Genomic DNA, 56,360 nt, shown 5'->3' with positions numbered 1-56,360 from the left:
TATGAACATATACAGGCATTGGGCCACCAGGTTGATGTATTGGTAAATGATGCAGGACAAGGCGTTTACGGCAAATTTATAGAAAACGACCTTAAACGTGAATTGGATATTATTCAACTGAACATTGCATCTTTGATTACGTTGACAAAGCTTTTTGTGAAGGATATGGTAGCAAATGGAACAGGAAAAATTCTGAATCTTGCGTCAATTGCAAGTAAAGCTCCAGGGCCTTACCAGGCGGTATACCATGGCACAAAGGCATTTGTGCATTCATTTAGTGAGGCCATCCGCAATGAATTGAAAGATACAGGTGTAAGCGTAACATCCCTTTTGCCAGGAGCTACTGATACAGATTTTTTCAGAAAAGCGGATATGCTGAATGCAAAAATTGTACAGGAAGGCGAACTTGCCGATCCACAAAAAGTTGCACAAGATGGCTACGATGCTTTATTGGCTGGCCAGGATATGGTGGTATCTGGTTTTAAAAATAAAGTACAAATTGCCCTTGGTAATGTTACGCCCGATAGTATACAAGCTACGCAAATGGAAAAAATGCAGGAACCTGTAGAACCTAAAAAAGATTAGCACAAAGAATTATAATACTAAATTAATTTTGTGAAATAAACTTCCATTCTGATCAGGGGTGGAAGTTTATTGAAACATTTACCTGAGGAAATTAGGATAAAAAATCTCCTACAAATCGATTAAGTGTATTCAGGTTATCAATTGCATTCCCCATGGTATTGTTAAAATACACATAAACGGTTTTGTTTTCTGCAATCCATTCATTGATATATCCTGCATATTCCCAAAGCAGATCATCCTGGTAACTTCCCCTGTAATTACCACCCGGACCATGAAACCTTACATACCTGAAATCGCTCTGTAAGGCATCAAATATGCCAGTTTCGTTTCCTTTATCATGAATAACCAGGCCGAAACCATGATCTTGCAGAAGATCTAAAACTTGCTGTATGTAAAGGGATTGATGCCGGAACTCGAATGCTATATTCCACCGCTTTTGGTCATTACAATCACTCAGCACGTCCATTAAACGCATTAACTGACCGATTTGCGCAATCCTTACACTTGGTGGAAACTGTACCAAAATGGAGCCCTTTTTATCTGCAACATTCGAAATCACTTCCATAAACCTGTAAACATCGGATGGATCGAAGCCAAGTTGCGGATTATGGGTAATTCCTTTAAAAAGCTTAAACGTAAACCTGAAATCTTCCGGAACATCCTGCGCCCATTTTTTTATCGTTGAGGCCATTGGAATTTTATAAAAAGAACTATTGATTTCGATGCTGTTCATCAACGAAGCATAATAGCAAAGTCTTGATTTTTCTTTAAATTCTTCCGGGTAAAAAGCTTTATTGGGCACCGGGAGCAAAAGTCCGCTGGTACCAGTATAAAAGCTATTGGTAAATTGGTTTGTCATAAGGATTATTAATCAATTGCTTTTGCAATTTTATCAATCTGTAAAAAGCTAATTAGCCATCAGCATCGCTACCTTCTGGAGTATTAGATTGCTCTTCATCTTTATCTTTTGTACTTTCCCCAAACTCACCATTTTCATCATAAGCCTTATCAGCATCGCTACCCTCTAACTGCGAATCTGGAACTGGAAGAACCTTATCTTCATCAGTTGTGTGTTTGTCTTTCTGTGTATCCATAATTTTAAAATAAAACCTTTTATATATAGGTTAACATTATAAATTGTCGAATTGTTCGGATAAACAGAAGCTGCTACAGCTTCGAAAAATGCTGATTAGCTATGACTCCCATTAAGCATCTTAAGAAATAAGGCTAACCGGTTTGAGAAAGATCATCTGATAAACTTCTAAAAAAAACAAACCATCTAATTCCTGCTCTGGTTATATAAATACCTATAATAGATATCATTATGAACATGGAAAACAAAATTACAAGAAGAAAGGCTATTGGCGGCCTTAGCCTTGGGCTGGCGGGTATGGCCATATCGCCGAATTTAAGCGCCGCAACTTTAACCGACGATAATACTTGGCCTGCTGCAGCACTGGAAGACCCGACAACAAAGTACCCTCGTCCGCCTTTTAACCACCAGAACCAACCATGGCCGGCATTGGCAAGCAAAATGGAGCCAAGACCCGATCATGGAGAAAACAGTTACAAAGGCTCTGGCAGGCTGATGGGTAGAAAAGCACTGATTACCGGTGGCGACTCAGGTATGGGTAGAGCAGCTGCAATTGCATATGCCAGGGAAGGTGCAGATGTTGCAATTGGTTACCTTCCGCAGGAAGAGCCTGATGCTAAAGAAGTTATAGAACTGATAAAAAAAGCGGGACGTAAGGCTGTGGCTATCCCTGGGGATATCAGAAATGAAGATTTTTGCAAAAAAATGGTTGATACCGCTGTGGCGCAACTTGGTGGCCTTGATATATTGATCAGCAACGCAGCCAGGCAACAAAGTACTCCATCTCTTGCTGATTTAACGAGTGAACAGTTCGACTGGACGATTAAAACCAATATATATGCGCCATTCTGGATTATTAAAGCAGCATTACCGCATTTAAAACCTGGTTCATCTATCATTGGCACCACCTCTGTGCAGGCAACCGACCCCTCTCCTGACCTTTATGATTACGCGCAAACCAAAGCCGCCACCACAAATTTCGTAAAATCGCTGGCAAAACAGCTTGGTCCAAAAGGCATTAGGGTAAATGGTGTTGCTCCGGGCCCAATATGGACACCATTACAAATGGGTGGAGGTTCTACACCCGAAAAACTGAAAGAATTTGGTAAAGAAACACCACTGGGAAGGCCAGGCCAACCCGCAGAACTGGCATCTATTTATGTGCAGCTTGCCGCAAATGACGCAAGTTTTTCTACCGGACAGATTTATGGCGCTGCTGGAGGAAGCGGACAACCTTAATTTCAAAAAAATATGGAAACAATACAAAACCTGATCGAAAAGAACGATGACTTAACTGTGCTTCAAATGTCGGTTAGGGGTGTATTTGTTTTTATACTCGCATTTTTGCTCATCAGGATTTCAGGCCGGAGATCTTTCGGCATGAAAGGCCCTGTTGATAACATTATTGCAATTTTACTAGGCGCAATTTTAAGCCGTGCAGTTGTGGGTGCTTCCCCACTTATACCAGTAATGGTAACCTGTTTTGTTGTGGTGCTCCTCCACCGGATCTGGGGTTGGCTGATCAGCAGCTATCCCCGATTGGAAAAATTTACTGAAGGCAAAAAAATCCTCCTTTATCACCAGGGAAAGTTTAACGAAATTAAAATGAAACGTGCATTGATTTGCCGTTCTGATATTATGCAAGAAGTTAGGAGCCTTCTGCACCAGGAAGATTTAAAACAAATTGACAGTATTTTTATGGAAAGAGATGGAAAAATCTCTATTATATTAAAGTCTGAAAGCTAAGAATTTCCTACACTATACTTTAAAACTTCAATTATCCATCTCTTTCTTGAATACCATTTTATCTGTTTAAACTGCATTTTTTGCTGGCCTGAAACAATGTTTAAATAGATGCATATACCGCATTAAATTAGCTATCTGTATGATTTTTAGGTGATTTGCGGTTTATACGTGAGCCTCTGAAATTACGAAAACCACAATGCCAAATGGTATATGCTTTGAGGAAAGTTATTTACATCCTTAAACACTTTACCTATGACACAGTACGAATTTTCAAACAGCATCAATCTTCATGCAGGCGCCTTGCGTTCGCATGCATTAAAGTTTACCAATGATATTGATGACGCAAATGATCTGCTACAGGATACTTTGGTAAAGGCCACACGATTTGCCTCAAAATTTGACCAGGGAACCAATATCAAGGGCTGGCTTTTTGTAATTATGCGCAACACGTTTATCAACAGTTACCGCAAACAGCAACGCCACAGGGAACGCGTTTTACAAGTGGAAGAAATCTCATCAGAGCAGCTTTGCACAAGCGCAACCACAAACCATGCTGAAAACAAATTTGCTTTGGAAGACATTAAAAATGCACTAAAAAAGCTCCCCACAACCTATTCGGTTCCCTTTATTAAATATTTTGAAGGCTATAAATACCAGAATACGGCGGTTGTGGTAACGGCCGACCAGCCATACCGAAGCAAGCTGAAAAACATTTGTTGCCAATGGCAGGGCAGCCAAAACGCCAATTTGTAGGCTATTAGCACCCAGTAACAGTGCCATTGAAACTAAAAATGTACCACTTGAAAAAACCGTCATCGCTTCTGCGGCCAAACCATCCCAAATCACTATTTTTAGTCCTTTGTTAACATCTTGTTCGCTCAGCGATTCTTTCGGTTTTAGCAACATAATAAATGGTTTAATCTTTAAAATGCCTTAAAAACAGCATTCTTGATCAACGAATGATAAAAAAGCTTATCTTTTTCCCTATTTTATCAGAATAAAATGAATTGAAACTCCATTTTATCACCTGTTTTTTAATTTCAAATGCATTTATCCTTGCAAAAAGATAAAATTTTGCCTTGGAGCCAGGATAAATTATTGTTTTAACTACAATTACATAAAGGTAATTTCAGGCAAATCATTAAACATGAGGATTCAAGCCTATTTTAAAAACGCATAATTGCTACAGGTAGTTTTATACTGTGTAGGTGCTTAAGTAAAAATTGGATTGAAGATTAGATTAATCGTACTTTCCACCGTAAAAAAACAGGTATTTATACTTATTCATTAAGGGAAAATACCTTTAATACCATACAAATACCTTTTTTATGTTTTTCGCTCGTAATTGATTTTGCTTATGCATAAATTTATTCCTGTCTACAAAGTAACCGGAGAATAAGGTATTGTCAAAAATAATGAGGGGTCTAGAGGTAAGTGTTTTGCCTTGCGTTTTCCTCAAATGATGACTAAAAGCAGTTCCAATCGGCCATTTAAATACTTTACGCTCTAAAACATGCGGACAATAGCTTTATTTATACCATCCAAACAAAAAACTTATGTCAAAGATTCTTGTACTTGATGACGATCAGAGCAATGCAGAAGCCATCCAAGCGGTTCTGGAAGACCAGTATTTTGAAGTACTGAGTATTGTTGATAGTGATGAACTGGAAAATTCGATAACAAGCTTTAAGCCAGACCTTATTGTAATGGACATTTTATTGAACAATGGCGACGGAAGAGAGCTCTGCAATTTAATAAAACATAAAAACGAAACGCAGAAAATCCCTATCCTGCTGATAACAGCGATGCTTGAAGCACAGGCAAAAAAAATTCCTAGTTTGGCCGACGGGATTATATTTAAACCATTTGATTATGCCAAACTTCACAGTAAGGTTCGTCACCTAATAGCCTGATAACCACACCAGAAATAAATCCGTTTACAGTTTATAAAATTTAATTAATAAGTTAAGCTTCAGGGATGTTGTAGACGTATAATCCAAAACTTCCCGGCTGATGATCATTTTAATAACCATTTTACCACACCCAATGGGTAAAACTATTTAAGGTTTTACTTTAAATGAAAAACATTGGCAGCGGTACTAAATAAATAAAACAGATGAGAAAAGGACAGGTCCTTGCCTACAATAAAACAGCTGGCGTTGGCTTAATTAATGATGCCAACGATGAGCGAATTAAATTTTACGCTGATGGTTCTTCCCAAATTCCCTTAAGGGGTGATGAGGTTTCATTTAAGATTGATCTCCGTAAAGGTTATCTTGTTGCTATTGAAGTAGCTGTAATCGGCTCTTATGGGACATATAATCACATTAATATTGAATCAGCAGCAGCCACTAAATCGAGTTAAATAATGGATTCAAAAATTACAAAAAGGAATTATAACGTTCAGAAAACAAGTACATGTACTGTTTAATTTGAGTATAAAACCACTTTAAATTAATGCTCTGATCTGTTAATTTTACAATATCAATTAAATCAACGGGACGATTTAGATTAAAACAGCCCTCCAGAAACGGAGGGCTTTTTATTTGTTTAAATTGCTGAAATGTGCTTTATAAATTGGTCTTAAATGTAATTTTATTGCGCCCTCGGAGCCGTTTGTGCAGTGGGTTGACTGACATCTTTTGTTTGCGTATCTGGCCTTACAATGAGCCTAAGAGTTGGATCGTTAGTTAAAAAACTCCACAGCCAGTTGAAGGCAAGTTTTGCTTTGTTCCTGAACCCGGCAATAGGAATGATATGGATAAACAGCCACACCAGCCAGGCGAAAAATCCGCTAAAAAATCCTTTCGGAAGATCTACCACAGCCTTAAATTTGGCAATAATGGCCATAGAGCCTTTGTCGTTGTATTTAAAGGCATCCCATTTTTCATTTGTTTGCTTATTGAGGTTTTTACCAAGGAGGTTTCCCTGCTGAATGGCCACTTGCGCAAGTTGGGGATGGCCATTGGGAAAAGCCTGATCGGTGGTTTGGAAGCACTGATCGCCTATTGCATATACATCCTGAAGTTGATTTACCTTATTAAATTCATCAACAAGAATTCTTCTACCCTTGCCTAGCGATGTTTCCGGCACTCCATCAGCTTTCCTTGCAACCACACCAGATGCCCAGATCAGCGTTGAAGAAAAAATCTCCATTCCATCAGAAAGTGAAACCTTTTCGCCATCATAGTTTTGAACAAGCTTGCCGAGTAAAATTTCTACACCGAGCTTTTTTAACACCGAAATTGCTTCTTCCTGGCTTTTTTTGCTCATGGGTGCCAAAAGGGTGGGCAGCCCATCTACCAGGAAAATTTTTCCTGGCCAAGCATCGGCTTCCGGGTAATCTTTACTGATCACATTTCGGCCCATTTCGGCAAGCATTCCTGCAAGTTCTACACCTGTGGGGCCACCGCCTGCAATAACAATATTGGAATACCTCACCCGATCTGCATGAGCGGTCGCCCGCACTGATTTTTCGAGTTGGAGCAAAACATGGTTTCTCAGTTCCAATGCATCATCAATAGTTTTCATTGGAAGCGCATACTTTTTAACCTGCTGATTACCAAAAAAGTTGGTTTCGGTACCCATGGCCAACACCAAAATGTCGTAATCCAATGTGCCGTTATCCGTAATTACCATTTTTGCAACCGGATCGATTCGCTGAAATTCTCCCATAAAAAAACGGATATTTTTGCCGTGGAACATCTTTCTGAAAGGATAACTGATATTTGATGATTCGATAAAAGCAGTACCTACCTGATATAAAAGCGGAGGAAAAAAATGGTAGTTGTTCCTATCAACCAGTATAATTTGATGCTCCGCATTTTTAGATAAGCGTTTGGCCAGATTCAGCCCGGCAAAACCGCCACCTATAATTACAATTCTTTTCATATTCGTTTTTACTTAATAACAGGCTTGATTCTTGAAGAAATACAAGCCAAATCAATTTTCTTTCTCCCTTTTGTGATTTTTTTGCTTGCCGTTTTTAACAAAACATGCAATCACTCTATTCTATACTGGAATAAAGCTTTTTTTTACGTGCTTTGTTTCCAGCTAGGTTTTTTTTTATTAAAAAATCACTTTTTAAGCCACAATTGGCCATAAGCTGGAATTTTAATTTTTCCATTTTTTATGCTTTTTTGATTTCCAACAAGCACCTTTTCGGCTCCTGTGATGGGAATTTCTACTTCAGCCGCTTTATTACCAAAATTATGTACCGTGATAATCTTACCGGATGGTGTTTGATACTCAATAGCCAGAATCGCATCGTTTTTAAGCTTGAGTATTTGCCAATCTGAAGTGCCAATTTCGGGTATGGATTTCCGTATAGCGATCAGCTTTTTGATAAAATTGAGCAAAGATTGATGATCTTTTAATTCAGCAGCAACATTCACTTTCTGATAGGCATAATCGCCCATTGAAATTACAGGTCTGAATGTTTTTTTAGCCGTACTAAACCCTGCGTTTTTTGTGCTGTCCCACTGCATTGGGGTACGTACCGATAATCTTTCGGCTAATGTAAGGTCATCTCCCATTCCAATTTCCTCTCCTGAGCGGATAACTGGCATGCCCGGCAATGAATACAGTATGCTGTAGGCCATTTTAATCTGTTCCATGTGATGTAACATTGGTGCCAAACGCCGCCTGATGCCCCGGTTGTAAAGCTGCATGTTTAACTCAGGACCGAATTTTTCGTAAACTTTGTTGCGTTGGGATTTGCTGAGTCTGCCAAGATCGATCTCATCATGGTTACGCAGAAAATAAGCCCATTGTGAGGGTAGCGGCTTTTGCCTGGTATCGTTTAAGGCATCTATCAAAGTTTCTGTTTTCCCTTCTGCCATGGAATAAAAAAGGTATTGATTGACATAAAAATTAAACATCATTTGTAACCGATTGCCCTTTTCACCGAAATAATCCAGATTTTCTTTTGGTGCAACATTCGCCTCTCCCAGCAACAAAGTTTGCCGATCAATAGATTTGGCACCGCTAACGATTGAATCCAATACGCCAAACATCTTTGCCGGATTTGCCGCACCAGACTCAGGTACATCAATAATAAAAGGAACTGCATCAAGCCTGAAGCCCTTAATCCCTTTTGCCGACCAGTAACGGAGCACTTTAATGGCTTCCTGTTGTACCTCTTTGTTCTGGTAGTTTAAGTCGGGCTGAAAATCATAAAAACGGTGAAAATAATAACGGTGCGCAACTTCGTCATAAGACCATGTTTCGCTTTGAAATCCTTCAAACACCATTCCTTTATCGAAATCTTTTGGTTTCTTTTTCGACCATACGTATCTGTTACGGTATTTGCCACTACTATCAGCCCGTGCCATTTGATACCAGGGATGTTCGATAGAGGTGTGGTTGAGCACCATATCCATAATTATTTTGATATTGTGTTTTTTCGATGCGGAAATGAAAGCCTCGAAATCGGCCATGGTTCCCAATCTTGGATCAATGCCATAATAATCGCTCACATCATATCCATCATCTTTATCCGGTGTAGGTTGAAACGGTGAAAGCCAGATTACATCTACTCCCAATGTATCCAAATAGGGCAGTTTCTGAGTAAGCCCTTTAAAATCGCCGATCCCGTCACCGTCACTATCTTTAAAAATATCTACATCAAGGTTATATACAATACTATTGCGGTACCATGCGTTGGGTACAGATGCAGAAGAATTTTTACCTTCCTGCCTGCAGGCTGCCATACCAAAAAGGCAAACAAAGAGTGTTACAATGTACTTTAACCCCATTCTGTGATGATTTTTAGTTACCATAACCGAATGTGTTAATTTTTTTGATTGCCTTTATTTCTTTTGCTTTTGTACGGAATCCGCCTTATGGTATCCTTTTTTGCATGAATATTTTTCAAACTATCGCGCTTTGGCCATTTGGTAGCTTTTTTATTGTATTTATCCGCAGCTGGAACAGTTTTTTTAATCAATGTATCATTTGTACTGCGCTGTCGCGTTCCGGTTGGAACCTGGCAAAAACCTGAAGCGCAAAAACCTACTAGAACAATAAAAAAACAAATAAATTTAGCCATAACTGAAATTTTAAGCCCCTATTTTACAGGGTTTACAACGAATATGTTTATTAAAAAAAAAACCGATCTCCCGCAGCAATAGTTTTATGAAACTCCAATTATTAAGAGCATAACGATCGGTAATCTGCCGTATTCAGAGTTCCATATTTCTGTGCTAAAGCTCATTGCAATACGGCATTATCACTAGCATAACAGCACTAAAGCCTGGGTAGTTTGGATGTAGAATACCGTTTCGTACTACGTTAAGTACGTGAATTTGTTTTATAAGGGAGCAAAATATACCTGAAAATAAAAATTACAAAACCGAGCTGCATTTCTGCCAGTTCCCTATTAAAAAAAGATCATGGAAAAACAGAGAAATAGTGCGCAAAGGGATAAGATCTCCATAGCAGAACACATTGATGACAAACGCCAACGGTTGCATGTACCACCTGGCCAGAAGACTTTCGTAGAACGGAGCCGAACTGGATTAATAGATGGGAAAATTGTTAACCTAAAATGGAAAGCGCCATCAAACGGAATAGCAGGCCTGTTATAGGCTGAATATTAATGTCATTTCGATTGAAGTTTACCGGTTTTATAGGTTGTTTATCGAAAAATCTTTAACCTTTCTGCAACATCGTTTAAAGATTTCTGATCTCCAATTTAAATCGGATTTTGCTTCAATCGGGATGACAATTTTCTCTTGTATTTTGCCTTTAAGAGCAGTCGGTTATAAATAATGATATTTACATACTAATTTATTATTCTCACAATCAAAAATATGAAACGCCACGCCATCCTTTACATTTTAGTATGCACCTTATTAATGGTTTCTTGCAACAGCTATGAAAAAGATAAGCAAATCAAGGCCGATCTTACCATAAAAGCCAAGGAAGATGTAAATTTCGCTGGTGTAAACTTTACCGTTAAAAACCTGGATGTAAAAATATGGGGTAACTGCCCCACTTATAAATCTAAAATGGCCATTCTTCAAAAGCTGGGTACTATCCATGTAATTAAACATATTGATGATCAACTGGCAATCGGACCACTTTATCTTGGTCAGGATCATGACCTGAAATTACTGGCAGATAGTTTATTGGCAAAACACCCGGAATCATGGGCGGTTATAACAGATCAAAACGTAATTTTAAAGGGAAATGTAAAGGAAAAACAGCTTCCGAAGTTGTTGGAAGCGATTCATCAGCAAATTCCTGAACGTGCACTGATCAATCAGACGACGGTAAACTGAGCCGTTAAATGTATAAATTATGCTTTATGGCTAGTGATAAATATGGCATAAATGCCTGAATAATAATTAAGCTAGTTAAATTTTTAACTGAGCTCAATGCTTCCTTGCTTTTCTATATCATTTTTGCCCTCCTCTTGTTTTTGCATCGCCTGGTAAGCAATTGTTGCAAATATTGCAAATACGATATGGGCAGGAATACGCTGTAAATAAAAACGCTTATAATTCATTAATGGACTTAAAGGATGCGCGGCAAATGTTGCTTTCCAGATGGCGATTCCGATCAGGCCGCTTGCCACACCTAAAGTGAGTCCGCAGGTTGCGGTAGGTTTCAATTTTTTAGCTTCCCAAAGCTTTACATAAACAGCTGAAAATACAGCTCCCATTGCATAATGTGCTGCCCAAGCAGAAAGCGATCTTGCTTTTTTTGGGATAAAGGGCAATGCCCTGGTAATTAAACCTCTTAAACGTTCAGGCTCTCTAAAATCCTGGCCTATTAACGACATTAGCGCACTTGAGGCAGTCATCATTGTTGTTCCGGCAATACTACAAACTACTGTTTTAACAAAAGGATTTATCATATCTGCTAATGCTTATGTTCTACAAAATTTATTTCTTAACGCAGGTTTACATTATAAAATAGCTTATTCCATTTCCTGTTCGGCAAGCCCTTCGAGGAACCATCCCGATTTATATTCGAAATCTCCACGTTCACCTGATTCATTAATTACATAACTGGTGAAATCATGGGCTATAATACGCTCATTTTCTAAAGATTTTTTAGCTAAGGAAGCATATTCTTGCACATTCAGACCATTTTTGATTACATAATGTGGTTCACCTGTTTCGCTCCAAACAGTTTCGATTACGCCGGCTTCAAATTTTTCTGCTTCTTCTGCGGTTAATGGCTTGCTTGTTTCGTTAAATTCTGTCATTTCTTTATTCATTAAGTATTTAATATTTTAATAACAGGTGCTACAAAGAATTTGTTCTTTATAAATGGATAATGAATGGAAAATAAGGCCTTAAATTAACGCACAACCAAAAAAAACCGGGGACAGGCCCCGGTTCATTAAAATATAATATATTGTACCGCTAAGCTGGCACTTTTCTTGGCACCTCACGATCCCAGAACCGGTGCATTGCAATCATTCGCGGAAATAAATCTGAAAGTGTAGAAAGGTTATCTGTTACAATTATACCTTCTCTCAACACCGTATCTTCTGAATATTCTGCAGGCAGTTTTTTATAGAAATAACCTGCTTCGAGCACTTGTATGGCTGAGCTATCTGCAGCAATTGCCTTACAATGTTTAAATGCTTCATTTAAAAAATGAACAGCATTTGCTTCCGCTTCTAATGTGGCAGAACTGTTAACACCACCCGGAAGATAAACTGCATCATACAATACTGATGCGGCTGTAAGGAAACTTTCATCAACTTGAATCAGCTGATCTTCGGCAGAAATAATGTCGCCAAGTTTTGGAGCAATAATGTGTACAACAGCCCCTTTAGCAACAAGGCTATCTTTAATTTTGCTTAGCGATTTTCCATCTACACCATCAGCAGCCAGAATAGCTATTTTTCGGGTAACTATAGAATCTTTAATGGTATCTGCCATGCTCAAAGCCTCCGATTTTGCAATACTTCTTTCTTTTTGTTCAGGCGTATAATCACCTGGCAAAGCATCAGCCGGAACACTTCCATTCAGTTCTTCGAGTGGAATTTCTGGTACGTGCAACCCTAGCGCATAGGCAATTGCTGCGGCTAAAGCCTTATCTACATGCGCCAATAAGCCGAGCATACGTTCGCGGATGGGAACCATTTTTACCTTACCTAGCTCAAAGCTAAAGGCATCGATTAAGTGGTTTTTTTCTGCTTCAGACTGGCTGTTTAAAAACAATCTTGCCTGCGAAAAATGGTCGAAAAAGCTCCTGCTTCTCGCCCTTATTTTTTTGGCATCTATACGTTCGTTATAAGAAACAAAGCCCCCTTCTGATGCTTTTACCTGGGCGGGATCATTTGCGGCAATACCATTCGGGCCATAACTGGTTTTACCCCTGTTAATGGTTTGGCGCATATAACCATCACGTTGGTTATTATGAACAGGTACTACAGGGCGGTTAATCGGAATTTCATGAAAATTCGGTCCACCTAACCTGATCAGCTGGGTATCGGTATAAGAAAACAACCTGCCTTGTAAAAGCGGATCATTGGTAAAATCGATACCTGGCACTACATGCCCAACATGAAATGCCACTTGTTCGGTTTCTGCAAAAAAGTTGTCAGGATTTCGGTTCAGTGTCATTTTCCCGATGCGCTGCACAGGTACAAGTTCTTCGGGGATAATTTTGGTGGGGTCCAAAAGGTCAAAATCATATTTAAATTCATCCTCTTCTGGTACAATCTGTACACCAAGTTCCCATTCTGGAAAAGCACCAGCTTCAATAGCATCCCATAAATCGCGACGGTGAAAATCGGGATCTTTTCCAGAAATATTCTGCGCCTCATCCCAAGCTACAGAATGCACACCAAGCGATGGTTTCCAGTGAAATTTAACAAAACTGGCTACCCCATCGGCATTAACAAACCTAAAGGTATGTACGCCAAATCCTTCCATCATTCGGTAACTGCGCGGAATTGCCCTATCACTCATCAACCACATAATCATGTGTGATGATTCTGGCATCAGCGAAATAAAATCCCAGAAAGTATCATGTGCAGATGCTGCCTGCGGAATTTCATTATCCGGCTCGGGTTTTACCGCATGTACCAAATCAGGAAATTTCATCGCATCCTGGATAAAAAACACAGGCATATTGTTGCCTACAAGGTCAAAATTACCTTCCTGGGTGTAAAATTTTACTGCAAATCCCCTAACATCACGCGCTAGATCTGTTGATCCACGTGAACCTGCTACGGTAGAAAACCTTACAAATACAGGTGTTTCTGCACCTGGATCGCAAAGAAATGCTGCCTTGGTTAAAGATGACATATCCTCATATACTTTGAATACGCCATGGGCTGCCGATCCCCGGGCATGCACAATGCGTTCAGGAATCCGTTCATGATCGAAGTGGGTGATTTTTTCGCGAAGGATAAAATCTTCTAACAATGTTGCTCCACGATCTCCGGCCTTAAGCGAGTTTTGATCGTCATTTATTTTAACACCATGGTTGGTCGTCATTTTTTGTGCAGTACCATCTGCAACAAATTCTTCCAACTTATTGGTTTTGTCGTTAACTGCCTGAGCGGGCTTACCGCTAGCTGGCGTTGTTTTTTTTGCCATTATTTATGTTATAATTCGTCTGCTGCTTTATAATTAACTTCATTTCCGGCAATATCAGAGAGTTTACTGTCGGCAAGTTTCTCTTCAGAAAGGGTTTGTTCAAGCACATCTGCTACTTCCTGAAGCCCCAGCGTTGTGGCTAACTGATAAAGGCCGTTGTAAGCAGCAATTTCATAGTGTTCTACCTTTTGCGATGCCAATATAATACCTGCATCCCTTGTGGCACTTCCGGGCTGGGTTTCTTCAATTACACCCTCTCCTTCTTTGGTTAATCCCTCCATAGCATCACACTTTTTAGCTACAGCTTTTTCTCCAAGTAGCGTAAATATTTGCTCTATCCGGGCTACATGTCCTTTTGTTTCGCTCAGGTGAGATTCTATAGCAGAAATGAGTGCTGAAGAAGTTGCAGCAGAAATCATTTTTGGAAGTGATTTAACAAGGTGGTTTTCGGCCCAGTAAAGGTCGCGGATACCATCAATAAAAAGTTCTTTGAGTGGGGAAGATTCCCCGTTTACCGTTTTGGTACTCAGCTTAGGTGAGCTACCGCTGTCTTGTTTTTTCATGTATGTTTTGTTAGGTAAAATTTTAAATGCCCCGGATCAAGGGATTTTCATCCGTTTCGTTGTTGTTGTAATCTGCTTCTCCGGACAATGCATTGTTTTCTGATGCCATCGGCTCACTTTTTAAACTTGCTTTTCCGGCAATGCCACGGTAATCCGCGTTTTCCGGTAGCTCGGTTTCTTTAGGTAAACTGGTCTGGGAAGTGGTTTCCTGTTGATTGTTTTCCATAGTTGTGATGATTAATCTGTTATTAATTGCAGATGGCTTTTAAAAAGAACCTTCACAAAAACAAAAGGTTTTATAAATTTTTACGTTTTTCCCACAGAATTTCTTCGGTTATGCCTGCTTAATTACCAATAAGGCCCTACAACCATAAGCTTTAACACTTCGTAAAAACCACTACAGAAAAAAGAATGTTTAATTAATGAACCTAACAGGGGAAACATCAATAAAATATGATCAGCGAAACACTTATACAGGTGGGCAAAATGCTCATTACTAAAAAGCTTTCTCTGGCCTTTGCAGAAAGCGCAACGGCAGGCCATTTAACTGCCAATTTTTCATTAATAGACAATGCAGGCAATTTCCTTAAAGGAGGAATAGCCTGTTACGATGCCAGTTTGAAAGAAGCTTTATTAAATGTAGACCATGCCCTTATCGAAAAATTTACCCCAGAATCTATGGAGGTAACAAAGGCCATTGCCGAAGGGCTTAAAGGGCTTATCCCGGCAGATATTCACATCGGCGTTACAGGACTTACCTGCCCGGGCGGAAGCGAAACCACCGAAAAACCAGTAGGAACCATGTTTGTTTATGCCCACAGCAATGGCAAACATATTTTTTCCGAACGGATGAACTTTCACGGAAACCAAACAGAAATTGTTGCAGGTACAGTAGAAAGAATTGCTCAGTTGCTGCATAACTACCTTAACACCATATAAATCAACATAAAATGACCAACGATAAAAGGTTCCCTAAAAAAACCTGGCTTTATAGAAACGGACTCTCTGTATTTTTCATCACCATTTTTACCATCACACTTGCTGCACAGGCATTTACGGGCTGGAAAGAACATAATAATGAATTAAATTACGAGAATGCTGCATCCATATCACTTAGCACCTACCTGTGCAGCGGGCACTTTATTTCGGCCACCTTCGAAAATTTTGAAAGTGAGTTTTTGCAAATGGCTTTATATGTAGCCCTTACAATTTCGCTCAGACAGATTGGCTCGGCAGAATCTAAAAAACTAGACGAACCTGAAGAGGTAGACCGCGAACCAAAAGCTTCACCTGAGGCTCCGTGGGCAGTAAGAAAAGGTGGGTGGATACTCAAAATTTATTCACATTCGCTTTCCATTGTGTTTGGGATTTTATTTTTAATCAGTTGGGCACTCCACTTTTATGGCAGCTGGCAGGATAACAACATCACACTGCAACTTAAAGAAAAATCAACGATAAGCATGATTGAATACCTGGGTGAACCGAATTTCTGGTTTGAAACTTTCCAGAATTGGCAAAGCGAATTTTTATCGGTGGCTTCAATCGTTATTCTAACAATATTCCTCAGACAGAAAGGATCTCCGGAATCTAAACCGGTAGATGCCCCGGATATGGAAACCGGAAAATAAACGGAAAAGTGTTAGGAATAACTGTTAAAACAGGTATTCTATTTTGCCAGCCGAAAAAAAATCAAACCAAACGCTTCGGTTCACAGTTCTAATATTACTTATTTAACTATAAAATTAGCAATTTAATAACTGTTAGGTTAACAACTAAACTTGCAACTTATTGGTATATTACCTAATTAAACTCATTCATAAATAATTTTAAACCAAATGGAAAATATCGAACAGCTGATTATACCTGCTTCCAGAAAAGGAGAAACAGAGGTTATAAGAGAGCTTATTAAGCGCGGAGTAAACCTAAACTTTCGTGATGAAAAAGGTTTTACACCACTTATTATTGCCTGTTACAATAATCAGCTTGAAACGGCCAAATTGTTACTGGAAAATGGAGCCGACATTAATAGTGGCGATGCCGGAGGAAATACTGCTTTAATGGGCGCAAGTTTTAAAGGTTATCTTCCTATTGTAGCCTACCTGATTTCGCAAGGGGCTGAGCTTAACCTTCAGCATGGAAACGGGGGCACTGCCCTAATGTTTGCAGCTATGTTTGGTAGGAACGACGTGCTCGAATTATTACTTGCAAACGGAGCTGATGCCGATATAAGAGACGTTAGAGGGCAAACTGCTGCTGATTTGGCAAGCATGCAGGGAAATGAGGAAGCACTAAAACTGTTGGATAAGTAAAAAATCGATCAGCAGGCAGCTGATTGATATGATATAATAGCAATAAATAATGCACACCTACATATTTAAAGCCATATGAAAAACAATAAAAAAAATGGACGGGATGGGAAAAATATCAGCCTTTGGCAAGCAAACGAAAAGATCGAAAATTACCAGCAAGAAAATAGCACCAACATTTATGATGCACTGATTATTGGCGGAGGCATTACAGGGCTAACTACAGCCTATAACCTCCAGCGCGAGGGAAAAAAATGCCTGCTTGTTGATGCCCATAATTTAGGATATGGTACAACCGGAGGAACAACTGCCCACTTGAATACATTTTTTGATGCCACCTACCCGGAAATTGACAGCGATTTTGGAAAAGATGCGTCTAAGCTGATTGCAGCAGCTGGTAAAAAAATGATTGCATCCATCAAAAATAATATTGATGAACTTCATATTGATGCCGATTTTGAATACAAGGATGGTTACCTGTTTTCTCAAAATGATGAGGAAACGGAACAACTTCAACAAATTCTCAGCTCATCTCAAGAGGCTGGTGTAGCCGTAACCGAATCTGAAAAAAACGGTGTTCCAATCGAATTTCAATATTCTATCTGCTTTAAGGAGCAGGCACAGTTTCACCCGTTAAAATACATTTACGGACTGGCGAAAGGTTTTAAACAGCTCGGCGGAGAAATATTGGAAGGAATTAAGATTAAAGAAACAACATTTAAAGAAGGTATCCACACTGCAGCTTTTAAAGGGGGAGAAATTAAGGCAAAAAACCTGGTTTGGGCAACCCATATTCCGCCAGGAATCAATATTCTTTCGCTTCGCAATGCACCTTACCGTAGCTACGTGCTGGCGGTAACATTAAGTGATGATGCTTACCCAGAATGTATTTCATACGATATGAAAGAACCATATCATTATTTCAGGAGTCATGAAATAGATGGTCAGAAATATTTGATTATAGGTGGTGCCGATCACAAAACCGGTCATGATGATCCGGAAAAGGCTTTTGAAGATCTTGAAAACTATGCCCGCCAATATTTTAAAATAGCCGAAATAAACTTCCGTTGGTCATCACAATATTATGTTCCTGTGGACGGACTACCATATATTGGCCAAATGCCTGGCGGAGATGATAGAACATACCTTGCTACGGGTTTTAATGGTAACGGAATGATTTTCGGGAGCCTTTCGGGAGCACTGATTACCGATCTGATTTTGGGCAAAGAAAATGAACTCACAAAACTGCTTTCACCATCAAGGCTGAAACCTATTTCCGGTTTTAGTGAATTTGTTAAGGAAAACGCCGATGTTGCCTATCATTTTGTGGCCGACCGTTTTGGTAACCAGGTATTGGATTCATTAAATAACCTGGCAAATGGCGAAGGAAAAATTGCATCGTTTGATGGCGAAAAACTGGCCATTTACAAAAGTGAAGAAGGAAAAATTACCGCGCTTGATCCGGTATGTACCCACGCCGGGTGTATAGTGAACTGGAATGCGAGCGAAAAAAGTTGGGATTGCCCTTGCCATGGCGGAAGGTTTGACACTGATGGTTGCGTGCTCACAGGCCCTCCCCGTGAACCGTTAAAAAAAGTTGAAGTTTCGGGAAATAAAATTGTGGATGAAGCAAAATAGCTTCATTTAAAGCGTATTAAAAGAGGTTGTATCGTAAAATAATTCTTATTGAGACTATGTAGTGCTGAGATTGTAGAAATACCTTCTTAGATGCTTAAGCAAGCTACCATTGATAAATTCTAATAAAAAGCGTCGTCATCTCGACTGGAACGCAGTGGAATGGAGAGATCTATCCCATTAGATTTAGCGATCGTTTTAAGATTGCTTCGTCGGCTGAAAAAGCCTTCTCGCAATGACGATAACCTGAGGATATTCATTTCTGGAAAATCTTTTCATTAGTATCCCCTCATACTCTAGGAGTACGAAGCACTAAAAATTATTCCGTGTTAATCTGTGTTTCCGTGGCAAAAACAGATCTGTGTTGATTTATGTAAATCTGTGGTCATAATTGTGAAGTACGAAGCAATCCTAAAGCACACGCTAATAGCGATCGTAGTAAGATTGCTTCGTCGGCTGAAAAAGCCTTCTCGCAATGACGATAAACTGAGGAAATTCATTCCTGAAAAATCTTGTCATTAGTATCCCCACATACGCGAGGAGGACGAAGCACTAAAAATTATTCCGTGGTAATCTGTGTTTCCGTGGCAAAAACTGATCTGTGTTGATTTGTGTAAATCTGTGGTCATAATTGTGAAGTACGAAGCAATCCTAAAGCACACGCTAGTAGCGATCGTAGTAAGATTGCTTCGTCGGCTGAAAAAGCCTTCTCGCAATTGACGATAAACTGAGGATATTCATTTCTGGAACATCTTGTCATTAGTATGCCCGCATACGCGAGGAAGACGAAGCACTAAAAAATTATTCCGTGGTAATTTGTGTTTCCTTGGCAAAAACCACTTATCACCTTTATTAATTGATTTTTATTTGGTTGATGATCAATTTTCCGAGTTTATAACCTGAAAGAGAGTCCTACAAAGTAGCTTTTCCTGGCATCTTGCTGAATGCCATAATTAAATCCACCATCGATAAGGAAATCTTTTGATAACTCATATTGCAATGCAGCATTAAGAAAGTTTTTTAAGTGCTCATCTTTAAATTCGTAGGTATAATAAGTTTCAATAATGCCATCAAGCTTTTTGGTAAGTGGGTGCGAAACAGTAAGCGTTTGTAATAGCTCATTGTGATGGCCATTTCCTTTCTCATCCTGTAAACGGTCTGCTTCAACCTGAAAGCCCAATTTCCAGTCGTTTCCTAATTTAATACTCATCGGAATAATAATACCACCTTCGTAATGGCTCTCCTGATCTACATGTGAAGTTGGAAACTTAAGGTATGGAAGCAGAGCAATGGCAAATTTTCCTTTATCATTGCCCAAAACATTTTGTTTTAACCTGAAAGTGATATCGCCAAAGCCACTGCTCCGCTCAACACTTCCTTCAGAATCAAAATCTTTTTTTACTACATAACTCTCAAATGTAAGTTGGATAGCTGTGGAATGGGTGAGCCCTAGCTTAATATTGGCCTGGTTAAAAAGATATTCATCACTCCTGCCTTCATCTTTATTTTCCCGCTGAAAGCGCATAAGATCGGTTTCGAACTGAAAATGCCCAGCATCAACAGTTTGCGGACTTTCGGTTACATCTGGCCTGTCGGTTTCCATTTCGCGCAAACTATCTTTAGGAACTGGCTTAAATAGATGATAAAAGGGTTTTTGCTGTCCGAAAGCTTCAATACTGAAAATACTTAGCAGAGCGAGAATTAAAATACTGTTTTTCATTTTTAACATTTATGTATAAACAAGAGTTAAATGAGAAAGTTTAGGCTTTAGCTGAATCCTGGAGGTTTTTAAATTTTAAGCCAATTTGAACTACCTCCGCTTTTTCAAAAGCTGCTCTAAAGGCTTTATCATTAGAAAAAGTAAGTTTATCAAGATGCCTGCACTCGTAATCGACGTTAAATTCGCCTGTTTCGAAAGGCCACGGAGAAATTACCAGGCAATCATTCTCCATAAAAAGCTCATATGTTGTGCCAGTCGGACCTTGGCCAATTTCTACTTTTCGGCCTTCTGGTGGAATAATTTCCTGACAGATAATTAAAGAAAGTGCATCACAAAACTCCAATAATTCATAAGCACGGTTTACTTCTGCTTCGCTAACTTTTGCAGATTTAAGCCAGTATTTTTCCTTTTTTTGCAGATATAAAAGAAATTTTTTCGCCTTTGGTTCATTTCCATGTGTAAATGCAATATGCCTGGAAACCAACAGGGCAATAAAACTGCCTTTCATTTCTGCACGGTTAATGAGTTGGGTAGAGAGGTTTTCGTCAAAATTATTCATTTTAAAATCAACCGGACCACCGTTCGCATTTACCAGCGGGCCGCATTCCAACTCATTAAATACATCATCATGTTCTGCGGTTGCAATCAGAATATCCACCCAACGCACCAGCTGGTCAGAGAGTTTCCACCGGGCACAGATCTGTGCAGCCAAAAGGCCATGAGAACGCTGCGCAATTATCTGCCAGCCGTTTGCTTTATAATTTACAATCATTAAATATTTTTCTTTCCAATTTTACCTGCAATGGATATCCTTAAAACCGGGATAATTGAGGTATTGTTTAAGCAGGGAGGTAATTTTGAAAAAGAATTTACGATCAACTCAAATCAATGGGATAATAAGCAGCATTATTACGCTACAATATCATTTAAAGCCGGAAGAATATGCGTTCCAAAATCACTTATAAATTTCGATTGTTCGCGGTTTACGTTATGAAGGGTAATTCCGTTGAACCCTATTTTAACAAAATCCGTTAACCAATCAATGTGCTGCGAAATCTTATCCGATATCAGTACATGTTTGTGCATCTCCTCAGGGGATACCATTTTTGCCGCTTCATCAAAATGCGCTGTTGTTGGCAAATCACCGAGCAAGCCTGCAGAAAATATATTTGTTCGCCATTGCTCATGGGCTCCCTCAATTGCTTTCTGTTCATTTTCTGCATAAGATAGCTGCACTTTCAGATAAACTGGTTTTTCTTGGCCACCGCCGCTTCTAAATACATTTATCAATTCCTGCAATTCATTAGGCGGGCGATGGGTGGTAATTAAACCATCTGCCCAGGCACCGGCCCAATACGCGGTTTCTTTACTCACCGCAGCGCAAATAAGCTGTGGTTTTTTGCCCGGCAAGGTATAAAGCTTAGCATTTTCGGTTACTACTAGCCCGTTATGGTTAACTGTTTCGCCCTCCAGCAACCTGGTTACAATATCATAACACTCACGCAGGCGTTGGTTACGTACAGTTTTTTCTGGCCATTTTTCTCCTGTTATAGATTCATTAAGGGCCTCACCGCTTCCGAGGGCTGCCATAAACCTGCCAGGAAACATTTCATTTAAAGTGGCAATTGCCTGTGCAACAATGGCCGGATGATAACGCTGCCCAGGACAGCATACTATACTATAAGGAAGGGAGGTAAGTGCCATTGCAGCCCCAAGCCATGCAAAACTGAAGCCACTTTGCCCCTGCCTGCTGCTCCACGGATGAAAATGATCTGAACTGGAAATACCACCAAAACCAGCTGATTCTGCGGCAACGGCATACTTTAAAAGTTCACTTGGGGCAAACTGTTCATGAGAAGCATGATAGGAAAATATTGTTTTCATTTGGTTTAAGGGCGATGAGGTTTGAGCGAAAATGGGAGCATCTAAACCTGAAGGGAATAAAAAAAGACTGTATCATAATTAATCCCCTAAAGATTATGTCATATAAGCCTAAAGAAACACCATAATGGTTATTATATAAGTGATTCAACTAGCTTAAGATGACAAATTACAATTATGATACAGCCTTTTTAAATGTGTTTTTAAGCTGAAACGCCTGTGTTTGCTTCACTCAGCGCTATTTCGGTTAACAAACTATCGGTATCTTTTTCTTCAGCAAGTGTGGCAGCAAGTAATTCTTCGGCTTCCGAATGCTCCATCAGCTTTGCAAAGGTTACCAAGGTACCATAACTCGCAATTTCATAATGTTCAACCTTTTGAGCGGCTGTAATTAATGCAGCATCAAGCACTTGAGGCTCATCGCTAAAGCTTTCGATAATTTCGTCTGCCTCTTCAAGCAGCCCCTGCATTGCTTTGCATTTTTTAGCTCGTGCGTTAATGCCTAATGATTCAAAAACCTGTTTCAATCGGTCAATCTGTCCTTCGGTTTGACTGTAATGGGTTTGGAAAGCATCTTTTAACTTTTCACTTCCTGCAGCATCCGTTAGTTTTTTAAGGCCTTTAAGCAATTGCTTTTCCGCACCAAGTATATCCTTTAATTCATCTACGAATAATTCATGCAGATGCGCATTTGGCATCTGTACATCATTTTTTTTATTTGCCATATTTTTATAGTTTAATGTTCATTATAAAAACATTGCTCGTTAAAAAAAGGTTTAAAAAATTTGAATACTTTACCATTAAGCTCTGCCTGTCCTTTCTGCCATTTTTAAAAGATTCTGTGCTATTTCTTCCCAAGGCAATTGTTGCTCCAGTTTCCACTCCCAATTTCCCTCTGCCGTTCCGGGAAGGTTAATCCTGCTGTTTCCACCTAAGCCCAGCACATCCTGCAATGGAACAATTACGGTATCTACAGCAGCTGAATAGGCGAGATTTAACATGGCAGTTTCGATATTTGAATCATCTACCTGAAAACCAAAATATTCAGAAATCCTTAATCTGGTATCATTGTCAGTTTCAGCATCGTACCAACCCCTTACCGTATTGTTATCGTGGGTACCGGTGTAAACAAATGAATTTGTATTGCTAAAATTATGCGGAATATTTGGAGAAGAAGGCAAGTCGGCCCCGAAGGCAAACTGCAATACTTTCATCCCCGGAAGTCCGAAAATATCTCTGAGTTTATTCACATCATCGGTTATTTCGCCAAGGTCTTCAGCAATAAGTGGCAGCTCTTTTAAGCTCTTTTTAAGGATTAAAAACAATTTTTCGCCCGGTCCGGGTTTCCATACCCCGTTAATAGCCGATTCATCGGCAGCATTTACTTCCCAATAAGCAGAAAATGCCCTGAAATGGTCTAATCGAATGATGTCGAATCTTTCCAGGTTCTTTTTTATGCGGTTTACCCACCAACTGTAATCATTTTTCTCCATGCTGGCAAAATTGAACGTTGGCATGCCCCATAACTGCCCGCTGGCGTTGAAATAATCGGGAGGAACACCTGCAATGGTGATCATTTTTTTATCTGCATCAAGGTTAAAATTTTCTGGTTCAGACCATACTTCTACCGATCCGTAATCAGGATAAAATGGCAGATCGCCGATAAGCTTTACCGATTTTTTATTGGCATAGGCTTTAAGTTTATGCCATTGCCTAAAAAAGATAAACTGCTCCCATTTTATCTGCCGAAGTGCTTCAGCTGATTCTCCTGTAAATGCCAATAGCTTAGCATTATCCTTAAACTTAAACTCCACAGGCCATTTGTACCAATTTTGCTCTTTAAAGTGTGTGCCCAATACAACAAACAAAGCATAATCATCTAGCCAATCCTTTTCAGTTGAACAAAAAGCATCAAAAGCTTTCAAAAGGTCATCATGGGTAGAGCGGGTAAAATTTTCGAATGCTTTTTTTAATAAAGCACTTTTCTTTTTTTGTGTTTCCTGATAATTTATCCGGTCGGCGTTCGCTTGTAAGGCATTTTCTAAATCTGATTCATTTATAAGCCCATCGTTGTATAATTCTTCAGGACTGATCAAAAGTACATTTCCGGCCATTGCAGAAGGCGAAGAATATGGAGAATGGCCTTTATCGGGCATTACCGGGTTAAGCGGGAGTACCTGCCAGTACTGATGCCCGCTTTGGTGTAAAAAATCGATAAATTTAAAAGCCTCCGGGCCAAAATCGCCTATACCAAACGCACTTGGAAGAGAGTTTACAGGTAATAATATCCCTGCAGTACGCTTATTTTGCTTTGGAATAAGTTTAATCACTGCTACAGGAAAGGCCTTAAAAAGTGTGCCTACATCAATTCCTTTTTTAAGAAAATCTTTATGCCCTTCTTTTTTATTCAACAGATCCGACCAGGCCAACGGCGCACCATCCGGTAGTAATATTTGTGTATCCTGCCAGTCAATATTTCTAACGTCTACCTTCTGTTCTCTGCATAATTGGGCTACACCAAGCGGTACGGCAATTATGATATAGCTATCCTCAAATTTCCTGGCAAAGGCGAATACATTTGCTGCATAGCTACCTATGGTTTTCAGTGGAATATATGTACCTTCTTCAAATAGTCCGTTTTCAGCTTTTCTAAGTGCTAATAAATTTTTAGTAAGCCAAAGCTTAATTTTACCTAAAAAGCGCTCTTCCCAAAGTACTTTTGATGTGGCATTTGATAAATCATCCAGGTATCCTGTACGAAGATCGTAATCTACTGGCCGGCGGTTATCTGGATCTACCAGACTTAAATCCCACAGCTCGCTCCCCTGGTACACATCGGGAACTCCGGGGCAGGTAAATTTAAGCACCAACTGCGCCAAACTGTTAACCACAGCAAAATCACCAATTTGTTGAAGAAAACCGATTATTTTTTCTCTAAAAGGATATTTTTCATCAGCTAAAGCGAGCGCAAAACGGCTCAGTTGCTCTTCATATGCAAGGTCAGGCTCGGCCCAGTCTGAACGCTTTTTCGCTTCGCGGAGTGCTTTCTGAATAAATTGCTCAAGGCGGTTTTCTATATCATCAGCATCCGTATTTGGGAAAGGAAGTGCACCAACCAGCGTTTGGATCACCATGTAAATATCGTTCGGGTGCAAGGATTTAAAATCTGGTAAATCTTTACTGAGCGTTTCTACCGAAACCTGTAATTCTGCAACGAGGGCGTCCCATTCATCGTAAAGATCGGTTAACACGTTTAATCTCGCCCGTACATCCTCCCCTTTTTTGGTATCGTGGGTCGAACTTCCGTTCATGGCCAAAGGCCAATTGTTAAAACGATCGAGCATGTATTGGTGAAATTGCCCTGTTGTTATTCCAAATGAATCAGGAGCATCGCCAACCTCACTATGGCCAATAAAACGGTTGTAGGTAAACATTGCAGTATCTTCTACACCTTTAGCCATTAAAGGCCCTGTAAATTGCATCAACCGCTGGTAAAACGCAGCTATTTTTACATTATAATCATCATTTCCCTTCAGTGGCTCCTCTAAAAGTGCATTATAAAGCAACTTTGCTGATTTCTCTAAGGTTTTATCTTTTAATATTGGTTCAAAAATCTGCACCAGGTTTTCCCTGCTTTCTCCGGTTAAAGGAAAAACATAATTATAATACCTGTAAACCGGCATGCCAATCATAAATTCCCCGATGGTGTTGCGAAGCTCATCTTTTTCAGTTTCCTTAATTTCGACCAGGTTTAACGATAGGAATAAGGCAAGCAAATTGTTGAGTTCTCCCTGCATGTGCCCGTAAAGAATATCTTTTTTCTTTTCGCGGATCAGCGCATTTGGGTCGAGTTTTTTACCTGTTATCTCGCGATAAGTTTTTTCAAAAGGTTTTACAGCCGCTTTGTTTGTAAACAGATTGTTTACCTGGGCAAGAAAATCGTAGCCCGTGGTTCCCTGTACCTCCCAATTTTGAGGCAGTTCCTCACCCTCTTCTAAAATTTTCTCTACCACAATATACAGATCGTTTCCTGCTGCTTCTCTGAGGTTATCAATGTACTTTTGTGGATCATAAAGTCCATCAATATGGTCAATTCTAAGTCCTTGAAATATACCTTTATCAACCAAAGAAAAAATGTATTGGTGGTAAGCTTTAAAAACGCTTATGTTTTGAATGTTTAAGCAAATTAATCCGTTAACGGTAAAAAACCTCCTATAATTGATCTTGCTGTCTGTTTCATTCCATGCGCAAAGCCGATAATGTTGCTGTTCCGCAATCTGTAAAATCTCCTGTTTGTCTGCATTCAACTCTTTCAGATTTGCCTTTTCCAGTTTGGCTGTACTTGCTGCATTAAGCGGCCATTCCATGCCGCTGGTATTTATAAAATATTTCTCATTTTGTTTTGAAATACTTACTGCACCATCTTCAATAGACTGATCAAGACTTGTACCCAAAAAAGGCACCATTACTTTACCATCGTCAAGTGTAAAATCAATATCAAAGTAAGGGGCATATTCAGATTCAGACCCATTTTCGAGTACATCCATAAGCCATTTGTTGGATGGATGAAATGCCATGTGGTTGGGTACAATATCTTGCAGCCAGCTAATGCCTGCGGTTTTGAGCTTTGCCGCTATTGCTAACAATTGTGCTTCTGTTCCTATTTCGGGATTTAAACGCAAGGGGTTTACCACATCATAACCATGTGTACTCCCGGGAACGGCTTCAAAAATTGGCGATGCGTATACTGTATCTACCCCCAAAGCAACCAGGTAAGGAATAATTTTATCGAAGGCAGCCAGGTTAAAATCTTTATGGAACTGGATGCGATATGTTGATTTTGGTTTAAACATGTTTTTGTGTAATTATAACAATAGATTCGGGTGGTGAAATAAATTTACCTTCTGTGATGTTTTCTGACGAAGTTGTACCTGGGCCACCCCATTCAACAGCAGAAGAATCGAGGATGAGTGACCAATTATCTAAACTTCCTCCAATAGTTAAATCTTGCTTTTGCTGGGAAAAATTAAGGATACAAAGTATTTTATTTTCATCTTCTCCTCTGGTTAGCAATATGCAATTTTGCTCCTGAAAAGCCTGTGCATGGGTAGCACCCCGATCAAGAACTGAAAGTGCAGGATGTGTTTTACGAAGGGTGATGAGTTTTTTGTAATAGTTAAGCATGGTGTTATGCTGCAGTTTTTCAATTTTCGCCCAATCGGCTTTTGATTGTAAAAAAGTTTCTTCTGACTGGGGATCAGGCGTTTCATCACCATTGTGGAAATATGCAAACTCTGCCTTACGTCCTTTCCTTACCGCTTCTGCAAGTTCTGGGCCCTCATGGCTTGTAAAAAATAAAAAAGGGTTTGTTTCGGCCCATTCTTCTCCCATAAATAAAAGCGGTATAAACGGACTGCAGAATACTGCACCTGCCATTAATTTAAGCATTTCGAAGCTCACCAGCGTGGCCGACCGCTCCCCGAGCATTCGGTTGCCCACCTGATCGTGATTTTGCGAAAACACAACGAATTGCGCACCAGCGTTCCCTGTTGCAGGTGCTCCGAACTTTTTATCTCTATGGGCAGAATACTGACCATCATAAACATAGGCATCATTGTAGGATTTAGCCAGGCTGCCCACTCCGTCAAAATCTGCATAATAGCCATTTTTTTCCTGCCCTGCAGATACACGAAGTGCGTGGTGAAATTCATCAATCCATTGGGCATCCATTCCGTAACCGCACTGGTGGGTAGGGTTGATAAAACGGTTATCGTTCAAATCAAGCTCAACAATAAGCCTGTGATCTCTCCCTGTTGCTCTTGAAAGGTCTAAAACCTTGTTTTTTATCTCTTTTAAAATATGTTCAGGTCCAAAGTCGCGCAGGGCATGTACCGCATCAAGGCGGAGTGCATCGATATGAAAATCACGGAACCACATCAATGCATTTTCGATAAAATAATTGCGTACGCCATCGCAACCGGCATCATCAAAATTAATTGCCTTTCCCCATGGGGTAGCATATTTATCAGTAAAATAAGGGCCAAACTGACCAAGATGATTGCCTTCAGGCCCGATATGGTTGTAAACAACATCCAGTATTACGGCCAATCCTTTTTCATGGCATGTATTTACCAATTGCTGCAGGGCAAGCGGCCCACCATAAGAATGCTGTACAGCAAAAGGATATACCCCATCATAACCCCAGTTTCGGTTACCTGGGAACTGGGCAAGCGGCATAATTTCGATAGCGGTTATGCCCAGTTCGATTAAATGATCAAGCTTGGTTTCGATCGATTTCAGATCGCCCTGAGGTGTAAAAGTTCCGGTATGCAGCTCGTAAATGATAAAATCTTTTAAGCTGATTCCTTTCCAAGCAGCATCTGTCCATTTAAACGCCTTTAAATCAAACGCTGTTGAATTTCCTCCAACTCCATTTGCCTGGTAAAGTGAAGCCGGATCAGCCAACTTTAAAGTTTCTTGCTGATCATTTTCATTTTTTTGCAAAAGCTGAAACAAATATCCATCGCCCGGCTTTAGCTGATCGGTTTCGAGATGCCAATACCCACGGCCGGTTTGTTGCATTGCCAACACACGATTATCAGCAGATAAAACAATCCCAACCTGAGAAGCGGAAGGTGCCCAAAGCTGAATTTCGGCCGTTTCGCCGCCATTAAAATTTACCCCTATATTTCTCTTTAGTATATCGTTTTCCATGTATAAATTTTGTTATTACGCCAAAAACACCAGCATTTTTAATTCAGAATTAGCCTGTCCAAAAAAAAGCAACCTGGTATTGGCTGCCAAGTTGCTTTAAGGCAAAGAAAATATCACCGTATAAAAACCGGATGAATCTTTTAAGGTTAACCCAGTTTTTTCAATAGGATCTGGCCTCTTTCCGTGTGTTCTGTAATTGTAGCCAAAGCAAGGCTGGCTACATGTTTAACATGTACATCAGTACTTTGTTTCAGCAATTCTGATACTGCCTGGTGAAGTTTTTGATGTGTATCTACCTGCCCTAGCATAAATGCCTGATCGAAGGCCTTACCGCTTGCAGCCTGAAGCTTAGCCAGCAGTGCTTTTTGTTCTGCACCGGGAGGAGGAACAACCGTACCCATATCTTTTAAAATTTTACCAATTGTTTCCTGTTCAGCAGTTTCGAATTTGGCAAACATTTTCACCTCCGGATTTACTGCCTTTGTTGCAGCCAATAAACTAGTTTGAAGTGATGCATTGCCCAATAAGGCAATTTTCGATTGAATTGCCGCTGTTGACCCCTGTGCTGATAAGGTAAATGGCTTAAAAAATGTTCCAGCAAAAGTAGCACTGGCTCCAGCAAATACTGCCGCGCCGACGGAGGTTGTTAGAAACTTCCGACGTGAATGGTTTGTAATGTTTTTCATAGTTTTTTTCTTATAAAACATTAAAAATATTTTAAAGGTTTAGCGATTATATTTTTTTTGGATGGTTCGGGCTTTGGTTAGGCTGGCTTATAGAAAAGATTTTTCCAGCTCGCATTTACCTTCAAGTGCATGTTTTAGGTTAACGCACTCTTTTTTTTGCTTTCAAGAGCATTTTCATGACTATTTCTAAATAAAATTAGCTTTTCGGCAATTCAATTGAGGTAATTCAAGCATATGCTTTGTGCTGATATAATACAGATAAAGTAGCTGTTGGATGTGAAATGTTATAATGGAAAAAACACGGAATACCAAAGGAAATAAACACGATCTATAGGCCTAATCCATTAAAATCCATATTTTGTTTAAAGAAAAAGTTTAAAATTCAGAACAATATTGCCCGCTGATAGTTATTGAATATTTAAAATATCCCCAGGATGGAACAAATTATTACTAACAATACAAATTCTTCCCTTAATGAACTGCGCTTTAGCGCGCTGATTAATGCGACAGCGAATGTACTGTTTCGCGCTACTCCCGACTGGAAAATTATAGCGGAATTTAATCACCATCAGGAAGCCAAAAATGAGGGATGGAACTACCTGGTTTCTGAATGGATAGAAAAATATGTTTTTGAAGATGACAGAATGTTTGTTGCCAATGCAATTAACAAGACGCTCGAAAGCCAAAGCAAATATGAACTTGAATATAGAATTATACGCGCTGATGGTTCCATTGGATGGGTTTTAGCACGTGCGGTGCCCGTATTGAATGATAAAGGCGAACTTATTGAATGGTTTGGATCTACTACCGATACAACTTATTCGCGGCAGAACAGAGATGATTTAAAGGCAGCCTACGAATTTTCAGACAAACAGAAAAGGGTTTATGAAGCCATTACAAGGAACACGCCAGATTTGATGTATGTATTCGATTTAGATTACCGATTTACTTATGCAAATGAAGCTTTGCTGGAAATGTGGGGAAAATCGTGGAATGAGGCCATAGGAAAAGGACTGATTGAAAATGGATATGAGGCCTGGCACGCTGAAATGCACGAAAGGGAGATTGATACAGTAAAAACCACCGGGAAACCAGTTCGTGGGGAAGTTAGCTTTCCGCATGCTGTAATGGGCAGAAGAACCTATGACTATATATTTACACCAATTTTTAATGATGAGGGAGTGGTTGAAGCTGTGGCTGGTACAACCCGCGATATTTCAGAGATAAGAGAGCAGGATCAGCGCAAAAATGATTTCATCGGTATGGTTAGTCACGAACTTAAAACACCCCTTACCTCGCTTCTGGCGTATCAGCAGTTGCTATCTACACAGGTTTTAAAATTCAGCGATCAGGCCATATCAAAGGCTGTAGATCAGTCGATTAAGCAAATCAGAAAAATGACTACGCTTATTACCGGCTTCTTAAGTCTTTCAAGGCTCGAATCGGGAAAGCTCATTATTGAAAAAAACCATTTTCAGCTGGAGAAACTTTTTGAAGAAATTAGAGAGGAAGTAGCCATACTTCACCCCAATCATAACTTTACCTTTTGCCAGGACGAAAATTATAAAATAAATGCAGATTACCTCAAAATTTACCAGGTTATAATGAACCTGATCAGTAATGCGGTAAAATATTCAGCATTGGGTACCGAAATTAAAATCCTCACCAAAATTACCGATGATGGGTTAATAATTGAGGTTGTAGATGAGGGCGTTGGAATTTTCAAAGAAGAAATACCCAAGCTTTTTAACCGTTTTTACCGTGCAAGCTCAAATAATTTAATTTCAGGCTTTGGGATAGGTCTTTTTCTTTGCAAGCAGATAGTTACCGGCCATGGCGGAAAAATTTGGGTGGAGAGTGAACTGGATAAAGGAAGTACTTTTAAGTTTACCATTCCGAACTTAAAGTAAAACTTAGCTTTTGATTATATTCTATTAAAACTGCAGCAAATTATCAGGCTTTATTTCAGCATGGAATTTTTTGCGTAATCTTTATATGAGTTTCAAAAGCTTCTTTTCTTCCCCCTACAATTTACTGCTTACTTCGTAAAAAGACTTTAAAAAGTCCAGCGCATCGTTACCTTCCTGAGTATCTTCTTTGGAGAGAAAATCGTCCTTAAGTTGAAAAAAGCCAGATAATTTTTCATGTTCTTCAGGATTTATGGTTTTAAAGCCCATGGTCCAATCCGGGAAATTACGTTCTTTTTGAAATGACTCTCTCAATAAAAGTATATCCTGATGCCTATGATCGGTTTTTATCATTTCAAAAAGTATTTTAACATCGCTTTCACTACCTTCTAACACCTGCATAAAACGGCCTTCATATTCCGAAAAATACCGGCCCTCCATATATAATAGCATCCCTGTAATGCCATTTGCCTGGTTATACACCCTCGATACGTTGAGTAAACTGGTAAGGCCATCATCCGTCATTAACGCCCGAGCTTTGCTGAAGTAGATTAAATAAAATAACAAGTTGAATAAATTAAGTAAAAACCAAATCAAAATTATGAATTTATTCTCATCAGCCAATTTTGAATAGATAGATTGGGCCTTGAGAAAAGCATTCTGATTTTTAAAACCTTCTATTTAAAAAAATTGTTTTTTTAGTATTCGACATTCAACGGCGGCATATCGACCGCCGCTAAAATCTATAATAGATGAGGAAATATAAAATAGGCATAATTGGATATGGAGGCTTTGGTAAATTCCTTCATTACTGGTGGGAAAAACTCCCTAATGTAGAAGTAGTTGCAATTGCAGATCCGCACAAAAATTTTCCATCAGATGAAAATTATGTGGTTTATCGCGACTGGAGAGAATTGATACATGATGAAAATGTAGATATTGTAAGCATTGTTACCCCACCGGGCTTACATACCGAAATGGCTTGCGAAGCGATGAAAGCAGGCAAACATGTGCTCTTAGAAAAACCTGTAGCTATAAGTGAAGAAGGCGGGCTCGAAATTATCGAAACGCAAAAGCAAACCGGTATGGTTATCACAGTAGATCATATGATCCGCTATAATCCAATTATTCAGAATTTAATTAAATTAGGGCAGGCAGGCACATTTGGCAAATTAAGGCATGTTGTGGTAAACAACTATGCGCAAGATGAGGCTTTACCAGCTGAGCACTGGTTCTGGAATAAAGAAATGTCTGGCGGTATTTTAATCGAACATGGGGTACACTTTTTCGATATCGTAAATGCCTTGGGCAACCAACATTATACTGAGGTTTACGGTTGTTCTGACAGTAGAAATGAAAACCAGCGCGACCGTGTGGCGGCAATGGTATTGTACAATGAAGGTTTAATTGCGAATTATTACCATGCTTTCTCCGGCCCCGGTTTATTTGAACAAACAACCATACACCTCGCTTACGATCTTGCCCGAATAGAAATTGAAGGATGGATGCCGATGAAAGGCACTGTAAAAGCATTGGTAAACAGCGAGAATAAAGAACAGCTGGAAAATTTGCCAGGTTGGAAGGTTACCGAAGCAGGTGGATTAAATACTTTACGAGATGTTTCGCGGCCTGAAGGTTGGGGCAGTGAAGATGTACAACCAGAACAAGCCGTAGTGTGCAGCGGAATAACTTACCAGGTAGATGAAATGCGCTCTGGCACTTTCGAAATCCCGCAAACCAAGGGAGAGGTTTATGGAAAATGTGTGCAGTCTATTGTATTGGATATTATTCAAAAAATAGAAAACAAAGATCATAAACTCACCATCACGATAGAAGATGCTTTCGAAAGTTTAAAAACAGCTGTTCTCGCATCTAAATAGCTGAATACAATAAAGGATCTGTTAAATATAGTACATTAAAAATGACGAGATTGGGCAACACTTTTATTGGCACATCTGGTTGGAAATACCGCCATTGGGAAGGTACTTTTTATCCTCACGATTTAAAAAAGAAAGACCAGTTTAATTATTTTACTGAATATTTTTCTACTGTAGAGTTAAACAATTCATTTTACAGGCAGCCGAGTGCCGATAATTTTAAGCAATGGAACTTGTTAAGCCCCGATAACTTTGTTTATGCGGTTAAGGCCAACAGGTATTTTACCCATTTAAAAAAACTCAATGTCAATGAAAATGAAATTCACGATTTCTTAGAGGCCTGTGGGGCCTTGAAAAATAAACTTGGCCCCATCCTATTTCAATTGCCGCCCAAATGGAATTTAAATTTGCAAAGATTGGAACAGTTTTTAAAAATGCTTCCAAATCACTACCCTTATACTTTCGAATTCAGAAATCACAGCTGGTATCATGATGAGGTTTTTGCCCTGTTAAACAAGTACAATTGTGCTTTTTGCATTTATGAACTGGAAGGACATCAATCTCCAATAATTACTACAGCAGATTTTGTTTACATCAGACTGCATGGCCCCAAAGGAAAATACCAGGGGAGTTATAGCGAAAAAAGTTTAACGGATTGGAGTGAAACGATCATTTCATGGACCAGAGAAAATAAAGATGTTTACCTATACTTTGATAATGATGAGGCTGCTTACGCTGCATTTAATGCCATCGAAATAAAAAAAATCATCGAAGCACGTAGCTAACATTAAGCTGGATATTTTATTAGCTGACGCAAAAAAGCACAGCCAATTGATTTAATACAAAACTAATTGTGCCGGTTAAACCGAATAGGTGGCATTTCCTTTATTTCGGGCAGGTACTTGCCATTTCTTTTTTTACCCTTGGGTGCAGCCAATTCAAACGAACTCGAACTGGCCACCCGGGTAGCCAGTTGTGTTGCATTGCTGTTTTCAATTCTTTTTCTTTTGTTTTTCATGTTATTAATTTTAATGATGGTAAATTTCAACAGCAAAAAGCAATGCAAGTTCCTGGTGAATGCTTAACTGCCTTTCTGTGCAAAATTGTTTAAAATCTCAACTTCCTTGTTTACCGCAGGAAGATTTTGGTTTACGAAATCTTTAACCCTTTGCTGCCGCGCATGCCTGGCGTTTTCATAGGTATCTACATTGTTTTTGAGCAAAACAGACATCCGGTTAACCCATAACTTATTAAAGGAAGCTTCAGGAAGTTTTGACAACAGATGAAGCGAATCGATCTGCTCTGCATTCAATTTCTGATCGAGCAAAACCTTATTTTCATTGCAAAATTTTTCGAGTGTCTTTTTTTGAAACCGGATGCGTTCTCTTGCGCCCTTAGCATAGGTTTTAATCTTCTGATTGCCTTTTGAAGACAGTGCAACGGTAAGCAAACTATCCTGAAGCGTGAAGTTTTTACCTGCAGCTTTAAGGTAATCTGCGGCCTCCTCCTCCATAGTCGTTTCAAAGGTTTCTACTTCTCCTACCCTGTTAACCGTGGGCGTATCGTTACTTAAACTATCTTTTTCTAATGATGAACGTTTATCTGCCACATTGCAACCATAAACCCCCAATAGGGCAATCAAAATTATGCTACTTTTCTTCAATGGTATCTTATTCATATCGCTTTATTTTATGGTAAAAACAAAAGCAAATCGGGTATTGTTGGCTGCTCCCTGGAGCCAAATGAAAAACACGTACATCGCCCCGGTTAACAAGTACTTGCCACCATCAAATGTGAAAAATCACACCCTGATAATCCCCGGTAGGTTAAATTAAATTAGGTTTTACATTTTGTGGAGGCTTTCAACTGAGCATTGAATATTTCAAAAACCGAATCATCAGCACACATGTTTTATAGATAAGAATAAAACATGATTGACCTAACTATAGAAATACGCGATATAATTGCCATGTTGGTTTCGGTAATATGTGGTGGCATTATCGGTTTTGAAAGAGAATATAGAAACAAATCTGCCGGTTTCCGAACGATTATACTGATCAGCCTCGGATCAACGATTTTTACAATTGTATCCTGGCATGGAAGCGGCACCGACGACCGTATTTCGGCCAATATTATTACTGGCATCGGTTTTATAGGCGCAGGGGTAATTTTTAAAGACCGTATATCGGTAAGAGGACTAACCACGGCTGCTGTAATCTGGACATCGGCCGCAATCGGCATGACAGCTGGTGTTGGCTACCATGCGCTTGCATTTGTGCTAACCGTTTGTACACTTTGCGTTTTGGTTATGGTAAGTTATGTAGAGAAAATCATCGCAGATCTGCAAAAGGAAAGAATGGTAACGATTACTTTCATTAACAACTAGTTTTCCAATGTGCTGCTGCTCGAAAAACGGTTAAATAACACAGGCGCACAGATTGAGCGGTTGGAAGTATCAAAAGAAGAAGGACGGATAAATATAGTTTATCTGATCAGAGGCAAAAAGGCCTCCGTAAATGAGCTTAACAGGCAGTTGGCAATGGCAGAGGAGGTTGCGAGTTTTTCTTAAATAACAGGTGTATTGGATAAACCTTAAAATAAATATCGAATGGAACAGAGTAAAGACAATAGAATCATTCCGATGACATCGTTTTCCAGTGGAAACGGAGAAACTGTAGCTGATGATGTGTATTATTTCACCAACCAGATCGTTAATGTTGTAATGCTTGGCCATTCTGGTGGAGATTGGATTTTAATAGACTGTGGCATGCCAAAGTGTGGAGAGGAGATTATAGCTGCTGCCGAAGAACGCTATGGCAAAGATAAACCACCAAAAGCGATTTTTTTAACCCATGGCCATTTTGATCATGTTGGCGGCATTGTTAAAATCCTCGAAAAATGGAAAGTACCCGTTTATGCTCATCCTTTAGAAATGCCATTTATTACAGGCAAACAAGAATATCCTGAACCCGATAGTTCCGTTGAGGGAGGGCTGCTTGCCAAACTATCATCCATTTACCCTCACGAACCAATTGATATTTCCGGCCATGTATCTCCTTACCCCGAAGATGGAAGTTTACCTGATGCACCAAACTGGCGTTGGCTTCATGCACCGGGCCATTCACCTGGTCAGGTTGTTTTTTTCCGCGAGGCAGATAAAATTTTAATCGCTGCTGATGCATTTGTTACCGTTAAGCAGGATTCGTTTTATAAGGTTTTAATTCAGAAACGTGAAGTACAGGGACCACCCAGGTATTTAACCACCGATTGGCAGGCTGCCTGGGATACCGTTAAAAAATTGAGGGATCTCCGTCCTGCTATTGTTGTTTCAGGTCACGGCCAGTATATGAAAGGCGCAGAACTTAGGTTAGGCCTTAAAAATCTTGTCGAAAATTTTAGTACAGTAGCAATACCGAGTCATGGCCGTTTTGTATAAATCGATCCAAAATGTTTCTTTTTAACCTTAATACTTCACAATACTTAAAGTGAAGTACTTAACTAAATGTGATAAATACGTTTTGTAAGGCTTTATAAAACCCGCAGCCAATAAACATGGTTTTCTTGAGGGATAAATGTTAGCAGCAGATCAGCCCCTGGGGTAAAAGCCCTGAAAATAAAATACAATAAAGCATGAAAAGAATATCAAGAAAAACGCATGGAATAATTGATTACCTATGGGCGGCAGTGATAATTTCTGCCCCTTTTATTTTAGGTTTCATTAACGTTATGCCAGCCGCAATGTGTTTTTTTATTGCGGCACTCATTGTGATTCTCCAATCTCTTTTCACCAACTATGAACTTGGCATGTGGAAAAAGCTGCCAATGGCATTTCATCTTGATATGGATGTTGTTTTAGGATTTACCTTAGCAATTTCACCTTGGCTTTTTGGCTTTTATCAGCAAATTTTTTGGCCGCATGTAGTTATGGGTGCCTTTTCGATAGTGGCCGGATTAACCACAAACAGCAACTCCCTGATTAAAGATATTTGATACCGCCAAAAACATGAGCCAGCAATAAGAAGAGCCGGTTGTTTTTCAATTATAAAAATTAGTTTTTATTATATACCTGTATGAAACCAATTTCCATCTGGGCAGCAAATGCCCAAACAGAGCTTAAATCGTTAGCCCCAGTTGCCGAAATTTCTAAATCGCTTCAGCTTAATGCTTATTTATCAAGCGATACACTTTGGCTGGTAAAAGAAAGGCCAGATGGAAACCGGATAGCTTTCCGCACGGCTTTCTCACCCTCCAGAAAATTAGAAATTAAGAAAATTCACCATGATGAAGGTGAAACTACGGTGAGCCTTGCCTGCTCAACAATCGTTTTCCAGGTAACCATTCAGCATGAAGCTGGAAATGAATTTTTCCACTATACTGTTATGGCAACACCAAAGGCACCCCTATTTATTCCATACTGGCCAAGAGATATTATCAATTTCGATGATAAAGGTAAGATCAAACAACAGGGAACAATTCATACCCAGCAGAGAGGAACCCGATCCGGAATACTTTTTTTTAACGATGGCACTTCTGGCTCTGTATTTTATTTTCAAAACCTAACCGCTATTAACGGTTACTGCGAAACGGCAAAATGCAGTGCAGGTGGTGCTGTAGGGGGAGAATGGCCAGAAATTGGCTTCGCTTTACCTGCAACAACTGCGCCTTTGGAAAAAGGTAAAAGCTACTGCTTTAGTGACGGTTTTGTAAGCCTATCCGATCAACTCCCTGCTTCGCCCGCCGAAATTGCAATATTATATCTTGATCAGTTAGCCGAAACCTACATCAAAATTCCAAGGCCTGAGCGCTTTTACCACGACTGGCTTGACACTGTGGAAAAAGGCCTTGAAGATTTGACTTACCACAAAGGCTGTTGGACATTTGCCGGAGGCCATAGCTACCTTAACGCTTATGTTGCTGATTATAAAACGCCGCCCGAGGTAATGGTTCAACTTGCGGTATTGCTCCCGATGCTCGATTACCTAGATTGGAAAGGGGAAAGCAAGCACCAACTGGTAACTGAATTAAGGACCGGGCTTGAGGCATTTTACCAAAAAGATATGGGAACAATTGTGAGGTGGCTCCCATCGGCCGAAAAAAACCTCGATCATTCTGAAGAACAGAAAAAGCCGCGGGTTATGGACGCCTGGTATTTGCACCATCCATTAATGAACTTGGCTCGCTTAAGCACCCGTGGAGATGAAAATGCAAAAAAAATGCTGCTCGATTCCATTGATTATGCAGTTAAGGTGGCCCATAAATTTAATTACCAGTGGCCGGTATTTTATCAGATGGATACTCTTGATATTATAAAAGCAGAAACTGCTGAAGGAGCGGGAGGTGAAAAAGACGTTCCGGGTACATTTGCTGATTTAATGCTGAGAATGTGGAAAATAACCGGAGATAAAAAGTTTTTTGAGGAAGCAAAAAAATCAGCAGCTAAATTAAAAGGACTGAGCTTCGAAGTGTTTTATCAGGCCAATAACACTGCATTTTCTGCCGGAGCCATGCTCAGGTAATATAAAGAAACCCAAGATAAAACTTTCCTTGAGCTGAGTTACGTATGTTTAGCAGCAATTTTTGATAATGTACAACTTTGGGAATGTGATTATGGGAACGCAAAACATTTTCCAACATTTTTTGGGGTTTTCCCATTGAGAGATGCTCCTTATACCGCGGCTTATGAAGAGCAGGAGGTATATTCTGCCCTGCATGATTACCTGAAAGAAGCAGAAGGAATAGAAATCCTTCCATCGGTAAGGTTGTTAATTGCAGAGTTCATCAGGCACATGATGGGCCGTGTAGCGCATTATTATCCTACCATGCTGAAAGAAGAAGCGGTGGCTAAAGAAAGTAAAACAGGTGAAATTGACCGCAAACTATGGATTGCTCTTGAAGACCTGCACGATGGCTGGGAGCAATCTGGAGAGGTAGGACAGGAAGTATATGGGGCAGGGATAGCATTTGGCGTAATCCCAAATCAGTATTTTAAAGTTAAAAATGAATCTTTTATTATTTTCTGTGATTATCCAATAGCCAACTTTAAATGTAAAGCAAATGCAGCCGCTTTAACCACTGGTGGAGACGAAAGGCTAAATTGCAGGATGATTATTTTATTCAAGGGGGGAGATAGACCTAAAAATTTAGAGGTAAAATCTTTAGAGAGAAAAGAAAAATACAATGCTGTTAAAAACAACCCTGATTTAATTGAATATAACATCTCAGGGAATCAAAAAGTGAGCATTACCTGGTAGGTTTAGCAATGTTGATGCACGAAGAATGTTTTATTACATGGTAGCGTAGTCGAAAGATTTTCACCACGGATTTACACTGAGAGCAGTTTTTGCCAAGGAAACACAGATTAACACGGAATAATTTTTTAGCGCTTCGTCATCCTCGCGTATGCGGGGATCCTAATGCTATGAATAGTAAAATTTAAAACCAAGTTGACAAGTGATGTGCAATTATGGCTTGTTATTTTATAAAAATCAATTGGAGTGATATGATTTTAAAGAAATGAATATCCTAACGGTATCGTCATTGCGAGAAGGCTTTTTCAGCCGACGAAGCAATCTTACAACGATAGCTATTAGCCTGTACTTTAGGATTGCTTCGTACCTCGCAATTACGACCCCTTTACTGAAGCCCTGTCAATGGTAATTTAGTTGAAGACCCCTTGTTTAATTTACCATATAAGACATTTAAGGCCACATAAGCTCTTTGGTAAAATGATCTTTCGACTCCGTTACGATTAACATGCTCCAAAATATTTTATACCGTTAGTGCCACAAATACTGCCCCGGTTTCTTTTTTGTTCTGAGCGGTTTCGAAAGCTTCATTAATCTGATCCAGTGAAAAAGAGTGGGTAATCATTTTTTTTGCATTAATTTTACCTTTGGCCAAAAGATCAAGGCAAACCGCCATTTCCGGATAGATATCCCAAAAGCCATAACTTGCACTTGGAATAATGGTAATACCTGATTTTTGCAGCTGCTGCCAATCCATTTCTATGCTGGTGTTACCAGCTTCAAAACCACCCACTACGATTACCTTACCCCCTATGCGGGTGAAGGAAACGGCCTGAGGTAGGGTAGTTGGCATTGAAGGCCCTCCGGCACATTCAAATGTAATATCTGCTCCCCTCCCATTTGTAAATGCCTTTAGTCGCTCTAGTCCATCTTCGTTTTCTGTATTTACCACTTCATCCGCACCAAGTTCCTTAGCAAGTTGCAGTGCACTGGGTACAATATCGAAAAGAATTACATCTGCACCCGATGCTTTTGCAAGCTGAAGTTGTGCCAGTCCTATCGGCCCACCTCCAATAACCGCCACTTTATCGTTAATATGCAAACCGCTTAACTGTTGTGCGTGTAAACTAACCGAGAAAGTATCAAGAAGGGTAGCTTCCTCATCGCTTACATGATCGGGCAGTAGATGAAACTTAGTTGCCGGCCCAATAAGGTATTCGGCAAAAGCCCTGGAAATGGTTTCCATCCTCACTTTATATAAATTTGGACACAGGTTGTATTGTTGAATGCGGCACCAATCGCAATCGCCATCACCCAAAAGGGTTTCAACTACTACTCTATCGCCCGGTTTTACATTTTTTACGGCAGGGCCCACCTCCACTACTTCGGCGGCAAGCTCATGCCCCATAATTTTACATTCCAGGTCGGGTTCGTGTTTTTTCCAATGCCGAAGATCTGTTCCACATATACCAGAAACTTTAATCCGTGCCAGCACCCAGTCTGGCGCAGGTATTTCTACCCGGTCTACTTCCTGAACCTCAAAGGTTCCATCCGGATTTTTTAACGCCGCTTTCATTTTATTGCTCATGCTGTCAAATTATAATTAAATATTCATTAGCTAATTGCTATTTACCGATAGGGTTACAAACTGCAGGCAGGTAGGTGCGTTAACCTGGGCAGCAACCCCACTATAGGTTAATTTTCCATTTTGAGGAGAAATTTCAAATGCGGTAATTAAATTTCCTTTCTCATTTGCTGCTAAAAGATGGCTTCCCGAAGGATCTATTGCAAGGTAGCGTGGCCCTTTGGCACCAGAAGGTATTCTTTGAATTTCTGCTAAAGCACCAGTGTTTTCATTGATCGAAAAAACGATAATCTCATCGGCATCGCCACGGTTGCTGGCATAAAGAAACCTGCCGTTATAATCGATTTTTAGATCAGCAGCTTCCCGTCCGTTCGGCACCAGCTCATTCGCTACCGTATACCTGTAGATCCATTTATCAAGCTTACCCTTTTCGAACACAAAAATATCTGCACTGAGTTCGCAGATTACGTAAATCCACAATCCGGTTGGGTGCAGGGCCATAAACCTCGGCCCCGAACCGCCAGGCAGCGAAATAAAAGGAGGATTTGCAAATTTAAGCGGCTGCTCAGCTGAAGGGATATAATGACAAACATATATCCGATCGGTACCCAAATCAGCGATCAAAAGCATTCCCTGATCTGCTATTAAAAGTGAACTGTGTACATGCGGTTTTTCCTGCCGCTCCTGAACCGGCCCTGAGCCGCTAAATTCTAATAATTGTACAGGATTATGCAGTTTTCCTTCCTCATCAAAGGGCAGCACAGCTAAACTTCCGCCGAGGTAATTAGACAAAATCGCGAATTTACTCTCCCAATCAACCGTTATGTGGCAGGCCCCCGGGCCTTTATAGGTTACTTCGCTTTTTATGGTGGGTTTTGTACCATTTATAATCTGGAATGTGGCCATAGCTGAGTTATCGCCTTCTTTTTTCTCACTGATGGCAAATAAAAGCTCCCCATGTTTATCGGGAACAATAAAGGAGGGATTTTCTATTCCACCAAACCGGTGTAACAGGTTGAGTTTACCATCAGCGGTATTAAAAGTGTACCGAAAAACAGATTCCTGATCTGCCGCAGCATAACTACCAACCAAAAGATGAGTTTCTTCTTTGCTTCCCATACCTGGTTGTTTAAATAATCTGCATCGTTGGACGGATCTTCAGATTAACCACATCAGATGCTGGCGGTTGCGCGATACAGAAAGCAATGGCCCATGCAATATCTTCTGCGCGGAGCATTTCTTGATTTTTTATCTGTTCTTGCTTTTCCTCCTGGCTGGCCTCCTGCATATCGGTATCAACTGCACCAGGTTCTATAAGAGAAATTTTTATGCCGAGTGGGTTCACTTCTTTACGCAGCGACTCTGAAAACCCCTGTATTGCGGCTTTAGTGGCAACATAAACAGAGCTACTTTCTTCCCTTACATCAGCACTCATGGAGCCGATATTAATAATCTGGCCAGAGCCCTGTTCTTTAAACCTTACAATTGCCTCTTTGCTACAGGCCATGTAAGCCAATAAATTGGTATCGAGGATATATTGCCAGTCTTCGTAGCCTCCCTCAAGTATACTTCCATAGCCCAGGGCAGCATTGTTAATCAATATATCCAGTTTGCCAAGCTGTTCATCGGCTTCTTTAAAAAGCTGCGCTACACCATCCTCGCTTGAGAGATCAACCGCAATACCAAAACTGTTTAGCCTGTTTCTTGCCGAAATTGCCTGGAGCGTATCGTCTATTTGCTCCTGATGACGGCCACAGATGATGCACTGAGCACCCAACGAGCCAAGTAAAATTGCTGCCGCTCTCCCAATGCCTGTGCTGCCACCGGTGATCATAATTTTTTTGCCTAAAAAGGCACTGCTGAAATACGAATTAAAATCTTCCATAGCTTTTATTTAATTGTTTAATTTCTGCTGATTGATCAGCTATATTAATAACCTACCCTCAGGATGGTTTGTTGAGGTAGAAACTACGTGTTTGCTTGTAGCGAAATACTGTAATTATAATAATCACCTAAACTTAATACAGCTATTTTGATAAAAAGCTACTGCTATCCGTTGAAATACGGTGACCTTTATGCTGTAAGTACGCATTTTCTTCTTCATTAAAACTGAACCTCAGCAAGCAATGTTGAGCATTTAACTAGCTCAATTAAAAGGTATAACTCATACCTGATTTAAATTAAACATGAAAAAAGAAGAGATACATTGGGGTGACTGGCACCGGATTTTTATAGGTACAGCACCCATAGAATTTTTACTGGAAGTTTTAATCAGAACAATTATTATTTATTTGTTTCTATTGATTACGCTCAGGCTAATGGGCAAAAGAATGGGCGGTCAGTTAACCATTTCCGAGCTGGCCGTAATGCTTACGCTCGGTGCAATTGTATCTGTGCCCATGCAAATACCCGATAAGGGCCTGCTACAGGGAACCCTGGTGCTTTTTTGTGCTTTTGCCTTTCAAAGAGGCATTACCTACCTGGCTTCGAAAAACCATAAAATTGAGCTCATTACCCAGGGAAGCGAATCGTTATTGGTTAAGGATGGGGTAATGCTTGCTGCCAAACTCGATAGCATGAAAATATCCCGCGAGCAATTGCGTGCAGTACTAAGAAATCAAAATATATACAACCTGGGCGAAGTACAAAGGCTTTACCTGGAAGCTTGTGGTATTTTCTCTGTTTTTAAATATGATGAGGCAAAACCTGGCTTAAGCCTGCTCCCCCCTGCTGATGACAATGCGGCACAAGAATTTAATGTAATTAAAGAATCCAGCATTTGCCAGGAATGTGGAAATCCTGCCCCTGAATCAGATACAGAAAAAGAATGTAAAAATTGCCACGCCGTTAATTGGGGCCAGGCTGTAATTGCGAAATAATTATGAAAGAATACGAAATTAAACTGTCTGATATACAACGCATCCTCCTTGGTGAAGTTCCTTTTCATTTTTTTATCGAGGTAATTCTCCGTACAGCTTTTATTTACCTAATCCTCATGGTATCAATGCGGCTGATGGGCAAACGGATGTCATCTCAACTCAGCCGTAATGAGATGGCCGCGGTAGCCTCACTTGCAGCAGCTGTGGGGGTGCCGTTAATGAATCCTGACAGAGGCCTGCTCCCAGCGGTGGTAATTGCTATGGTAATTATCACACTCCAAATCTTAATTGCCAAAATTGCCACAAAGAATATAAAGTTCGAATCATTAAAGCAGGATAAATACAATATGCTGGTTAAAGATGGTGTGCTTAATTACAAGGCCATGATGCTTACGCGTATTACCAGGGATAGGGTACTTTCGCAACTTCGATCAGGAGGAATTAGCCACCTTGGCATGGTTAAGCGTTTGTACTTTGAAGCTGGAGGATCTTTTAGCTTACTTAAAAAAACGGAGCCTGTGCCGGGGCTATCTTCTATTCCGGAATGGGACAGGGAAATGTCTGATAAAATACATCGGCAAAGCACACAGCAGGTGTGTAAATTTTGCGGTAACTACCATACAGGGCCTGCAAGCAAAAAATGTGAAAACTGTGGAAAAAACTCCTGGGTATATGCGGTAAGTAACGTCAATAATCCTGTAAACAAATAACATGTGGGATACTGCGCTAACCCTAAAAACAATTTTTAACAATAATGATATAGCTAATGAAGGATGCTAATAAGCGGGCCCTCAGTTATGAGGAGAAACGAAAGTCGGTACAGACTTCCCCTATCGTTTGGACACATGTTTGGTTTGGGTATTTATGCGTTTTGCCAACGGATGCAAATAAAACAAAGGTTTTGCCTAAAGGCACCTCAAACCCAAGTGGCCAGATTATTAAATGAATAAAACCACACTAACATTCGTTTCTAACAAGTGCTTAAATGGCGTTAATATATTATCGTTTTAAACGATAGGGGATGCAATGCTTATTAAAAAACGGGCATTAGCTTAAAACATCAAGTTATTAATAATGATTCTTAGCTGCCCACGGCAGGAAGGTTTCAAAGTAACTTTGATTAGTCGCTGCCCACGGCAGGAAGGTTTCATAGTAACTTTGATTGGTCGCTGCCCATGGCAGGAAGGTTTCAAAGTAACTATGATTGTTCGCTGCCCATGGCAGGAAGGTTTCAAAGTAAATCATGCTTGCGTTCGTTTTAAACGCGTACATCGATAGCTTTACGATGCTATCGTTATAAACCAATCACATTTCACAACACATACTTCTACGAATAAATACGGAAGCAAATTCAGGGATTTATTAGCTTCTTTCGGGTATTTCACCCCTAAACCAGCACATTAAAAAAATGGTTTTCATTAGAAACAAAAGATAAAAATTATGAAAACACTAAAAACATTAATGATGGTAGCACTTACCATATTGAGCTTACAAGGCTGTAAAAAGGACGACGACGAAAATTACACGATGGACAACCAGTCGTTTGTAACCCAGGCTTCGAGCAGTAACAGTTTTGAGATACAGGCAGGCGCAATAGCCACTCAAAAGGGACAAAATGCTGCGGTAAAACATTATGGCGAGCACATGACAACAGATCATACCGCCGTAGGAAATGAAATGAAATCGCTAGCAGCAGCAAAAGGATGGAATGTACCAAATGCTTTGCAACCTAAAGAACAGGCAAATCTTGATAAACTGAACAGCATAGATCCATCATTATTTGATAGCGAGTTTATGAAAATTATGGTTGCTTCCCATCAAGATGCGATTGCACTTTTCTCTAATGCAGCAGGCGATATGGGCGTTTATGATGCAGACCTTAGGGCATTTGCCGCTGCCAAACTGCCTTCACTACAAACCCACCTGCAAGAAGCCGTGAATTTACAGGCCCAAATAAAATAGCCTTACAACTTAACTAAATACATGAACCACATTAGCAAAGGCAAAATGACTGACAACGAAAAAGCAAAACATGGGCTCGAAGATGAACCTTTAGGCAATGAAGATCAGCAAGCGGAAGACGGGCCACAATCTTTTGAAGATAAGCGGCCTGCCGATCCCGAAATTCCAAAAGGAGATAGCATCGATACTGATACCAGCCGTAACCCTACCGATTGGGAAAAAGAGCCGGATGAATAAAAACAATGCAGACTGCAAAAATCAGCAGATAAAAGGCGCAGATCGGCATGTTATAAACAATTTAAAAATCCAACCATGTTTAACATGGAGCAATTATAAACCTGGATTTATCATCCACATAATATGGCAAACACCAACCGATAAAAACCTGGTTTAACACAAAACCAGGTTTATCGGTGATTAAAAATAATCAGTTATACCATGAAAGATAACAGCAAAAATAATAACCTGAAAAAACAAGGGGAAGTAAACAGCGATCTTTCACTTGAGCAAGAGATTATTAAAACACTTGAGAAAAAAAATAAACAGATTGAAAGTGGAGAAGTACAACCGGACGATAATGTTAGCAAAGGAAAAACATCAGGCGGATTTGATGAGTGGTCGGTTTCATGGCCATAGTAAAACCCAGTCCCATAGTCTGTACCCCACAGAAAATAAATTAATTCAAAATATGGTTTCCAATACCATGGTCTGTGTCCTCACAGACCATCAAATAAAATGGTGATTAGTGGAGACTCAGACCACGGCACATACTCAATCCCATGGTCTGTGTCCTCACAGACCATTAATTAAAATGGTGATTAGTGGAGACTCAGACAACGGCACATACCCAATACCATGGTCTGTGTCACCACAGACCATTAATTAATTCAAAATGTAATTAGTGGACACACAGACCATGGCATATGACCTAGCAACAAAAAGATTAAAGAATGAAAAAACAAAGCTGTCCACTTCCTAATGGTAAACTGATGCTCATCGGTGGTGCAGAAAATAAATCACCTACCGAACTCACCGATAAATCAGTACTGTCAGTTTTTATAGAACTGTGTGGTAAATCGCCCGTTATTGAAATCATTACCACAGCGGGATCAGAAGAAGTTGATGACACCTATAATGTATATGCAGCCTGTTTTAATGAACTTGGTGTGCATGCCACCGGCCATATCCACCATGAAAACCGCCCGTTGAATGCAGACCTGGCCGAACGCATTGAGCATGCAAATGGTATTTTCTTTACTGGGGGCGATCAGCTTAAACTCACCGCGATATACGGCGGAACTGAAATTATGGCGCAGATAAAAAACAGGTATATCCATGGCGGATTGATTGTGGCCGGAACAAGCGCGGGCGCAATGGCAATGTCGACACCAATGATTTTCGACGGCACAGGCAACAACGAAATGGTGGCTGCCGGGGTAAAAGTTACCACTGGGTTTGAGTTTTTAAAAGACGTTTGTGTAGATACACATTTTGTTCACCGCGGCCGTTTTGTGCGCATGGCACAGGTAATTGCTACAAATCCGGCTTCTATTGGTATAGGTATTGAAGAAAATACGGCAGTAATTGTTACCGAGGCATTTAATTGCGAGGTGATTGGTAACGGCGTGGTTATTTTATTGGATGGTGAAGTAAGCAACAGCTCCAACATTACCTCCTTTAATGAGGATCGTAAAATTACCATCCGTGATTTAAAAGTATCGATTTTATCAATGGGTGAAAAGTTTGTTATTCCATGCAGAAACATCCCTCACCTTTAAATAAGCAGATTTGAATAATCATTGTCTTATTTAGCAAGCAATCTCAATAATTTCAAACCTGTTGCTAAAAACCAATGTTCTAATTAAGTAACACAATACTTTTTCTCAATTAACCCCTTAAAATGGTGTAGTAACCAACAGAAAATTATCATTTACTTAAATTAAATTTTAAAATTATGTTAGCAATGAACTACCGCGGCCCTTACCGGGTACGTACCGTTGAGCGGCCAATGCCTGAAATCCTTCATCCGGAAGATGCGATTGTACGGGTTACAAGGACTTGCATCTGTGGCTCAGATCTTCATCTTTATCATGGCATGGTACCCGATACACGCATAGGCTCTACTTTTGGGCACGAATTTACCGGTATAATAGAAGAAGTTGGCCCTTTAGTAACCAATGTCAAAGTTGGCGATCAGGTATTGGTACCTTTTAATATTGCCTGTGGAAAATGTAATTTCTGCAAGCAGGGCCTTTACGGAAACTGCCACGAATCCAATACCATGGCCACCGCTGTTGGGGGTATTTTTGGTTACTCGCACACTGCCGGTGGCTTTGATGGCGGGCAGGCAGAATATGTAAGGGTGCCCTATGCAAATGTTGGCCCAACTGTAATTCCTCCTGATATGGACCCTGATGATGCCGTATTGTTAACAGATGTGGTTCCAACAGGTTACCAGGCAGCAGAAATGGGAGGCATAAAAGAAGGCGATACAGTTGTGGTTTTCGGCGCAGGCCCAATAGGTATCATGGCTGCAAGGTGCGCATGGTTTTTTGGTCCTTCAAGGGTAATCATTATCGACCATGTAGACTACCGCCTTGAGTTTGCAAAAAATTATGCAAAGTGCGAAGCTTACAACTTTAAATCAATGGCCGATCCTGTTGTTTTCCTTAAAAAAATTACTGATTGGTATGGAGCCGATGTATGTATTGATTGTGTAGGCTGCGAAGCAGAAGGAAATACGCTACAAACCTTTACCGGTAAAGTAACCTTAATGCAAGCCGGAACAGCAACTGCGCTGCAATGGGCAATAAACTCAGTTAAAAAAGGAGGAATTGTTTCTGTAGTTGGCGTTTATGGCCCACCATTTAATTATGTTCCAATTGGCAACATCCTTAACAAAGGGATTACGCTGAGGGCAAACCAGGCATCAGTTAAAAGGCTTTTGCCACGCTTAATCGATCATGTTCAATCTGGAAGGCTTAACCCTAAAGGCCTGATTACCCATAGAGTGCCGCTCGAAGAAATTTCGGAAGCTTACCGGATTTTCTCATCCAAGTTAGATGAATGCATTAAAACTGTACTTATCCCATCAACTAAACCTTAATGTTATGAACAATCAAAATCAAGATTACAAAAATATTCCGGGATGGGGAATGGATATCGATCCAGATAACGAACCCACCTATCCAATTAAAAACTACACCGGAGACGACCATAACCGGAGCAATTACGAAAAATCAGCGCAACAGCCTATAACCGTTGAGCTGCTAAAATCTACTGAGCGGCCTCAGCCCAGCGTAGTATTCGGAACCTCCGCACCGCCATCAGGACTAAGCGGAGCAATACGCAGGTATGCTTTTAAGCACAGTGAAGATAGGTATCGCCACTGGATACCCTTAATTTTAGCCGATCGTGTAAACGCCTGGGAAGGAATTATTGATGACTTTAAAAAAGGTACAATTCCTAATATTATTAAAGAGAGGGGCTGGAAATCAGAATTGAGGCATAACCCTGTAGGTATGATCGGCAAGGCTGCACTTGCCCTCACCGTAGGTACACTGGTAATAAAGCATTTTTGCAAAAGAAAATAAAAAAAGAACCTGCCTTGGTATTAAGTACCAGGGCAGGTTCAATTTATTCACAGTTATCAATTTACTTTGTTTTACAATTGCTTCAATTGCAATAAAGGCATTATATATTACTCCCCATCACGCGGGCCTGGGTAAGCACCAGGATCAGTACCGTGCTGCTCTTCCTCATCTATGTCTTCAGCCGAACGGTTGTTTCGCAATTCTTTTATGGCATCATCTTGTCTTGCCCCTTTTATTATATCTTCTGAAGGTGGCCTTACAGGTGTGAGTGATTCGTTTTCTGATGCATCTTTTAAGTCATCACCATTACTATTTTCCATAATCTTATTTATTTATTGGGCTGCATACCTGGTTTGCAACCAATTGCAGCCTTGGTTAATTCTTATGCGGAGGGCTCCCCATTATTGTACTATCTTCAGTTGTTCCCTTCATGCTTTTTGCACTACCATCAGCTCCAAAAGAATCAAGCCTGCTGCTATCCTGAGCAGTAGAATCAGCACCTGTTGATTTGCTGTTCTTTTCTGTCTGATCAGAGTGGCAGCCCGCACTGGCCATCAATGCAGCCGTTACTAAAGCAAAAATATATTTTCTCATAAACTTTAAATTAAAACAAAATGAATCTTTTAATACCTCACGATTAAATTTTGAGCCGGGGTACATCACATCACAATAACGTCAGCAAGGCAATATTTGCTTTGCTGACGTGATGTTGCCCGACTCAAATCAGCCGGTTTTGGTAACCTTCAGGCCTGGTTAACCCAACCCGGGATTTCCTGTGCCTTCATCGATGTCGAGTTCACTCGCATCAGATTCCTCATCTTCCAGCGTGTCATCAGTACCTTCTGTATTTTCTAAATCATCTGATGATTCATCTGGAGTTGTTCGTTACCAGATTGTCCCCCAAGCGTACCGCTTTCCTGGGTATCATCATTGCCAATGTCCTGTCCGGCATTCTGTTCTGTGCCACCGTCTTGTCCAATTTCTGTTTCTTCCGGGGTTGATTGATTTTCCTGTACCATTTTCTTATCATTTAAGTTTAAAATTTACGCCAGTGCTTTGGTAAAAGGGGGGTAACGCCAGTTGCTGTAGCTGTACCCAACGCGCAACCCATCACTTCTATTGTTGTGCCTGCTGTGTGCCTGCACTTCCGTGTTTGGTAGTATCAGTAGTTGTGGTATCAGTGCTTGTGCTTGTAGTTGTGCTATCCTGCATAGGATCGGTAGCACTCATAGAGCTCATTGAAGTATCATTAGCACTAGAATCGCTGCCTGATGAGCGTTTTTCTGAATTGCAGGCCATTAATACTGAAATTAATGCAGCTGCCACGAATAATATTTGCTTTTTCATATCTGATAAATTGTTTTAATAAAAATCCTTTACACAATCAAAAAGTTTTGTTTTAAAGGGCAATGCTGCCAAAACAGGGGTTAACCGCAGGCTTGCCGGGGTATTTATCCCCATTAAATCAGGTAAAAGAAACATCAGGTACATGCTAATACCCCTTCCATTAAATAATTGCCTAAAATTTGGCGGTATATTAAACTTACAACATCAAAAAAGATTGACTTACATTGATTTATTTGAGATTATTACCATTATGAGCGGTGATTTACAACATTTAATAAAGAATAAACACGGTTAATAAGTTGCTGCAAAACGATGGCTAAAGCATAAGTGTTTTTAGTAAAAAAGGCTTTGATACTTTGTATTTAAGATGCCAACAAATTAACCTTCAGAATAAATTAAATGTTATGCAAAAATTTTACACCAATCTCTTTCTTGCAGCAATTATAATCAACCTGTTGCTTACAGGCTGCTCCACCTGGAAAGTTAGCCGGGCCGGGCAGCAGAAAATTTCAGGCAAAACCTATGTGATCATTGGTGCTTCGAGTGGTTTTGGACGTGGCATTGCAGAAGAGCTTGGCCGCTATGGGGCAAATGTAGTGTTGGCGGCCAGGCGTACAGGATTGCTCGCAGATATTGCCACAACTATCCGTACATTAGGTGGAAAGGCACAGGTGGTAACGATGGATATCAGCAAAGCCCAAGATGTACAGCGCGTTGCCGATGCTGCATTACAGCAATATGGAAAAATAGATGTATGGATTAACATGGCTGGAGTAGGCGCAATAGGCAGGTTTTGGGATATACCTGATGAAGACCAGGCCAGAATAATAGATGTGAATTTAAAGGGCATTATTTACGGAAGTAAAGTTGCCGTAAAACAGTTTATGAAACAAGGTAATGGGGTATTAATTAATATGGGCTCGGTAGATAGTGAAACACCACTGGCCTACCAAGCCAGTTATTCCGCATCAAAAGCGGGAGTAAGAAATTTTAGCCTTGCCATTGGGCAGGAGTTGCGCTTGCATGGCTACAAAAACATTAAAGTGGTTACAATAGAACCATGGGCTGTAGATACCCCATGGTGGAGGCACGCAGCAAATTATAGCGGTGTAGAGCCTAAAATGGCCCTGATGGATGAACCCGATAAAGTTGTAAATGCAGTGATCAGAAAATCGCTACGCCCGAAAAAGATAGTGCCTGTAGGTTATAAGGCTAAGTTTTCATCATTTATGGCTAATGTTTTCCCCAGGTTTAATGAACACCTTACCGGTAACATTTCGCATAAATACCAGTTAAAAATGCCACCCAAAGCTGCTGATACAACCGGATCTATTTATAAACCCATGGATGAAGGGCGCGGAGTGGATGATGGTGTAAATGAGCGTTTAAAAGAAAACAAGAAATTAAGAAAGCACAAGGATTAAACACACTGTATTTGTTTAAGCAGGAGTTGCTCAAAATAGATTTACTCACTTATTTAACATTCAAGGCAGATTTATTCTGCCCTGAATATTAATATGCTATTTTCTTCTACAGGTACAGTTTCTTCAGCTGCGTACCTCGGCTTTAATGTTTTGGTATCCCCTGTCGAAACCACCAGCTCCCAACTCTTGCTAAACCGGCTTTCAGGAAGCTTAAATTCCGAAGTAGCAAAACCTGCATTAAAAATAAGGAGGAAATGATAATCAGAAACCTCGTTCCCATGTTCATCCGTTCCCTGAATTCCTTCGCCATGCAGAAAAATGCCCAGGCACTTCTGGTGTTCATCATTCCATTTCTGCTCATCCATAAATTTGCCATTACCGGCAAACCAGGCTACATCTAAAAGCCCGTCAGAATCTATCCGGTCGCCAACAATCCATTCCCTCCTTCTCAGGCTCGGATGCTGAATCCTTAATGCGATTAACTTGCGGGTAAAGGCTACCAGCTCCTCATCCATATTAGCCCAGTTTAACCACGAAATTTCATTGTCCTGGCAATAGGCATTGTTATTTCCTTTCTGAGTTTTGCCCATTTCATCTCCGGCCGTAATCATCGGTACGCCCTGAGAGAGTAAAAGTGTAGCCAAAAAATTCCGCTTCTGTTTATCCCGAAGGTAATTGATCTGCACATCGGCTGTAGCACCCTCTGCCCCACAATTCCACGAATGGTTATGCTGTTCGCCATCCTGGTTATCTTCGCCATTGGCCTCGTTATGCTTTTCATTATAACTCACCAGGTCATTCAGTGTAAAACCATCGTGTGCAGTAATAAAATTTATACTGGCCGTTGGCCTTCGGTACTCCTGCATGTATAAATCAGGGCTACCCATAAAGCGCTCGGCAAACGCACCAACCATGCCCTCATCTCCTTTCCAAAACCTGCGCATGGTATCGCGGTATTTTCCGTTCCATTCGGCCCAGCCTGGCGGAAATTTACCTACCTGGTATCCTCCTTCACCAACATCCCAGGGCTCAGCAATCAGTTTTACCTGCGAAATAACAGGGTCTTGGTGGATGATATCAAAAAAAGCTCCCAGCCTATCCACCTCATGCAGCCCCCTGGCCAGTGTTGATGCCAAATCGAACCGGAAACCATCTACATGCATTTCCTTTACCCAGTAGCGGAGGCTATCCATAATAAACCTCAACACCGAAGGCATCCTGGTATTAAGCGTGTTCCCAGTACCTGTATAATCGGTATAATAGCGTTTATTGTCTTGCTCCAACCGGTAATAACTCTCATTGTCAATCCCTTTAAAAGAAAGTGTTGGCCCAAGCTCGTTTCCTTCGGCAGTATGGTTATAAACTACATCCAATAGTACTTCAAGCCCGTTTCTATGCAGTTCTTTTACCATATCCCTAAATTCATTTACCTGCCCGCCCCGGCCATCTGATGAACTGTATTTTTCGTGGGGAGCAAAAAACCCGATGGTATTGTATCCCCAGTAGTTACTCAGGCCACGGTCTTGCAAATGCCCGTCGGATATAAACTCATGTACCGGCATCAGTTCAACCGCGGTAATACCAAGCGATTTTAAATACTTTATGCTTTCCGGATGTGCAATGCCAGCAAAAGTACCACGCAACTCTTCGGGGATTAATGGATTGAGCTCACTAAAGCCTTTAACATGCAACTCATAAATAACCGTTTGATGGTAAGAAATGTCGGGAGGAGTATCATCTTCCCAATCATAAGCCAGGTTTACCACTACCGATCGGGGTACATAGGCTGCACTATCAAGGTCAGAAAAACCAAGGTCCTTATCTTCTCCATCAATATCATATCCAAATACCGCTTTGTTCCAGGTTAAGCCGCAGCAAATGGCCTTGGCATATGGATCGATCAGCAACTTATTCGGGTTAAACCGTTTTCCTTCAGCAGGGAGGTAAGGTCCGTGTACGCGGTAGCCATAAAGCTGGCCGGGCAAAACCTCATTTACAAAGCAATGAAAAACATGGTGGTCGCGGTCTACAAGCTCTATTCTTCCCGTTTCGTTTCCATCATTATCATATAAGCAAAGCTCAACCTTTTCTGCACTCTCGGCAAAAAGCGAAAAATTAGTACCCTTGCCCGTCCAGGTAGCACCCAGAGGAAACGGTTTTCCAGGTTTGATTGAATATTTATTTTCCATAAGCCAATATCTCTAGCTTAAACACCTTGCTTTTCGGCCCGGTTTTGCCGCATTTGCCTTTTTATTAAAAACCGTAACTGTGCCGGGTATTTATACTGGAATATAAAAATGCCTGCCCTTATGCTAAACGGAACCGATAGACAGAAAAAATAAACCATTTAGTTTTGGAAGTGTTGCTCAGATATAACCAATAGCTTAAGCATAATGCCATTTATGTTTAAGCTGGTAATAAGGGATATAAAACAGTAGTTGAGATGAAAATTTGGGAGAGCATAATTATAGAGTCTATCAGGGGCGAGCGGGTTCTGGTGCTGCTTTGCCAAAGCTTATCAGAGCAAGAACGTCTCCATCAGTACCTTATGATCGACGCTTTTGAATTTAAAAAGAAAATTGCCGAAAGCAAACCCGAAATAGATTTCCTTTCAACAGGCCAGCTGGATGATAATGGGGATATTAACTGGAGAGATGATTTGATCGACTTACCTAAATGGTACGATTTAAACTGAGGGAAATTTAAATACCATAAGAAAAGCGTGTTTATTTAATGCTCAACATGTACTGCTTGTTACTTGTATCTCCTAAAGCAGTTAAAATGTTATTATATTGATGTTTGATTTTGTGGTCGGTGTGTGGTCTGTGTTCCCACGGAGGAACTTACTAACTCAAGTTTTGTGGTCTGTGGGGACACAGACCATGGAGTGCTTTACACAGGGACACAGATTACGGTGCGATTTACATATGGACACAGACCACGGTGCGATTTAGTACTTCAACCTTGTGGTGTGTAGGGTCACAGACCACGGAGGAACTTACTAACTCAAATGTTGTGGTCTGTGGGGACACAGACCACGGAGTGGGAGCAATTCACTACTATGCACTTACAGCTAATTTACCCAAGCAAGCTGCCCAAAACCAAACTTTAGCCTTTCTTAAATGTTAAATATTAAAACTAATTAATGGAGTTATGACAGAAGAACAAAAAACCGAAGCGATAAAATTAGTGAAACAAGGCCTTGAAACCATCCAGGCCCGTGAGTATAGAGAAATTGCCGAGATTCCTACAGAAGGCAAACAAAACTTCGAAGTAAAGTACAGCTTTGTTAACGAAGGCGTAGAAGGCATTTTTAATATTACCGGGGATGGAACTGAAGGAGGAGATGCAATTACTTTAGTGAGCGAATTTACAGATGATCCGCTCAATTCAATTTCTGATTTAACCAAAGAGCAGGTGAACTTTGATTTAAGAAGTGCACAGGAGTTTGTGAATAAAAATTTAAACATGGCATAAACAACAACCATGGATAAGCCGAGCTACCTGAACTTCGACATTGCAAAATACGCGTGGAAGCCGGATATAGATTACAGCAAACACCCCGAAATGTATCGGGTTGGCAAAGGCGAACAGGGCGTTTTAATCTGTGAGCCCTATAAATCGGAAATCGGGCAGTTTTGGCGTTTTAAAACGCCCGAAATTGCGCTAAAAAGTAGTGAAAAGATTTATGCACTTTTTATAAAATACCTTAAAGCAAATGATTTTGTGGGTGCAGATATGGCCCGCAAATACCTCCAAATGGGTTATACCCGAGCACGGCGGTATGCAAATTATAAAGGAGGTAAAAAGTACGATAAAGATAACGGCTACATAGCGCTTGATCGTGGTACCGGAGATGAAAATAAAGCTATATCGGCCTCCATATTTTGGGAAAAATGGAAACAGGCAGAGGCAAATGAAAAATATGCCAGTCAGAAAAAACAGTGATCGAGTAAGAAGCAGGGAATTAGTTTCCCTGCTGTCTCCTCACACCACCGTACGTACCGTTCGGTATACGGCGGTTTGTTAGAATAACTTCGTTTG

General features: G+C 40.3%; 62 protein-coding genes (1 of these 62 running past the window's edge). 33 read left to right on the top strand and 29 right to left on the bottom strand.

Annotated elements, in window-relative coordinates:
* A protein-coding gene (locus ASE74_RS02115; RefSeq protein ID WP_055903450.1) for an SDR family oxidoreductase crosses the window boundary here: on the top strand, positions 1-585 show its 3' portion. The gene continues 216 nt to the left of window position 1, outside the view; 585 of the gene's 801 nt are visible here — the last part of the coding sequence; its start codon lies beyond the left edge, outside the window; its stop codon occupies positions 583-585.
* A 91-nt stretch (positions 586-676) separates the two neighbouring features.
* On the opposite strand, the gene ASE74_RS02110 is transcribed toward ASE74_RS02115, so the two are convergent.
* A complete protein-coding gene (locus tag ASE74_RS02110; RefSeq protein WP_055903448.1) occupies positions 677-1,444 on the bottom strand; it encodes a DUF72 domain-containing protein in 768 nt (255 codons plus the stop codon).
* A 52-nt stretch (positions 1,445-1,496) separates the two neighbouring features.
* The gene (locus tag ASE74_RS02105; protein WP_055903445.1) at positions 1,497-1,679 is read right to left on the bottom strand and encodes a hypothetical protein; all 183 of its coding nucleotides are present in this window, start codon (positions 1,677-1,679) and stop codon (positions 1,497-1,499) included.
* A gap of 236 nt (positions 1,680-1,915) precedes the next feature.
* Between ASE74_RS02105 and ASE74_RS02100 the strand changes: the two genes are divergently transcribed.
* From ASE74_RS02100 to ASE74_RS02080, 5 genes are all read left to right on the top strand, one after another.
* The gene (locus ASE74_RS02100) at positions 1,916-2,917 is read left to right on the top strand and encodes an SDR family oxidoreductase (RefSeq protein ID WP_304437826.1); all 1,002 of its coding nucleotides are present in this window, start codon (positions 1,916-1,918) and stop codon (positions 2,915-2,917) included.
* A 12-nt stretch (positions 2,918-2,929) separates the two neighbouring features.
* The gene (locus ASE74_RS02095; RefSeq protein ID WP_055903439.1) at positions 2,930-3,424 is read left to right on the top strand and encodes a DUF421 domain-containing protein; all 495 of its coding nucleotides are present in this window, start codon (positions 2,930-2,932) and stop codon (positions 3,422-3,424) included.
* A gap of 252 nt (positions 3,425-3,676) precedes the next feature.
* A complete protein-coding gene (locus ASE74_RS02090) occupies positions 3,677-4,177 on the top strand; it encodes an RNA polymerase sigma factor (protein WP_055903436.1) in 501 nt (166 codons plus the stop codon).
* Between the two features lie 803 nt (positions 4,178-4,980).
* On the top strand, positions 4,981-5,337 hold the full coding sequence (locus ASE74_RS02085) for a response regulator (RefSeq protein WP_055903433.1): 357 nt from the start codon (positions 4,981-4,983) through the stop codon (positions 5,335-5,337).
* Positions 5,338-5,540: 203 nt separating this feature from the next.
* A complete protein-coding gene (locus ASE74_RS02080; RefSeq protein WP_055903430.1) occupies positions 5,541-5,789 on the top strand; it encodes a hypothetical protein in 249 nt (82 codons plus the stop codon).
* Positions 5,790-6,019: 230 nt separating this feature from the next.
* Here the strand turns inward: ASE74_RS02080 and ASE74_RS02075 are convergent, their stop codons facing one another.
* From ASE74_RS02075 to ASE74_RS02065, 3 genes are all read right to left on the bottom strand, one after another.
* A complete protein-coding gene (locus ASE74_RS02075) occupies positions 6,020-7,315 on the bottom strand; it encodes an NAD(P)/FAD-dependent oxidoreductase (RefSeq protein ID WP_055903427.1) in 1,296 nt (431 codons plus the stop codon).
* A 185-nt stretch (positions 7,316-7,500) separates the two neighbouring features.
* A complete protein-coding gene (locus ASE74_RS02070; RefSeq protein ID WP_082458613.1) occupies positions 7,501-9,180 on the bottom strand; it encodes an alpha-amylase family protein in 1,680 nt (559 codons plus the stop codon).
* Between the two features lie 35 nt (positions 9,181-9,215).
* Complete coding sequence (locus ASE74_RS02065; RefSeq protein ID WP_055903421.1) at positions 9,216-9,473, bottom strand: hypothetical protein; 258 nt, start codon at positions 9,471-9,473, stop codon at positions 9,216-9,218.
* 343 nt (positions 9,474-9,816) lie between these two features.
* Between ASE74_RS02065 and ASE74_RS02060 the strand changes: the two genes are divergently transcribed.
* Together ASE74_RS02060 and ASE74_RS02055 are read left to right on the top strand one after the other, a co-directional pair.
* A complete protein-coding gene (locus ASE74_RS02060; RefSeq protein ID WP_055903418.1) occupies positions 9,817-10,011 on the top strand; it encodes a hypothetical protein in 195 nt (64 codons plus the stop codon).
* Between the two features lie 225 nt (positions 10,012-10,236).
* Positions 10,237-10,707 carry a hypothetical protein gene (locus ASE74_RS02055; protein WP_055903415.1) on the top strand — a complete coding sequence of 157 codons (471 nt, stop codon included), beginning with the start codon at positions 10,237-10,239 and terminating at the stop codon, positions 10,705-10,707.
* 83 nt (positions 10,708-10,790) lie between these two features.
* Here ASE74_RS02055 and ASE74_RS02050 read toward each other — a convergent pair whose 3' ends face one another.
* From ASE74_RS02050 to ASE74_RS02030, 5 genes are all read right to left on the bottom strand, one after another.
* On the bottom strand, positions 10,791-11,285 hold the full coding sequence (locus ASE74_RS02050) for a hypothetical protein (protein ID WP_055903412.1): 495 nt from the start codon (positions 11,283-11,285) through the stop codon (positions 10,791-10,793).
* A gap of 63 nt (positions 11,286-11,348) precedes the next feature.
* Positions 11,349-11,651: a hypothetical protein gene (locus tag ASE74_RS02045; protein WP_055903409.1), complete on the bottom strand. Its 303-nt coding sequence runs from the start codon at positions 11,649-11,651 to the stop codon at positions 11,349-11,351.
* Between the two features lie 148 nt (positions 11,652-11,799).
* On the bottom strand, positions 11,800-13,992 hold the full coding sequence (locus ASE74_RS02040; RefSeq protein WP_055903406.1) for a catalase: 2,193 nt from the start codon (positions 13,990-13,992) through the stop codon (positions 11,800-11,802).
* An 8-nt stretch (positions 13,993-14,000) separates the two neighbouring features.
* Positions 14,001-14,555 carry a ferritin-like domain-containing protein gene (locus tag ASE74_RS02035; protein ID WP_055903403.1) on the bottom strand — a complete coding sequence of 185 codons (555 nt, stop codon included), beginning with the start codon at positions 14,553-14,555 and terminating at the stop codon, positions 14,001-14,003.
* A 22-nt stretch (positions 14,556-14,577) separates the two neighbouring features.
* Entirely contained in the window at positions 14,578-14,781 is a 204-nt protein-coding gene (locus tag ASE74_RS02030) for a hypothetical protein (protein ID WP_055903399.1), read from the bottom strand.
* Between the two features lie 227 nt (positions 14,782-15,008).
* On the opposite strand from ASE74_RS02030, the gene ASE74_RS02025 reads away from it, so the two are divergent.
* The 4 genes from ASE74_RS02025 (at position 15,009) to ASE74_RS02010 (ending at position 18,499) form a co-directional block, all read left to right on the top strand.
* Positions 15,009-15,494, top strand: coding sequence for a CinA family protein (locus tag ASE74_RS02025; RefSeq protein WP_055903396.1), 486 nt, complete (start codon positions 15,009-15,011; stop codon positions 15,492-15,494).
* Between the two features lie 11 nt (positions 15,495-15,505).
* On the top strand, positions 15,506-16,183 hold the full coding sequence (locus tag ASE74_RS02020; protein ID WP_055903393.1) for a DUF6766 family protein: 678 nt from the start codon (positions 15,506-15,508) through the stop codon (positions 16,181-16,183).
* 207 nt (positions 16,184-16,390) lie between these two features.
* The gene (locus ASE74_RS02015) at positions 16,391-16,864 is read left to right on the top strand and encodes an ankyrin repeat domain-containing protein (protein ID WP_055903391.1); all 474 of its coding nucleotides are present in this window, start codon (positions 16,391-16,393) and stop codon (positions 16,862-16,864) included.
* A gap of 75 nt (positions 16,865-16,939) precedes the next feature.
* A complete protein-coding gene (locus tag ASE74_RS02010) occupies positions 16,940-18,499 on the top strand; it encodes an FAD-dependent oxidoreductase (RefSeq protein ID WP_055903388.1) in 1,560 nt (519 codons plus the stop codon).
* A gap of 889 nt (positions 18,500-19,388) precedes the next feature.
* Here the strand turns inward: ASE74_RS02010 and ASE74_RS02005 are convergent.
* The 7 genes from ASE74_RS02005 to ASE74_RS01975 form a co-directional block, all read right to left on the bottom strand.
* A complete protein-coding gene (locus tag ASE74_RS02005; RefSeq protein WP_235525986.1) occupies positions 19,389-20,216 on the bottom strand; it encodes a transporter in 828 nt (275 codons plus the stop codon).
* Between the two features lie 40 nt (positions 20,217-20,256).
* Positions 20,257-20,988 carry a DUF3891 family protein gene (locus tag ASE74_RS02000; RefSeq protein ID WP_055903383.1) on the bottom strand — a complete coding sequence of 244 codons (732 nt, stop codon included), beginning with the start codon at positions 20,986-20,988 and terminating at the stop codon, positions 20,257-20,259.
* Between the two features lie 137 nt (positions 20,989-21,125).
* Entirely contained in the window at positions 21,126-22,100 is a 975-nt protein-coding gene (locus ASE74_RS01995; protein WP_055903380.1) for a TIGR03885 family FMN-dependent LLM class oxidoreductase, read from the bottom strand.
* Positions 22,101-22,300: 200 nt separating this feature from the next.
* Entirely contained in the window at positions 22,301-22,822 is a 522-nt protein-coding gene (locus ASE74_RS01990) for a ferritin-like domain-containing protein (protein WP_055903377.1), read from the bottom strand.
* Positions 22,823-22,897: 75 nt separating this feature from the next.
* Positions 22,898-26,950 (bottom strand): malto-oligosyltrehalose synthase, encoded by a 4,053-nt coding sequence (treY, locus tag ASE74_RS01985; RefSeq protein WP_055903375.1) that lies wholly within the window; start codon positions 26,948-26,950, stop codon positions 22,898-22,900.
* Positions 26,943-28,811, bottom strand: coding sequence for a malto-oligosyltrehalose trehalohydrolase (gene treZ / locus ASE74_RS01980; RefSeq protein ID WP_055903372.1), 1,869 nt, complete (start codon positions 28,809-28,811; stop codon positions 26,943-26,945). Before treZ ends, treY begins: the two co-directional genes overlap by 8 nt.
* A 146-nt stretch (positions 28,812-28,957) precedes the next feature.
* On the bottom strand, positions 28,958-29,497 hold the full coding sequence (locus ASE74_RS01975) for a DUF4142 domain-containing protein (RefSeq protein WP_162235776.1): 540 nt from the start codon (positions 29,495-29,497) through the stop codon (positions 28,958-28,960).
* Positions 29,498-29,931: 434 nt separating this feature from the next.
* Here ASE74_RS01975 and ASE74_RS01970 point away from each other — a divergent pair, with 434 nt between their 5' ends.
* A complete protein-coding gene (locus tag ASE74_RS01970; protein WP_055903367.1) occupies positions 29,932-31,407 on the top strand; it encodes a PAS domain-containing sensor histidine kinase in 1,476 nt (491 codons plus the stop codon).
* 114 nt (positions 31,408-31,521) lie between these two features.
* Here the strand turns inward: ASE74_RS01970 and ASE74_RS01965 are convergent, their stop codons facing one another.
* Complete coding sequence (locus tag ASE74_RS01965) at positions 31,522-31,971, bottom strand: BLUF domain-containing protein (protein WP_162235775.1); 450 nt, start codon at positions 31,969-31,971, stop codon at positions 31,522-31,524.
* A gap of 185 nt (positions 31,972-32,156) precedes the next feature.
* Between ASE74_RS01965 and ASE74_RS01960 the strand changes: the two genes are divergently transcribed.
* Positions 32,157-33,284 (top strand): Gfo/Idh/MocA family protein, encoded by a 1,128-nt coding sequence (locus tag ASE74_RS01960; RefSeq protein WP_055903361.1) that lies wholly within the window; start codon positions 32,157-32,159, stop codon positions 33,282-33,284.
* Positions 33,285-33,325: 41 nt separating this feature from the next.
* Positions 33,326-34,066 carry a DUF72 domain-containing protein gene (locus ASE74_RS01955; protein WP_055903360.1) on the top strand — a complete coding sequence of 247 codons (741 nt, stop codon included), beginning with the start codon at positions 33,326-33,328 and terminating at the stop codon, positions 34,064-34,066.
* A 62-nt stretch (positions 34,067-34,128) separates the two neighbouring features.
* On the opposite strand, the gene ASE74_RS01950 is transcribed toward ASE74_RS01955, so the two are convergent.
* Together ASE74_RS01950 and ASE74_RS01945 are read right to left on the bottom strand one after the other, a co-directional pair.
* Positions 34,129-34,299 (bottom strand): hypothetical protein, encoded by a 171-nt coding sequence (locus ASE74_RS01950; RefSeq protein ID WP_157255321.1) that lies wholly within the window; start codon positions 34,297-34,299, stop codon positions 34,129-34,131.
* Between the two features lie 63 nt (positions 34,300-34,362).
* Positions 34,363-34,959, bottom strand: a complete 597-nt coding sequence (locus tag ASE74_RS01945) for a DUF4142 domain-containing protein (protein ID WP_055903354.1) — start codon at positions 34,957-34,959, stop codon at positions 34,363-34,365.
* Positions 34,960-35,211: 252 nt separating this feature from the next.
* On the opposite strand from ASE74_RS01945, the gene ASE74_RS01940 reads away from it, so the two are divergent.
* The 6 genes from ASE74_RS01940 to ASE74_RS01920 all read left to right on the top strand — a co-directional run bounded on the left by ASE74_RS01940 (position 35,212) and on the right by ASE74_RS01920 (position 39,532).
* Positions 35,212-35,667: an MgtC/SapB family protein gene (locus ASE74_RS01940; protein ID WP_055903351.1), complete on the top strand. Its 456-nt coding sequence runs from the start codon at positions 35,212-35,214 to the stop codon at positions 35,665-35,667.
* A 9-nt stretch (positions 35,668-35,676) separates the two neighbouring features.
* Positions 35,677-35,850, top strand: a complete 174-nt coding sequence (locus ASE74_RS24645; RefSeq protein WP_157255320.1) for a hypothetical protein — start codon at positions 35,677-35,679, stop codon at positions 35,848-35,850.
* A 39-nt stretch (positions 35,851-35,889) separates the two neighbouring features.
* On the top strand, positions 35,890-36,717 hold the full coding sequence (locus ASE74_RS01935; protein ID WP_055903349.1) for an MBL fold metallo-hydrolase: 828 nt from the start codon (positions 35,890-35,892) through the stop codon (positions 36,715-36,717).
* A 194-nt stretch (positions 36,718-36,911) separates the two neighbouring features.
* On the top strand, positions 36,912-37,271 hold the full coding sequence (locus ASE74_RS01930; RefSeq protein ID WP_055903338.1) for an SPW repeat protein: 360 nt from the start codon (positions 36,912-36,914) through the stop codon (positions 37,269-37,271).
* Between the two features lie 80 nt (positions 37,272-37,351).
* On the top strand, positions 37,352-38,797 hold the full coding sequence (locus ASE74_RS01925; protein ID WP_055903335.1) for a hypothetical protein: 1,446 nt from the start codon (positions 37,352-37,354) through the stop codon (positions 38,795-38,797).
* 135 nt (positions 38,798-38,932) lie between these two features.
* Positions 38,933-39,532: a hypothetical protein gene (locus tag ASE74_RS01920; protein ID WP_055903332.1), complete on the top strand. Its 600-nt coding sequence runs from the start codon at positions 38,933-38,935 to the stop codon at positions 39,530-39,532.
* A gap of 517 nt (positions 39,533-40,049) precedes the next feature.
* Here the strand turns inward: ASE74_RS01920 and ASE74_RS01915 are convergent.
* The 3 genes from ASE74_RS01915 to ASE74_RS01905 are packed head-to-tail and all read right to left on the bottom strand — an operon-like array spanning position 40,050 to position 42,996.
* Positions 40,050-41,114, bottom strand: coding sequence for a zinc-binding dehydrogenase (locus tag ASE74_RS01915; RefSeq protein ID WP_055903330.1), 1,065 nt, complete (start codon positions 41,112-41,114; stop codon positions 40,050-40,052).
* Positions 41,115-41,144: 30 nt separating this feature from the next.
* The gene (locus ASE74_RS01910) at positions 41,145-42,230 is read right to left on the bottom strand and encodes a lactonase family protein (protein WP_055903327.1); all 1,086 of its coding nucleotides are present in this window, start codon (positions 42,228-42,230) and stop codon (positions 41,145-41,147) included.
* 10 nt (positions 42,231-42,240) lie between these two features.
* On the bottom strand, positions 42,241-42,996 hold the full coding sequence (locus ASE74_RS01905; RefSeq protein WP_055903325.1) for an SDR family oxidoreductase: 756 nt from the start codon (positions 42,994-42,996) through the stop codon (positions 42,241-42,243).
* A 301-nt stretch (positions 42,997-43,297) separates the two neighbouring features.
* Between ASE74_RS01905 and ASE74_RS01900 the strand changes: the two genes are divergently transcribed.
* Together ASE74_RS01900 and ASE74_RS01895 are read left to right on the top strand one after the other, a co-directional pair.
* Positions 43,298-43,990 carry a DUF421 domain-containing protein gene (locus ASE74_RS01900; RefSeq protein WP_055903323.1) on the top strand — a complete coding sequence of 231 codons (693 nt, stop codon included), beginning with the start codon at positions 43,298-43,300 and terminating at the stop codon, positions 43,988-43,990.
* 2 nt (positions 43,991-43,992) lie between these two features.
* Positions 43,993-44,700 carry a DUF421 domain-containing protein gene (locus ASE74_RS01895; RefSeq protein WP_055903321.1) on the top strand — a complete coding sequence of 236 codons (708 nt, stop codon included), beginning with the start codon at positions 43,993-43,995 and terminating at the stop codon, positions 44,698-44,700.
* A gap of 358 nt (positions 44,701-45,058) precedes the next feature.
* Here the strand turns inward: ASE74_RS01895 and ASE74_RS01885 are convergent, their stop codons facing one another.
* Positions 45,059-45,235 (bottom strand): hypothetical protein, encoded by a 177-nt coding sequence (locus ASE74_RS01885; protein ID WP_157255319.1) that lies wholly within the window; start codon positions 45,233-45,235, stop codon positions 45,059-45,061.
* Positions 45,236-45,430: 195 nt separating this feature from the next.
* Here ASE74_RS01885 and ASE74_RS01880 point away from each other — a divergent pair, with 195 nt between their 5' ends.
* The 6 genes from ASE74_RS01880 to ASE74_RS01855 all read left to right on the top strand — a co-directional run bounded on the left by ASE74_RS01880 (position 45,431) and on the right by ASE74_RS01855 (position 49,545).
* A complete protein-coding gene (locus tag ASE74_RS01880; RefSeq protein WP_055903314.1) occupies positions 45,431-45,952 on the top strand; it encodes a DUF4142 domain-containing protein in 522 nt (173 codons plus the stop codon).
* Between the two features lie 21 nt (positions 45,953-45,973).
* Positions 45,974-46,189, top strand: a complete 216-nt coding sequence (locus ASE74_RS01875; protein WP_055903313.1) for a hypothetical protein — start codon at positions 45,974-45,976, stop codon at positions 46,187-46,189.
* A gap of 201 nt (positions 46,190-46,390) precedes the next feature.
* Positions 46,391-46,588: a hypothetical protein gene (locus ASE74_RS01870; RefSeq protein WP_055903312.1), complete on the top strand. Its 198-nt coding sequence runs from the start codon at positions 46,391-46,393 to the stop codon at positions 46,586-46,588.
* Between the two features lie 314 nt (positions 46,589-46,902).
* Positions 46,903-47,730 carry a cyanophycinase gene (locus ASE74_RS01865; RefSeq protein WP_055903311.1) on the top strand — a complete coding sequence of 276 codons (828 nt, stop codon included), beginning with the start codon at positions 46,903-46,905 and terminating at the stop codon, positions 47,728-47,730.
* A gap of 176 nt (positions 47,731-47,906) precedes the next feature.
* Positions 47,907-49,058 (top strand): zinc-dependent alcohol dehydrogenase, encoded by a 1,152-nt coding sequence (locus tag ASE74_RS01860; protein ID WP_055903310.1) that lies wholly within the window; start codon positions 47,907-47,909, stop codon positions 49,056-49,058.
* Positions 49,059-49,062: 4 nt separating this feature from the next.
* Complete coding sequence (locus ASE74_RS01855; RefSeq protein ID WP_055903975.1) at positions 49,063-49,545, top strand: hypothetical protein; 483 nt, start codon at positions 49,063-49,065, stop codon at positions 49,543-49,545.
* Positions 49,546-49,652: 107 nt separating this feature from the next.
* Here ASE74_RS01855 and ASE74_RS01850 read toward each other — a convergent pair whose 3' ends face one another.
* From ASE74_RS01850 to ASE74_RS01840, 4 genes are all read right to left on the bottom strand, one after another.
* On the bottom strand, positions 49,653-49,865 hold the full coding sequence (locus ASE74_RS01850; protein ID WP_055903309.1) for a hypothetical protein: 213 nt from the start codon (positions 49,863-49,865) through the stop codon (positions 49,653-49,655).
* A 55-nt stretch (positions 49,866-49,920) separates the two neighbouring features.
* A complete protein-coding gene (locus ASE74_RS01845; protein ID WP_157255318.1) occupies positions 49,921-50,139 on the bottom strand; it encodes a hypothetical protein in 219 nt (72 codons plus the stop codon).
* Between the two features lie 257 nt (positions 50,140-50,396).
* Positions 50,397-50,564: a hypothetical protein gene (locus ASE74_RS24640; protein WP_157255317.1), complete on the bottom strand. Its 168-nt coding sequence runs from the start codon at positions 50,562-50,564 to the stop codon at positions 50,397-50,399.
* A gap of 97 nt (positions 50,565-50,661) precedes the next feature.
* A complete protein-coding gene (locus tag ASE74_RS01840; protein WP_055903307.1) occupies positions 50,662-50,892 on the bottom strand; it encodes a hypothetical protein in 231 nt (76 codons plus the stop codon).
* A gap of 404 nt (positions 50,893-51,296) precedes the next feature.
* Between ASE74_RS01840 and ASE74_RS01835 the strand changes: the two genes are divergently transcribed.
* The gene (locus tag ASE74_RS01835) at positions 51,297-52,316 is read left to right on the top strand and encodes an SDR family oxidoreductase (protein ID WP_082458626.1); all 1,020 of its coding nucleotides are present in this window, start codon (positions 51,297-51,299) and stop codon (positions 52,314-52,316) included.
* A gap of 71 nt (positions 52,317-52,387) precedes the next feature.
* On the opposite strand, the gene glgX is transcribed toward ASE74_RS01835, so the two are convergent.
* Positions 52,388-54,505, bottom strand: a complete 2,118-nt coding sequence (gene glgX / locus ASE74_RS01830; RefSeq protein WP_055903306.1) for a glycogen debranching protein GlgX — start codon at positions 54,503-54,505, stop codon at positions 52,388-52,390.
* Positions 54,506-54,759: 254 nt separating this feature from the next.
* Here glgX and ASE74_RS01825 point away from each other — a divergent pair, with 254 nt between their 5' ends.
* From ASE74_RS01825 to ASE74_RS01815, 3 genes are all read left to right on the top strand, one after another.
* Positions 54,760-55,011: a hypothetical protein gene (locus ASE74_RS01825; RefSeq protein ID WP_055903305.1), complete on the top strand. Its 252-nt coding sequence runs from the start codon at positions 54,760-54,762 to the stop codon at positions 55,009-55,011.
* A gap of 458 nt (positions 55,012-55,469) precedes the next feature.
* Entirely contained in the window at positions 55,470-55,793 is a 324-nt protein-coding gene (locus ASE74_RS01820; RefSeq protein WP_055903304.1) for a hypothetical protein, read from the top strand.
* Positions 55,794-55,802: 9 nt separating this feature from the next.
* Positions 55,803-56,264 (top strand): DUF4385 domain-containing protein, encoded by a 462-nt coding sequence (locus ASE74_RS01815; protein WP_055903303.1) that lies wholly within the window; start codon positions 55,803-55,805, stop codon positions 56,262-56,264.
* Positions 56,265-56,360 lie beyond the last annotated feature (96 nt).

The sequence above is a fragment of the Pedobacter sp. Leaf216 genome, from assembly GCF_001421515.1.
Classification (GTDB): domain Bacteria; phylum Bacteroidota; class Bacteroidia; order Sphingobacteriales; family Sphingobacteriaceae; genus Pedobacter.
This window is presented reverse-complemented; position numbering and strand designations above follow the sequence as displayed.

Excerpts from the sequence above, each read along its gene's own strand:
- ASE74_RS02110 (WP_055903448.1), bottom strand. The coding sequence starts at position 1,444 with ATGACAAACCAATTTACCAATAGCTTTTATACTGGTACCAGCGGACTT.
- ASE74_RS02105 (WP_055903445.1), bottom strand. The coding sequence starts at position 1,679 with ATGGATACACAGAAAGACAAACACACAACTGATGAAGATAAGGTTCTT.
- ASE74_RS02100 (WP_304437826.1), top strand. The coding sequence starts at position 1,916 with ATGGAAAACAAAATTACAAGAAGAAAGGCTATTGGCGGCCTTAGCCTT.
- ASE74_RS02095 (WP_055903439.1), top strand. The coding sequence starts at position 2,930 with ATGGAAACAATACAAAACCTGATCGAAAAGAACGATGACTTAACTGTG.
- ASE74_RS02090 (WP_055903436.1), top strand. The coding sequence starts at position 3,677 with ATGACACAGTACGAATTTTCAAACAGCATCAATCTTCATGCAGGCGCC.
- ASE74_RS02085 (WP_055903433.1), top strand. The coding sequence starts at position 4,981 with ATGTCAAAGATTCTTGTACTTGATGACGATCAGAGCAATGCAGAAGCC.
- ASE74_RS02080 (WP_055903430.1), top strand. The coding sequence starts at position 5,541 with ATGAGAAAAGGACAGGTCCTTGCCTACAATAAAACAGCTGGCGTTGGC.
- ASE74_RS02075 (WP_055903427.1), bottom strand. The coding sequence starts at position 7,315 with ATGAAAAGAATTGTAATTATAGGTGGCGGTTTTGCCGGGCTGAATCTG.
- ASE74_RS02070 (WP_082458613.1), bottom strand. The coding sequence starts at position 9,180 with ATGGGGTTAAAGTACATTGTAACACTCTTTGTTTGCCTTTTTGGTATG.
- ASE74_RS02065 (WP_055903421.1), bottom strand. The coding sequence starts at position 9,473 with ATGGCTAAATTTATTTGTTTTTTTATTGTTCTAGTAGGTTTTTGCGCT.
- ASE74_RS02060 (WP_055903418.1), top strand. The coding sequence starts at position 9,817 with ATGGAAAAACAGAGAAATAGTGCGCAAAGGGATAAGATCTCCATAGCA.
- ASE74_RS02055 (WP_055903415.1), top strand. The coding sequence starts at position 10,237 with ATGAAACGCCACGCCATCCTTTACATTTTAGTATGCACCTTATTAATG.
- ASE74_RS02050 (WP_055903412.1), bottom strand. The coding sequence starts at position 11,285 with ATGATAAATCCTTTTGTTAAAACAGTAGTTTGTAGTATTGCCGGAACA.
- ASE74_RS02045 (WP_055903409.1), bottom strand. The coding sequence starts at position 11,651 with ATGAATAAAGAAATGACAGAATTTAACGAAACAAGCAAGCCATTAACC.
- ASE74_RS02040 (WP_055903406.1), bottom strand. The coding sequence starts at position 13,992 with ATGGCAAAAAAAACAACGCCAGCTAGCGGTAAGCCCGCTCAGGCAGTT.
- ASE74_RS02035 (WP_055903403.1), bottom strand. The coding sequence starts at position 14,555 with ATGAAAAAACAAGACAGCGGTAGCTCACCTAAGCTGAGTACCAAAACG.
- ASE74_RS02030 (WP_055903399.1), bottom strand. The coding sequence starts at position 14,781 with ATGGAAAACAATCAACAGGAAACCACTTCCCAGACCAGTTTACCTAAA.
- ASE74_RS02025 (WP_055903396.1), top strand. The coding sequence starts at position 15,009 with ATGATCAGCGAAACACTTATACAGGTGGGCAAAATGCTCATTACTAAA.
- ASE74_RS02020 (WP_055903393.1), top strand. The coding sequence starts at position 15,506 with ATGACCAACGATAAAAGGTTCCCTAAAAAAACCTGGCTTTATAGAAAC.
- ASE74_RS02015 (WP_055903391.1), top strand. The coding sequence starts at position 16,391 with ATGGAAAATATCGAACAGCTGATTATACCTGCTTCCAGAAAAGGAGAA.
- ASE74_RS02010 (WP_055903388.1), top strand. The coding sequence starts at position 16,940 with ATGAAAAACAATAAAAAAAATGGACGGGATGGGAAAAATATCAGCCTT.
- ASE74_RS02005 (WP_235525986.1), bottom strand. The coding sequence starts at position 20,216 with ATGAAAAACAGTATTTTAATTCTCGCTCTGCTAAGTATTTTCAGTATT.
- ASE74_RS02000 (WP_055903383.1), bottom strand. The coding sequence starts at position 20,988 with ATGATTGTAAATTATAAAGCAAACGGCTGGCAGATAATTGCGCAGCGT.
- ASE74_RS01995 (WP_055903380.1), bottom strand. The coding sequence starts at position 22,100 with ATGAAAACAATATTTTCCTATCATGCTTCTCATGAACAGTTTGCCCCA.
- ASE74_RS01990 (WP_055903377.1), bottom strand. The coding sequence starts at position 22,822 with ATGGCAAATAAAAAAAATGATGTACAGATGCCAAATGCGCATCTGCAT.
- treY (WP_055903375.1), bottom strand. The coding sequence starts at position 26,950 with ATGTTTAAACCAAAATCAACATATCGCATCCAGTTCCATAAAGATTTT.
- treZ (WP_055903372.1), bottom strand. The coding sequence starts at position 28,811 with ATGGAAAACGATATACTAAAGAGAAATATAGGGGTAAATTTTAATGGC.
- ASE74_RS01975 (WP_162235776.1), bottom strand. The coding sequence starts at position 29,497 with ATGAAAAACATTACAAACCATTCACGTCGGAAGTTTCTAACAACCTCC.
- ASE74_RS01970 (WP_055903367.1), top strand. The coding sequence starts at position 29,932 with ATGGAACAAATTATTACTAACAATACAAATTCTTCCCTTAATGAACTG.
- ASE74_RS01960 (WP_055903361.1), top strand. The coding sequence starts at position 32,157 with ATGAGGAAATATAAAATAGGCATAATTGGATATGGAGGCTTTGGTAAA.
- ASE74_RS01955 (WP_055903360.1), top strand. The coding sequence starts at position 33,326 with ATGACGAGATTGGGCAACACTTTTATTGGCACATCTGGTTGGAAATAC.
- ASE74_RS01950 (WP_157255321.1), bottom strand. The coding sequence starts at position 34,299 with ATGAAAAACAAAAGAAAAAGAATTGAAAACAGCAATGCAACACAACTG.
- ASE74_RS01945 (WP_055903354.1), bottom strand. The coding sequence starts at position 34,959 with ATGAATAAGATACCATTGAAGAAAAGTAGCATAATTTTGATTGCCCTA.
- ASE74_RS01940 (WP_055903351.1), top strand. The coding sequence starts at position 35,212 with ATGATTGACCTAACTATAGAAATACGCGATATAATTGCCATGTTGGTT.
- ASE74_RS01935 (WP_055903349.1), top strand. The coding sequence starts at position 35,890 with ATGGAACAGAGTAAAGACAATAGAATCATTCCGATGACATCGTTTTCC.
- ASE74_RS01930 (WP_055903338.1), top strand. The coding sequence starts at position 36,912 with ATGAAAAGAATATCAAGAAAAACGCATGGAATAATTGATTACCTATGG.
- ASE74_RS01925 (WP_055903335.1), top strand. The coding sequence starts at position 37,352 with ATGAAACCAATTTCCATCTGGGCAGCAAATGCCCAAACAGAGCTTAAA.
- ASE74_RS01915 (WP_055903330.1), bottom strand. The coding sequence starts at position 41,114 with ATGAGCAATAAAATGAAAGCGGCGTTAAAAAATCCGGATGGAACCTTT.
- ASE74_RS01910 (WP_055903327.1), bottom strand. The coding sequence starts at position 42,230 with ATGGGAAGCAAAGAAGAAACTCATCTTTTGGTTGGTAGTTATGCTGCG.
- ASE74_RS01905 (WP_055903325.1), bottom strand. The coding sequence starts at position 42,996 with ATGGAAGATTTTAATTCGTATTTCAGCAGTGCCTTTTTAGGCAAAAAA.
- ASE74_RS01900 (WP_055903323.1), top strand. The coding sequence starts at position 43,298 with ATGAAAAAAGAAGAGATACATTGGGGTGACTGGCACCGGATTTTTATA.
- ASE74_RS01895 (WP_055903321.1), top strand. The coding sequence starts at position 43,993 with ATGAAAGAATACGAAATTAAACTGTCTGATATACAACGCATCCTCCTT.
- ASE74_RS01885 (WP_157255319.1), bottom strand. The coding sequence starts at position 45,235 with ATGATTTACTTTGAAACCTTCCTGCCATGGGCAGCGAACAATCATAGT.
- ASE74_RS01880 (WP_055903314.1), top strand. The coding sequence starts at position 45,431 with ATGAAAACACTAAAAACATTAATGATGGTAGCACTTACCATATTGAGC.
- ASE74_RS01875 (WP_055903313.1), top strand. The coding sequence starts at position 45,974 with ATGAACCACATTAGCAAAGGCAAAATGACTGACAACGAAAAAGCAAAA.
- ASE74_RS01870 (WP_055903312.1), top strand. The coding sequence starts at position 46,391 with ATGAAAGATAACAGCAAAAATAATAACCTGAAAAAACAAGGGGAAGTA.
- ASE74_RS01865 (WP_055903311.1), top strand. The coding sequence starts at position 46,903 with ATGAAAAAACAAAGCTGTCCACTTCCTAATGGTAAACTGATGCTCATC.
- ASE74_RS01860 (WP_055903310.1), top strand. The coding sequence starts at position 47,907 with ATGTTAGCAATGAACTACCGCGGCCCTTACCGGGTACGTACCGTTGAG.
- ASE74_RS01855 (WP_055903975.1), top strand. The coding sequence starts at position 49,063 with ATGAACAATCAAAATCAAGATTACAAAAATATTCCGGGATGGGGAATG.
- ASE74_RS01850 (WP_055903309.1), bottom strand. The coding sequence starts at position 49,865 with ATGGAAAATAGTAATGGTGATGACTTAAAAGATGCATCAGAAAACGAA.
- ASE74_RS01845 (WP_157255318.1), bottom strand. The coding sequence starts at position 50,139 with ATGAGAAAATATATTTTTGCTTTAGTAACGGCTGCATTGATGGCCAGT.
- ASE74_RS24640 (WP_157255317.1), bottom strand. The coding sequence starts at position 50,564 with ATGGTACAGGAAAATCAATCAACCCCGGAAGAAACAGAAATTGGACAA.
- ASE74_RS01840 (WP_055903307.1), bottom strand. The coding sequence starts at position 50,892 with ATGAAAAAGCAAATATTATTCGTGGCAGCTGCATTAATTTCAGTATTA.
- ASE74_RS01835 (WP_082458626.1), top strand. The coding sequence starts at position 51,297 with ATGCAAAAATTTTACACCAATCTCTTTCTTGCAGCAATTATAATCAAC.
- glgX (WP_055903306.1), bottom strand. The coding sequence starts at position 54,505 with ATGGAAAATAAATATTCAATCAAACCTGGAAAACCGTTTCCTCTGGGT.
- ASE74_RS01825 (WP_055903305.1), top strand. The coding sequence starts at position 54,760 with ATGAAAATTTGGGAGAGCATAATTATAGAGTCTATCAGGGGCGAGCGG.
- ASE74_RS01820 (WP_055903304.1), top strand. The coding sequence starts at position 55,470 with ATGACAGAAGAACAAAAAACCGAAGCGATAAAATTAGTGAAACAAGGC.
- ASE74_RS01815 (WP_055903303.1), top strand. The coding sequence starts at position 55,803 with ATGGATAAGCCGAGCTACCTGAACTTCGACATTGCAAAATACGCGTGG.